This is a genomic window from Streptomyces sp. NPDC041970, assembly GCF_055588985.1.
Genome location: NZ_JBVJCD010000028.1, coordinates 1 through 51,336, shown reverse-complemented (window position 1 = coordinate 51,336; position 51,336 = coordinate 1). Strand labels below are relative to the sequence as shown.

General features: G+C 72.8%; 47 protein-coding genes and 7 tRNA genes. 39 read left to right on the top strand and 15 right to left on the bottom strand.

The window, feature by feature from the left end; genetic code table 11:
- Positions 1–133: 133 nt before the first annotated feature.
- Entirely contained in the window at positions 134–805 is a 672-nt protein-coding gene (locus ACZ6EJ_RS15960) for a lysophospholipid acyltransferase family protein (protein WP_469267666.1), read from the bottom strand.
- Between the two features lie 263 nt (positions 806–1,068).
- Between ACZ6EJ_RS15960 and ACZ6EJ_RS15955 the strand changes: the two genes are divergently transcribed.
- The 3 genes from ACZ6EJ_RS15955 to ACZ6EJ_RS15945 all read left to right on the top strand — a co-directional run bounded on the left by ACZ6EJ_RS15955 (position 1,069) and on the right by ACZ6EJ_RS15945 (position 3,450).
- The gene (locus ACZ6EJ_RS15955; protein ID WP_469267665.1) at positions 1,069–2,229 is read left to right on the top strand and encodes a glycerophosphodiester phosphodiesterase; all 1,161 of its coding nucleotides are present in this window, start codon (positions 1,069–1,071) and stop codon (positions 2,227–2,229) included.
- 126 nt (positions 2,230–2,355) lie between these two features.
- Positions 2,356–2,910, top strand: coding sequence for a sigma-70 family RNA polymerase sigma factor (locus tag ACZ6EJ_RS15950; protein ID WP_469267663.1), 555 nt, complete (start codon positions 2,356–2,358; stop codon positions 2,908–2,910).
- Positions 2,911–2,946: 36 nt separating this feature from the next.
- Complete coding sequence (locus tag ACZ6EJ_RS15945) at positions 2,947–3,450, top strand: GNAT family N-acetyltransferase (RefSeq protein WP_469267662.1); 504 nt, start codon at positions 2,947–2,949, stop codon at positions 3,448–3,450.
- A gap of 46 nt (positions 3,451–3,496) precedes the next feature.
- On the opposite strand, the gene ACZ6EJ_RS15940 is transcribed toward ACZ6EJ_RS15945, so the two are convergent.
- Together ACZ6EJ_RS15940 and ACZ6EJ_RS15935 are read right to left on the bottom strand one after the other, a co-directional pair.
- Positions 3,497–3,931 (bottom strand): hypothetical protein, encoded by a 435-nt coding sequence (locus ACZ6EJ_RS15940; protein WP_469267660.1) that lies wholly within the window; start codon positions 3,929–3,931, stop codon positions 3,497–3,499.
- 1 nt (position 3,932) lies between these two features.
- Positions 3,933–4,292, bottom strand: coding sequence for a hypothetical protein (locus ACZ6EJ_RS15935; protein WP_469267658.1), 360 nt, complete (start codon positions 4,290–4,292; stop codon positions 3,933–3,935).
- Positions 4,293–4,912: 620 nt separating this feature from the next.
- On the opposite strand from ACZ6EJ_RS15935, the gene ACZ6EJ_RS15930 reads away from it, so the two are divergent.
- From ACZ6EJ_RS15930 to ACZ6EJ_RS15875, 12 genes are all read left to right on the top strand, one after another.
- On the top strand, positions 4,913–5,989 hold the full coding sequence (locus ACZ6EJ_RS15930; RefSeq protein ID WP_469267656.1) for a methionine ABC transporter ATP-binding protein: 1,077 nt from the start codon (positions 4,913–4,915) through the stop codon (positions 5,987–5,989).
- Complete coding sequence (locus ACZ6EJ_RS15925) at positions 5,986–6,657, top strand: methionine ABC transporter permease (protein WP_469267654.1); 672 nt, start codon at positions 5,986–5,988, stop codon at positions 6,655–6,657. The genes ACZ6EJ_RS15930 and ACZ6EJ_RS15925 overlap by 4 nt, the downstream gene beginning before the upstream one ends.
- A 110-nt stretch (positions 6,658–6,767) precedes the next feature.
- The gene (locus ACZ6EJ_RS15920) at positions 6,768–7,634 is read left to right on the top strand and encodes a MetQ/NlpA family ABC transporter substrate-binding protein (RefSeq protein WP_469267653.1); all 867 of its coding nucleotides are present in this window, start codon (positions 6,768–6,770) and stop codon (positions 7,632–7,634) included.
- Between the two features lie 101 nt (positions 7,635–7,735).
- The gene (locus tag ACZ6EJ_RS15915; protein ID WP_469267652.1) at positions 7,736–8,422 is read left to right on the top strand and encodes a GNAT family N-acetyltransferase; all 687 of its coding nucleotides are present in this window, start codon (positions 7,736–7,738) and stop codon (positions 8,420–8,422) included.
- A 139-nt stretch (positions 8,423–8,561) separates the two neighbouring features.
- Positions 8,562–9,800 carry a precorrin-6y C5,15-methyltransferase (decarboxylating) subunit CbiE gene (cbiE, locus tag ACZ6EJ_RS15910; RefSeq protein ID WP_469267709.1) on the top strand — a complete coding sequence of 413 codons (1,239 nt, stop codon included), beginning with the start codon at positions 8,562–8,564 and terminating at the stop codon, positions 9,798–9,800.
- A 332-nt stretch (positions 9,801–10,132) separates the two neighbouring features.
- Positions 10,133–13,831: a nicotinate-nucleotide--dimethylbenzimidazole phosphoribosyltransferase gene (gene cobT, locus ACZ6EJ_RS15905; RefSeq protein WP_469267650.1), complete on the top strand. Its 3,699-nt coding sequence runs from the start codon at positions 10,133–10,135 to the stop codon at positions 13,829–13,831.
- A gap of 192 nt (positions 13,832–14,023) precedes the next feature.
- Complete coding sequence (gene cobA, locus ACZ6EJ_RS15900; protein ID WP_469267648.1) at positions 14,024–15,283, top strand: uroporphyrinogen-III C-methyltransferase; 1,260 nt, start codon at positions 14,024–14,026, stop codon at positions 15,281–15,283.
- 61 nt (positions 15,284–15,344) lie between these two features.
- The gene (locus ACZ6EJ_RS15895; RefSeq protein ID WP_469267647.1) at positions 15,345–16,244 is read left to right on the top strand and encodes a TrmH family RNA methyltransferase; all 900 of its coding nucleotides are present in this window, start codon (positions 15,345–15,347) and stop codon (positions 16,242–16,244) included.
- Between the two features lie 454 nt (positions 16,245–16,698).
- Positions 16,699–17,544, top strand: a complete 846-nt coding sequence (locus ACZ6EJ_RS15890; RefSeq protein ID WP_469267646.1) for a hypothetical protein — start codon at positions 16,699–16,701, stop codon at positions 17,542–17,544.
- A gap of 6 nt (positions 17,545–17,550) precedes the next feature.
- Entirely contained in the window at positions 17,551–18,879 is a 1,329-nt protein-coding gene (locus ACZ6EJ_RS15885; protein ID WP_469267644.1) for a ParB N-terminal domain-containing protein, read from the top strand.
- Entirely contained in the window at positions 18,876–20,762 is a 1,887-nt protein-coding gene (locus ACZ6EJ_RS15880; protein ID WP_469267643.1) for a DEAD/DEAH box helicase, read from the top strand. The genes ACZ6EJ_RS15885 and ACZ6EJ_RS15880 overlap by 4 nt, the downstream gene beginning before the upstream one ends.
- A gap of 53 nt (positions 20,763–20,815) precedes the next feature.
- Complete coding sequence (locus ACZ6EJ_RS15875) at positions 20,816–21,700, top strand: hypothetical protein (RefSeq protein WP_469267642.1); 885 nt, start codon at positions 20,816–20,818, stop codon at positions 21,698–21,700.
- A gap of 342 nt (positions 21,701–22,042) precedes the next feature.
- Here the strand turns inward: ACZ6EJ_RS15875 and ACZ6EJ_RS15870 are convergent, their stop codons facing one another.
- The gene (locus ACZ6EJ_RS15870) at positions 22,043–23,356 is read right to left on the bottom strand and encodes a serine/threonine-protein kinase (protein ID WP_469267640.1); all 1,314 of its coding nucleotides are present in this window, start codon (positions 23,354–23,356) and stop codon (positions 22,043–22,045) included.
- 629 nt (positions 23,357–23,985) lie between these two features.
- On the opposite strand from ACZ6EJ_RS15870, the gene ACZ6EJ_RS15865 reads away from it, so the two are divergent.
- The 3 genes from ACZ6EJ_RS15865 to ACZ6EJ_RS15855 all read left to right on the top strand — a co-directional run bounded on the left by ACZ6EJ_RS15865 (position 23,986) and on the right by ACZ6EJ_RS15855 (position 25,844).
- Positions 23,986–24,177, top strand: coding sequence for a hypothetical protein (locus ACZ6EJ_RS15865; RefSeq protein ID WP_469267638.1), 192 nt, complete (start codon positions 23,986–23,988; stop codon positions 24,175–24,177).
- A 312-nt stretch (positions 24,178–24,489) separates the two neighbouring features.
- Positions 24,490–25,488, top strand: a complete 999-nt coding sequence (locus tag ACZ6EJ_RS15860; protein WP_469267636.1) for a phosphotransferase family protein — start codon at positions 24,490–24,492, stop codon at positions 25,486–25,488.
- Between the two features lie 65 nt (positions 25,489–25,553).
- Complete coding sequence (locus tag ACZ6EJ_RS15855; protein ID WP_469267634.1) at positions 25,554–25,844, top strand: TFIIB-type zinc ribbon-containing protein; 291 nt, start codon at positions 25,554–25,556, stop codon at positions 25,842–25,844.
- Positions 25,845–25,949: 105 nt separating this feature from the next.
- Here the strand turns inward: ACZ6EJ_RS15855 and ACZ6EJ_RS15850 are convergent.
- The 5 genes from ACZ6EJ_RS15850 to ACZ6EJ_RS15830 form a co-directional block, all read right to left on the bottom strand.
- Positions 25,950–26,024, bottom strand: a tRNA-Val gene (locus ACZ6EJ_RS15850).
- A gap of 23 nt (positions 26,025–26,047) precedes the next feature.
- Positions 26,048–26,119 (bottom strand) — tRNA-Val (locus ACZ6EJ_RS15845).
- Between the two features lie 21 nt (positions 26,120–26,140).
- A tRNA-Val gene (locus tag ACZ6EJ_RS15840) sits at positions 26,141–26,212 on the bottom strand.
- 1 nt (position 26,213) lies between these two features.
- Positions 26,214–26,287: transfer RNA gene (locus ACZ6EJ_RS15835), tRNA-Cys, on the bottom strand.
- Positions 26,288–26,324: 37 nt separating this feature from the next.
- Positions 26,325–26,397, bottom strand: a tRNA-Gly gene (locus ACZ6EJ_RS15830).
- Positions 26,398–26,542: 145 nt separating this feature from the next.
- Between ACZ6EJ_RS15830 and ACZ6EJ_RS15825 the strand changes: the two genes are divergently transcribed.
- The 3 genes from ACZ6EJ_RS15825 to ACZ6EJ_RS15815 all read left to right on the top strand — a co-directional run bounded on the left by ACZ6EJ_RS15825 (position 26,543) and on the right by ACZ6EJ_RS15815 (position 29,331).
- Positions 26,543–27,601: a chorismate-binding protein gene (locus ACZ6EJ_RS15825; RefSeq protein WP_469267632.1), complete on the top strand. Its 1,059-nt coding sequence runs from the start codon at positions 26,543–26,545 to the stop codon at positions 27,599–27,601.
- The gene (locus tag ACZ6EJ_RS15820; protein WP_469267631.1) at positions 27,598–28,419 is read left to right on the top strand and encodes an aminotransferase class IV; all 822 of its coding nucleotides are present in this window, start codon (positions 27,598–27,600) and stop codon (positions 28,417–28,419) included. The genes ACZ6EJ_RS15825 and ACZ6EJ_RS15820 overlap by 4 nt, the downstream gene beginning before the upstream one ends.
- A 75-nt stretch (positions 28,420–28,494) precedes the next feature.
- Positions 28,495–29,331, top strand: coding sequence for a GNAT family N-acetyltransferase (locus ACZ6EJ_RS15815; RefSeq protein ID WP_469267630.1), 837 nt, complete (start codon positions 28,495–28,497; stop codon positions 29,329–29,331).
- 18 nt (positions 29,332–29,349) lie between these two features.
- Here ACZ6EJ_RS15815 and ACZ6EJ_RS15810 read toward each other — a convergent pair whose 3' ends face one another.
- Positions 29,350–29,865 (bottom strand): DsbA family protein, encoded by a 516-nt coding sequence (locus tag ACZ6EJ_RS15810; RefSeq protein ID WP_469267629.1) that lies wholly within the window; start codon positions 29,863–29,865, stop codon positions 29,350–29,352.
- Positions 29,866–30,022: 157 nt separating this feature from the next.
- Between ACZ6EJ_RS15810 and ACZ6EJ_RS15805 the strand changes: the two genes are divergently transcribed.
- Together ACZ6EJ_RS15805 and ACZ6EJ_RS15800 are read left to right on the top strand one after the other, a co-directional pair.
- The gene (locus ACZ6EJ_RS15805) at positions 30,023–30,481 is read left to right on the top strand and encodes a hypothetical protein (RefSeq protein ID WP_469267628.1); all 459 of its coding nucleotides are present in this window, start codon (positions 30,023–30,025) and stop codon (positions 30,479–30,481) included.
- A gap of 169 nt (positions 30,482–30,650) precedes the next feature.
- A complete protein-coding gene (locus ACZ6EJ_RS15800) occupies positions 30,651–30,806 on the top strand; it encodes a hypothetical protein (RefSeq protein ID WP_469267627.1) in 156 nt (51 codons plus the stop codon).
- 26 nt (positions 30,807–30,832) lie between these two features.
- Here ACZ6EJ_RS15800 and ACZ6EJ_RS15795 read toward each other — a convergent pair whose 3' ends face one another.
- Positions 30,833–31,408 (bottom strand): CGNR zinc finger domain-containing protein, encoded by a 576-nt coding sequence (locus ACZ6EJ_RS15795; RefSeq protein ID WP_469267626.1) that lies wholly within the window; start codon positions 31,406–31,408, stop codon positions 30,833–30,835.
- A 256-nt stretch (positions 31,409–31,664) separates the two neighbouring features.
- Positions 31,665–32,078 carry an SsgA family sporulation/cell division regulator gene (locus ACZ6EJ_RS15790; RefSeq protein WP_003959770.1) on the bottom strand — a complete coding sequence of 138 codons (414 nt, stop codon included), beginning with the start codon at positions 32,076–32,078 and terminating at the stop codon, positions 31,665–31,667.
- Positions 32,079–32,267: 189 nt separating this feature from the next.
- On the opposite strand from ACZ6EJ_RS15790, the gene ACZ6EJ_RS15785 reads away from it, so the two are divergent.
- Both ACZ6EJ_RS15785 and ACZ6EJ_RS15780 read left to right on the top strand, forming a co-directional pair.
- Complete coding sequence (locus ACZ6EJ_RS15785) at positions 32,268–32,723, top strand: TIGR02611 family protein (protein ID WP_469267625.1); 456 nt, start codon at positions 32,268–32,270, stop codon at positions 32,721–32,723.
- Between the two features lie 54 nt (positions 32,724–32,777).
- Positions 32,778–32,849 (top strand) — tRNA-Val (locus ACZ6EJ_RS15780).
- A 118-nt stretch (positions 32,850–32,967) separates the two neighbouring features.
- On the opposite strand, the gene ACZ6EJ_RS15775 is transcribed toward ACZ6EJ_RS15780, so the two are convergent.
- Positions 32,968–35,526 carry an SCO7613 C-terminal domain-containing membrane protein gene (locus tag ACZ6EJ_RS15775; RefSeq protein ID WP_469267624.1) on the bottom strand — a complete coding sequence of 853 codons (2,559 nt, stop codon included), beginning with the start codon at positions 35,524–35,526 and terminating at the stop codon, positions 32,968–32,970.
- A 159-nt stretch (positions 35,527–35,685) separates the two neighbouring features.
- Here ACZ6EJ_RS15775 and ACZ6EJ_RS15770 point away from each other — a divergent pair.
- Positions 35,686–35,757, top strand: a tRNA-Val gene (locus tag ACZ6EJ_RS15770).
- Between the two features lie 77 nt (positions 35,758–35,834).
- Here ACZ6EJ_RS15770 and ACZ6EJ_RS15765 read toward each other — a convergent pair.
- Positions 35,835–36,560 carry a 3'-5' exonuclease family protein gene (locus tag ACZ6EJ_RS15765; protein WP_469267623.1) on the bottom strand — a complete coding sequence of 242 codons (726 nt, stop codon included), beginning with the start codon at positions 36,558–36,560 and terminating at the stop codon, positions 35,835–35,837.
- A gap of 639 nt (positions 36,561–37,199) precedes the next feature.
- Here ACZ6EJ_RS15765 and thrS point away from each other — a divergent pair.
- Positions 37,200–39,176, top strand: coding sequence for a threonine--tRNA ligase (thrS, locus tag ACZ6EJ_RS15760; RefSeq protein WP_469267622.1), 1,977 nt, complete (start codon positions 37,200–37,202; stop codon positions 39,174–39,176).
- Positions 39,177–39,290: 114 nt separating this feature from the next.
- On the top strand, positions 39,291–39,866 hold the full coding sequence (locus ACZ6EJ_RS15755; RefSeq protein WP_469267621.1) for an HIT family protein: 576 nt from the start codon (positions 39,291–39,293) through the stop codon (positions 39,864–39,866).
- Between the two features lie 75 nt (positions 39,867–39,941).
- On the opposite strand, the gene ACZ6EJ_RS15750 is transcribed toward ACZ6EJ_RS15755, so the two are convergent.
- Positions 39,942–41,612: a hypothetical protein gene (locus ACZ6EJ_RS15750; RefSeq protein WP_469267620.1), complete on the bottom strand. Its 1,671-nt coding sequence runs from the start codon at positions 41,610–41,612 to the stop codon at positions 39,942–39,944.
- 447 nt (positions 41,613–42,059) lie between these two features.
- On the opposite strand from ACZ6EJ_RS15750, the gene pgsA reads away from it, so the two are divergent.
- From pgsA to yajC, 11 genes are all read left to right on the top strand, one after another.
- Positions 42,060–42,746: a phosphatidylinositol phosphate synthase gene (gene pgsA / locus ACZ6EJ_RS15745; protein ID WP_469267619.1), complete on the top strand. Its 687-nt coding sequence runs from the start codon at positions 42,060–42,062 to the stop codon at positions 42,744–42,746.
- Entirely contained in the window at positions 42,743–43,660 is a 918-nt protein-coding gene (locus tag ACZ6EJ_RS15740; RefSeq protein ID WP_469267618.1) for a phosphatidylinositol mannoside acyltransferase, read from the top strand. The genes pgsA and ACZ6EJ_RS15740 overlap by 4 nt, the downstream gene beginning before the upstream one ends.
- Positions 43,657–44,817, top strand: coding sequence for a glycosyltransferase family 4 protein (locus ACZ6EJ_RS15735; protein ID WP_469267617.1), 1,161 nt, complete (start codon positions 43,657–43,659; stop codon positions 44,815–44,817). Before ACZ6EJ_RS15740 ends, ACZ6EJ_RS15735 begins: the two co-directional genes overlap by 4 nt.
- A gap of 158 nt (positions 44,818–44,975) precedes the next feature.
- Entirely contained in the window at positions 44,976–45,521 is a 546-nt protein-coding gene (locus tag ACZ6EJ_RS15730) for a hypothetical protein (RefSeq protein ID WP_469267616.1), read from the top strand.
- A 152-nt stretch (positions 45,522–45,673) separates the two neighbouring features.
- Entirely contained in the window at positions 45,674–46,594 is a 921-nt protein-coding gene (pdxS, locus tag ACZ6EJ_RS15725; protein WP_469267615.1) for a pyridoxal 5'-phosphate synthase lyase subunit PdxS, read from the top strand.
- Positions 46,595–46,601: 7 nt separating this feature from the next.
- On the top strand, positions 46,602–47,234 hold the full coding sequence (gene pdxT / locus ACZ6EJ_RS15720) for a pyridoxal 5'-phosphate synthase glutaminase subunit PdxT (RefSeq protein WP_469267614.1): 633 nt from the start codon (positions 46,602–46,604) through the stop codon (positions 47,232–47,234).
- A gap of 60 nt (positions 47,235–47,294) precedes the next feature.
- The gene (locus ACZ6EJ_RS15715; protein ID WP_030085918.1) at positions 47,295–48,047 is read left to right on the top strand and encodes a YebC/PmpR family DNA-binding transcriptional regulator; all 753 of its coding nucleotides are present in this window, start codon (positions 47,295–47,297) and stop codon (positions 48,045–48,047) included.
- A 145-nt stretch (positions 48,048–48,192) separates the two neighbouring features.
- Complete coding sequence (gene ruvC, locus ACZ6EJ_RS15710; protein ID WP_469267707.1) at positions 48,193–48,762, top strand: crossover junction endodeoxyribonuclease RuvC; 570 nt, start codon at positions 48,193–48,195, stop codon at positions 48,760–48,762.
- Positions 48,759–49,382: a Holliday junction branch migration protein RuvA gene (ruvA, locus tag ACZ6EJ_RS15705; protein WP_469267613.1), complete on the top strand. Its 624-nt coding sequence runs from the start codon at positions 48,759–48,761 to the stop codon at positions 49,380–49,382. Before ruvC ends, ruvA begins: the two co-directional genes overlap by 4 nt.
- 29 nt (positions 49,383–49,411) lie before the next feature.
- Positions 49,412–50,497: a Holliday junction branch migration DNA helicase RuvB gene (ruvB, locus tag ACZ6EJ_RS15700; RefSeq protein WP_469267612.1), complete on the top strand. Its 1,086-nt coding sequence runs from the start codon at positions 49,412–49,414 to the stop codon at positions 50,495–50,497.
- Between the two features lie 168 nt (positions 50,498–50,665).
- Complete coding sequence (gene yajC / locus ACZ6EJ_RS15695) at positions 50,666–51,172, top strand: preprotein translocase subunit YajC (protein WP_469267611.1); 507 nt, start codon at positions 50,666–50,668, stop codon at positions 51,170–51,172.
- Positions 51,173–51,336 lie beyond the last annotated feature (164 nt).

Sequence of the window (51,336 nt, the reverse complement as noted above, 5' to 3'; positions counted from 1 at the left end):
GGGTTTTCGGACGAGGGCTTGTCTTGGAGGGCGGTGTTCCCTCCCTCTTTTTCCGTCCCCACCCCCCCCCCCCCTCTCCCTCCCCCGGCACCCCAGGTGCGGGCCGCACGGCGTCGTGAGGGGGGCGTGCCGGTCAGGCCGCCTTCGCCTTCGTCGCGTACATGTCCACGTACTCCTGGCCGGACAGCCGCATCACCTCGGCCATCACCGAGTCGGTCACCGCCCGTAGCACATAGCGGTCGCGGTCCATGCCCTCGTAGCGCGAGAACTCCATCGGCTCGCCGAAGCGCACCGTGACCTTGCCCGGCCGGGGCAGCCCCGCGCCGCCCGGCTGCAGCTTGTCGGTCCCGATCATCGCGAACGGGACCACCGGCGCGCCCGTCATCAGCGTCAGCCGCGCGATGCCCGTACGGCCCCGGTAGAGCCGGCCGTCGGGGGAGCGGGTGCCCTCCGGGTAGATCGCGAAGGCCTGCCCCTCCTCCAGCACCCGGCGCCCCGTCATCAGCGCCGCGACACCGCCCCGGCCGCCGTCCCGGTCCACCGGGATCATGCCGCAGCCGGTGAAGAACCAGGCCATCAGGCGGCCCTTGAGGCCCTTGCCCGTGACGTACTCGTCCTTGCCGATGTAGAACACCGGCCGGTCGCAGCAGATCGGCATGATCATCGAGTCGATGAACGTGAGGTGGTTGCCCGCGAGGATCACCGGTCCCGTTCCGGGGATGTTCTCGGCGCCCTCCACCTGGGGGCGGAACATCAGGCGCAGAAGCGGTCCGAGCACTGCCTTGATGACCGTGAGACGGGACAACGGTTCCTCCGGTGTCGTGGCCGGGCCGGCCGCGGTGGACAGGGTGGTACGGGCGGTGGCCGTGCCGACGGGTGATGGTCGGTGCAGGTGAGGACGATACTCGCGGGTACGGCCTGATCGCACATCGGGTTCATACGGCGGATACCCCGTGTTGACCGGAGTTCGCGCCCTGTTCGCCGCCGATCCTCCTCCGCGTACGCCTGTCCTGCCTACGATCGGGCCCCGCTCGACAGATGCGGACGAACGTGGAACAAGGAGCATCGATGACGGAACGTGCACGGACGACCCCCGGCCGACGGGCCCTGCTGGGCGCCGCCGTCCTCGGCACCGCGGCCCTGGGCCTGCCCGGCACGGCCGCCGCCGCCGAGCGGGGCCGCGGCCACGGCCACGGCGGTCGCGGATCGCTGCGCGACCTGCCCGTGCCCACGGTGATCGGCCACCGGGGCGCCAGCGGCCACCGCCCCGAGCACACCATCGGCGCCTACCAGCTCGCCCTGGACATGGGGGCGCACATCGTCGAGCAGGACCTCGTGCCGACCAAGGACGGCCACCTCGTCTGCCGGCACGAGAACGACATCACCGGCACCACGGACGTCGCCGACCACCCCGAGTTCGCCGACCGCAGGACCACGAAGAAGATCGACGGCCAGTCCCAGACCGGCTGGTTCACCGAGGACTTCACCCTCGCCGAGCTGAAGACCCTGCGCGCCACCGAGCGCATCCCCGGCAACCGCCCGCACAACACCCTCTACAACGGCCGCTGGACCGTCCCCACCTTCGACGAGGTCCTGCGCTGGGCGGAGAAGGAGGGCCGCGAGCGGGGCAGGCCCGTCTGGCTGTACGTCGAGACCAAGCACCCCACCTACTTCCGCAAGCTCGGCCTCGGGCTGGAGGAGCCGCTCGCCCGGCTGCTGCGCCGCCACGGCCGGCACCGCGCCGACTCCCCGCTCGTCCTCCAGTCCTTCGAGCCCGGCTCCGTCCAGCGGCTGGCCCGGCTGGTCGACACCCCGCGCGTCGTGCTGCTGTCCGGCCCGAAGTCGCGCCCCTGGGACTTCGTCGAGTCGGGCGACCCGCGCACCGTCGCCGACCTCGTGAAGCCCGCGGGGCTGAAGTGGATCGCCTCCTACGCCCAGGGCATCGGCCCCACCCTCGACCTGGTCATCCCCAAGGACGCCGCCGGGCGGCTGACCGCCCCGACGGCGCTGGTCGAGGACGCCCACGCCCGCGGCCTGCTCGTGCACCCGTACACCCTGCGCAACGAGAACGCCTTCCTGCCCGCCGACTTCCGGCGCGGCACCGACCCCAACGCCTACGGCGACGTCTTCGGCGCCCTCGCCGCCTACTTCGCCACCGGCATCGACGGCGTCTTCGCCGACCACCCGGACACCGCGCTCCTCGCGGCCGCCGACCACGCCGGCCGCTGACCCGCGGCGTCCCGGCCCCGCTCCGGCGGGTCCGGGACGCCGTCAGCCGCCCGCCCGGCCCGACCCGGACGGGTGATCCAGCGCGGCCGGGGCAACCACCCGCGCCGCCGGCACGTCCGCCGGGGCATGACGCCTCCCGACCACGACCGCGAGCCGGCCCTCGCCACCGCCCTCGCCGTACGCGCCCTGCACCCCCTGGTCCGGGCGGAGGCGCGGGCCGAGGCCCCCGCCGCCGGGCTCGACCCCGCCGACCTCGAACAGACCGTCTGGCTCCGCCTCCTGGAACGCCCCGCGTCGGCCGGGCCACCCGCCGACGCCGCCCGCTGGGTGCGCGCCACCGTCCGCGCGGAGGCCCGCCGGGGCCGCCGCACGGCCCGGCGCGAACGCCCCTACGCCGGAACGGAACCCGCCGCCGGCCCGCTGGGCGGACCCGAACGCGCCGCGCTCGAAGCCGCCGAACACCGTGCGCTGCGCGCGGCGGTGGCGCGGCTGCCCGGCCGCTGCCGCCGGCTGCTGGAGGCACTGCTCGCCCCCACCGATCCCACCTACCGCGAAATCGCAGGGAAGTTGGGTATGTCACAGGGGAGTTTGGGCCCCATCCGTTCCCGTTGCCTTGGATGTCTGCGCAGAATGCTGACGGCGGAGGTTGTCGCCCCTGAACTGTGGGGAAAGGGGCGGTAGGCAACCGGTGGACAGGTGAGCGGGAGGCGTGCACACATGGGCATGAGCGTGACCATCTCGGCGGCGACGGCACAGGACGTCGAGCAGATCTTCAGACTCCAGTACCTCTGCTTCCAGCGCGAGGCCGAGCTCTACGACGACTACCGGATCGACCCGCTCGTGCAGAGCCTCGACTCGCTGCGCGCCGAAGTCGCCGACGACCTGGTGTTCGTGGCCCGGCTCGGCGACGAAGTCGTCGGCTCCGTACGCGGCTTCACCGACCCCGAGGGCACGGGCCTGATCGGCAAGCTCTGCGTGCACCCCCGCCTCCAGGGCCACGGCCTCGGGGCGCGCCTGCTGCTCGCCGCCGAGTCGGCGCTCGCCTCCGAGCGCTCGGCGACCCGCTACCGGCTGCACGCCGGCCCCCGCGGCGAGAGCGGACTGCGGCTCTGGCGCCGGGCCGGATACGCCCAGGTCGGGGATGTCACCGGGGCGGACGGCGTCCGGCACCTCCTGCTGGAGAAGGACGCCGCCGACCGGGACTACGTGGCCAGCGCCTGACCGGCACGCCGCGCGGGGCGGTGCGGGCCCGGTCGGACCGGCCCGCTCACACCGTCCTCGCGCGGCGCAGCCAGACCATCCCGGTGACCGGCAGGATCACCGGGATGAACAGGTAGCCCATCCCGAAGTCCGACCACACCGTGGCGTCCCGGAACGCGGTCGGCTCGACCAGCGTCCACGTGCCGACGACGAGCACGCCGAGGAGCTCGGCCGCGCAGCACACGAGCGCCGCGCGGCGGGCCGTCTCCCCGCCGCGCACCAGCGAGTACGTGATGAAGCCGTACACCGCGGCGGCGACGGCGGACAGGACGTACGCCAGCGGCGCCCGCCCGAAGTCGACGAGCATCTGCACGATCGCGCGCGAGGCCGCCGCGACCGTGAACACCCCGTAGAACCAGACCAGGACCCGGCCCGGACCGGTGCCCAGCTCGAAGGGCGTCTTCGCCGCCGTGTCCGCCCCGGTGCGGTCGGTGTCGCCCACGTCAGTCTCCCCAGATGTCGTAGAGCCGGACCTCCAGCACCGCCAGCACGACCGCGCCGGCCGCGACGGTCACCGAGCCCCAGCGGGTGCGCTCGGCCAGCGAGAGGAACCCGGCCGCCGGAACGGCCGCGAAGGCCCCGGCCAGATAAGCGATGAAGACCGCCATCCCCTGCTCCGGCCGCTCCCCGCGGGCGAGCTGCACCACGCCCACGACCAACTGGGCCAGCGCCAGGAAGGACACGATCGCCATCCCGATGAAGTGCCAGTCCTTCGTCGGCTGGTCCCGATAGGCGGCGTGTCCGCACCAGGCGGCGAGGGCGAGCGCGGTCACGGCGACCGCGACCGTCAGGGCGTCGAGCATGTAGTGAGGGTATTACGGGCGGATCGCCCATCCCTCCGCGGCCCCGGACCGGGCGGCCGGGGCGCGGGGGAGGCGGGCCCTTCGGGCTTCCGCCGGGGCGGGAGGGTGGCCTTGGCCACACCGGCGGGCGCGCCCCGGCCCGCGCCGGGCGGGAGCGACGCCGCACGCACTCCGGAGGATTTCCCGCCGCCGCAGGTCACAGCGGTGGAACGAGGAGGCGGGACAGGGGCGGGGAGCGGGACCGCCGCCCCTCCACGGCTGTCCGCTATACGGACAACCGGGGCCGGGGGAGTGATTCGTCTGTTTTACTTGGCCCATGACCACGACGAGCAGCCGCACCCTTGCGACCGAGGCGATCAGCACGCCCGGTGCTCGTTGTATGTGTCGAATGCGCGCCTTCTGAGGGCCCCCGCCTGAGCCTCGCGCCCCGAAGCGAGACCGAGCCTGAGCCGTTTGCACCCAGTGGAACGAGCCTGCCCGCGCATGTGCTGGCCCCCGGCCGACCGCCGCGTCCAGCCATGCCGAGACCCCCCGGCCCACCAGCCCGAACAGTCTCTTCAGACGAACGCCCCGTGCCCGGCGGCCACCTCGCCGCGCACTCGACAGTGACGGAAACCCCTGTGATCACCACTACGGGCCTCACGAAGGTCTACCGGTCGCGCGACCGCGAGGTCACCGCGCTCGACGGCGTCGACCTGCACGTCCGCGAAGGCGAGGTGTACGGCGTCATCGGACAGAGCGGCGCCGGGAAGTCCTCCCTGATCCGCTGCGTCAACCTCCTGGAACGCCCCACCTCCGGCACCGTGACGGTCGCGGGCCAGGACCTCACCGCCCTGGCCGGCCGGGGCCGGCGGGCGAGCGCCGAGCTGCGCCGGGCGCGCACCCGCATCGGCATGGTCTTCCAGCACTTCAACCTGCTGGGCTCCCGCACCGTGCTGGACAACGTGGAACTGCCCCTGGAGATCCTCGGCGCCTCCGGCCGCGAGCGCACCCGCAAGGCCCGCGAACTCCTCGACCTGGTCGGCCTCGCCGACAAGGAGAGGGCCTACCCCGGCCAGCTCTCCGGCGGGCAGAAGCAGCGGGTCGGCATCGCCCGCGCCCTCGCCGGCGACCCCAAGGTGCTGCTCTCCGACGAGGCGACCTCCGCGCTCGACCCCGAGACCACCCGCTCCATCCTCCACCTGCTGCGCGACCTCAACCAGCAGCTCGGGCTGACCGTCCTGCTCATCACCCACGAGATGGAGGTCGTCAAGAGCGTCTGCGACTCCGCGGCGCTCATGCGGCGCGGCCGGATCGTCGAGTCCGGGACCGTCGGCGGCCTCCTCGCCACCCCCGGCTCCGAGCTGGCGCAGGAGCTGTTCCCGGTCGGCGGCGCGGCCTCCGGCCCCGACCGCACGGTCATCGACGTCACCTTCCACGGCGAGTCGGCCACCCAGCCGGTCATCTCCCAGCTCTCCCGCACCTACAACATCGACATATCGATCCTCGGTGCGGCGATGGACACCGTCGGCGGCAAGCAGATCGGCCGGATGCGCATCGAGCTGCCCGGCCGCTTCGAGGAGAACGTCGTGCCGATCGGCTTCCTGCGCGAGCAGGGGCTGCAGGCCGAGGTCGTCCGGCCCGAGGCCGCGACCGCGCAAGCCACCGCCGTACCGGAGCCGACGCCCGCCCCGCTCACCGAGGAGACCGCCAAGTGACCTGGTCCGAGATGCAACCACTGCTCGCCCAGGGCACCGTCGACACCCTCTACATGGTGTTCTGGTCGGCGCTCGTGACCGTCCTCGTCGGCCTGCCCCTCGGCGTCCTGCTGGTCCTCACCGACAAGGGCGGACTGCTGCGGAACACCGTGGTGAACAAGGTCATCGGCGTGGTCGTGAACATCGGGCGGTCGCTGCCCTTCATCATCCTGCTGATCGCGCTGATCCCCTTCACCACCTGGGTCGCCGGCACCTTCATCGGCCCCACCGCGATGATCGTGCCGCTCGCCGTCGGCGCCATCCCGTTCTTCGCCCGGCTCGTCGAGACGGCGATCCGGGAGGTCGACCACGGACTGGTCGAAGCGGTCCAGTCGATGGGCGGCTCCATCCCCACCATCGTCCGCAAGGTGCTCCTGCCGCAGGCCCTGCCCTCGCTGGTCTCGGGCGTCACCACCACCCTCATCGTGCTCATCGGCTACTCCGCGATGGCCGGTGCGGTCGGCGGCGAAGGACTCGGCTCCAAGGCCGTCACCTACGGATTCCAGCGGTTCGACAACCAGTTCATGCTGATCACCGTCGCGCTGCTGGTCGTCATCGTCACCGCGATCCAGCTCATCGGGGACCTCACCGTCAGGCTGCTGGCCCGCCGCGGCCGCACCTCCTCCTGACGGCCCTCCGAAACCCCAGAACTTCCCCTCCCCAACGGACTCTTCGTCCGCACCGAGCCCGAACACCACGTCCGGGCGCATCACATCACCACGGGAAAGAGGCACTCATCGTGCGCAAGAACATCAAGATCACCGCTGTCGCCGCCGCGTCCGCCGCCCTCGCCCTCGGCCTCACCGCCTGCGGCACCGACTCCGACCCGGCGTCCAAGGGGAAGACCGGCGCCGAAGCCGACGTCACCAAGGCCCTGGTCGTCGCCGCGTCCCCGACGCCGCACGCCGACATCCTCGACTTCGTCAAGAAGAACCTGGCCGCCAAGGCGGGCCTCAAGCTGGAGGTCAAGGAGTTCTCGGACTACGTCCTGCCGAACACCGCCACCCAGAACGGCCAGGTGGACGCCAACTTCTTCCAGCACAAGCCCTACCTGGACGACTTCAACGCCAAGCAGAAGACCACCATCGTCCCGGTCGTCAACGTGCACCTGGAGCCGCTGGGCCTCTACTCCAAGACGGTCAAGGGCCTCAAGGACATCAAGGCCGGCCAGACCATCGCCGTCCCCAACGACACCACCAACGAGGGCCGCGCGCTCCAGCTCCTCGCCGAGAACGGCCTCATCACCCTCAAGGACGGCGTCGGCACCAGCGCCAAGCTGAGCGACATCACGGACAAGAAGGGCCTGAAGTTCACGGAGCTGGAGGCCCCCTCCGTGCCCCGCGCCCTGAGCGACGTGGACGCCGCCGTCATCAACGGCAACTACGCCATCCAGGCCAAGCTCTCCCCGACCGAGGACGCCCTCGCCCTGGAGAAGGCCGAGGGCAACCCGTACGCCAACTTCCTCGCCGTCAAGGAAGGCAACGAGAAGGACCCGCGCGTCGAGAAGCTCGCCAAGCTCCTCAACTCCGGCGAGGTCAAGAAGTACATCGACGACACCTACCGCGGCGCGATCGTCCCGGCCTTCGGCGCCCCCGCCGCGTCCTGACGCCCCGCGGCACACGGAGACGGAGCCCCGCCCCGCCACCCGGCGGGCGCGGGGCTCCGTCGTGCGGACCCACCCCCGCGCGAGGCGGACCCGATGCTGTCATGCTGTGTCTTTACCCGGTCTTCTGCATGGAGCTGCGCATGACTACCACCTTTCCGTCCGTCTCCATCAGCACGGACAGGTTGGTGATGCGCCCCTTCGAGATGGACGACATCCCCGCGTACATCGAGATGATGAACGACGAGATGGTCACCGCCTGGACCGACGAACCGCACCCGTACACGCGGGTGGACGCCGAGCGCTGGGTCCGCAGGATCGCGCCCGCCGAACGCACCACCGGCCACGGCATCGTCTTCGCCGTCACCGAATTCCTCACCCAGCGGCTCGTCGGCACCGTCCGCCTCCTCAACACCGACTGGCGCACCCTGGCCACCGAGGTCCGCTACATCACCGCCCCGTGGGCGCGCGGCGAGGGGTACGCCACCGAAGCCGTCCTGGCGATAGCCGAGTGGCTCTTCCGCGACCAGCGCTTCGAACGCCTCGAAGTGCGCACCCCCGCCGACAACACCGCCTCCCAGCAGGTCGCCCAGAAGCTCGGCTGCATCAGCGAGGGCGTCCTGCGCAACGCCCGCATCGCGCGCACCCGCACCGAGAACGGCACGGACGGCGGCTGGACCGACATCCGCACCGACCTCATCGTCTGGGGGCTCCTCCCCGAGGACCTCGAAGGGGTCGCCGAGCAGCTCGCCGACGCCGGCGGCTACGGCGCGTACGACGACTGGCAGTAGCCCCCGCACCCCCGCGCCGCGTACCGCCCGCCGCTTGCGACGGCCCCCGGCCCGAGCGGTGACGCGACCAGGTACTCTCACCCCTGCCCCGCACTCCCCGGGCACCCCCGCGCCTTTGACGACCAGGAGACAGACGACGATGGCCGACCGGGTCACGGTGATCGGCTGGGACGGCTCGCCACTGACCAGGACGGCCACGGCCGCGCTCTCGGCCGCCACGCTCGTCGCGGGCGCCGCCCACCACCTCGCCCTGCCCGAAGTGCCCCGCGACGCCGAGCGCATCCGCCTCGGCAGCGTCGACCTGGCCGCCCGCCGGATCGCCGCCCACCGCGGCAGCGCCGTGGTCCTCGCCGACGGCGACCCCGGCCTCTTCGGCGTCGTCCGCGCCCTGCGCGCCCGCGAACACGGCCTCGAGGTCGAGGTCGTGCCCGCCGTCTCCTCCGTGGCCGCCGCCTTCGCCCGCGCCGGGATGCCCTGGGACGACGCCCAGATCGTCGTCGCCCACCCCCGGACCCTGCGCCGCGCGGTCAACGTCTGCCGGGCCCACCACAAGGTCGCCGTCCTCACCTCGCCGGGCGCGGGCCCCGCCGAACTCGCCCTCCTGCTCGACGGCGTCCACCGCACGTTCGTCATCTGCGAGGAGCTGGGCACCGCCCGCGAGCGCGTCACCGTCCTCACCTCCGACAAGGCCGCCGACCACGCCTGGCGCGACCCCAACGTCGTCATCGTCATCGGCAGCGGCCCCGAGACCACCACGGCCGGTGCGTGGATCGCCGGCCGCCCGCCCGCCTACCCCCAGGGCGTCCGCGGCTGGGCCCTGCCCGCCGCCGCCTATCGGGACGTCGGGGCGGAGCAGCTCGACGAGCTCCGCGAGGGCGGCTCCCCGAGCCTGCGGGCCGCCCAGCTCGCCCGCCTCGGCCCCCGCACCGGCGACCTCGTCTGGGACATCGGCTGCGGCAGCGGCGCCCTGGCCGTCGAGGCGGCCCGCTTCGGAGCGGCCGTGCTCGCCGTGGACGCCGACCCGGCGGCCTGCGCCCGCACCGCCGCGGCGGCCCGCGCCTTCGCCGTACCCGTCCAGGTCGTGCGCGGCAGCGCCCCCCACGTCCTGGAGCGGCTGCCCGAACCGGACGTCGTACGCATCGGGGGCGGCGGCGTCCCCGTCGCCACCGCGGTCGCCGACCGCCGCCCCGAACGCATCGTCACCCACGCCTCCACCCGCGACGAGGCCGAGGCCCTCAACGGCGCGCTCGCCGGCAACGGCTACACGGTCCAGTGCTCGCTGCTCCAGTCCGTCGACCTGGACACCACCGCCTGGACCGAACGCGAACGGACCGTCGTCTTCCTGCTCTCCGCGCACCGTTCGGACCTCGCCCCCTGACCCGTTCGGCCCGGTACGGCAGGTAGGCTGGCGGATTGTTGTACCGCCCCCGGCCGTTCGTCGCTTCGTTCGTCAATGTCCGGAAAAGGGGACTGTTTTGGTCCCCGGCGTGGTACGGCGCAATCCGGGGGACGCGCGACGTGGCGCAGTCCACAGTGAGCCGTGGCAGAACTGCCTGCCGCGGCGGCGAACGGCCGCGAGAATAGAAGCTCCGCGGGCGTCTCGTGCCGCGCGGCGAGCCCGCTCGTTCTTGATGGCGAGCACCGGCGTGCCGTGGTTCGGCGTCCCGGGCGAAGGGCCGAAGGAGCACTGACGATGGGCGAGGGGTACGCATGACTGACACCGGCCAGGTCCCGGGCGAGGGACTGCCGGAGAACGCAGGCATGGTGGAGCAGCCGGGCGTCCCCGCCCCGGACGCGTACACCTTCCTCGACCCCTCCGAGCACGTGCCCGAGGACGACGACCTCCTGCTGATGCCGACCGCCCAGGGCGCCTGGAGCGAAGCCCAGGCCGCCCAGGCCCCGGTGGCGCAGCAGCCTCCGGCCCCCGCGCCGCAGGCCCAGCCCGCGTACCCGGCGCAGGCCCCCGCGCCCGCCGAGACCCACGGCACCCACGAGTCCGGCGGCCGCGACACCGGCTCCGTCGACCTCAACGGCGTCCGCCTGCCGGCCGGCGCGCACGCGGCCCCCGCGTCCGCCCGCCGCCCGCTGCACCGGGGGCCGGTCCCGGCCGAGGGCCCCGCGTACGGCGGTACGCAGGGCGGCGTGGTCCGCTCCCTGGCCGACCGCGGCCCCGCCGGCGCCACCCGTACCGCCCCGGCCCGCCATGTGGCCCCGCCGGCGGCCGGCCCGGAGCACGCCGAGGCGTCCGGCCTGCCCGGCCCGCAGCTCGGCGACATCCCGCCGCAGGGCGGAGCCCCGTGGGGCGCGCAGCCGCCGCAGCCCGCCGCCGAGCCGCCGCAGCCCGAACCGGAGGCGGCGGTCGAGCAGGTCGCCTTCGAGCAGGTCGCGCCCGAGCCGGTCGTCTCCGAGCAGGCCGCGCCCGAGCAGGTGGCGCCCGAGCAGGTCGCCTTCGAGCAGGCGGTGCCTGTGACGGAGCAGTCGGTCGAGCCGGTGGCTGTCCCCCAGTCCCAGCTTCAGCCCCAGCCGGAAGCGCTCCCTGAGCCGGAGGCCGAGCCGGTGGCGCCGGCCGCCTCCCAGGAGCCGGAGCCGTCCGAGGAGCCCCAGCAGACCACGCCCTCCGAGCTCGAGCCGACCCCTTGGACGGCGTCCGCAGAAACGGTCGCTCCCGAGCAGCCCGCCGTGGAGCTCCCGGCTGCCGGACCGGTCGCGCCCGAGCAGCCCGAGGCGGCGCAGCCCGAGGCCCCGGCGGAAGCGGTCGTTCCCACGCCGGTCGAGGCCCCCGCGGCGCCGACGCCGGACGGCTCCGTGGCGGTCCCGGCCGAACTCCCGGCGCCCGAGGCCCCGACCGCCGGGAACGAAGCGGCTCCGGCCGCCGCCCTCCCGGAGGAGACGCCCGTCTCCGAGCCCCTGCCCGCCGCCGAGGCCGAGGCCCCGGCACCGGTCGAGGCCCCGGCACCGGTCGAGGCCCCGGCACCGGTCGAGGCTCCCGAGGAGCCGGTGGCCGAGGAGCCGGTGGCCGACGAGCCCGTGGCCGTGGTCGAGGAGCCGGTCGCCGTCGGCGCGCCCGCCGACCAGGCCCCGCCGGTCGAGGCCGTCGTGGTCCCTGAGCCGCTGGCGCCCGAAGCCGTCGCGGTGGCGGAGCCCGTACAGCCGGAGCCCGCACAGCCCGCGCCCGAGCCCGCATCGGCGGTGGCCGAGGCCGGCGTACCGGAGCCCGAACCGGTGGCGGCCGAGGCCGTCGTACCGGAGTCCGCGGCCGCCCAGCCCGCCCCCGAGCCGGAAGCGGCGGAGCCGGTGGAGCAGCCGACGGCGGCGGAGGCCGTGGAGCCCGTGGCGGAACCGGCCCCCGCGCAGGAACCCGCGGCGGAAACGGAAGCCGAGGCCGAAGCCGCTCCGGAGCCCGCCCCCGTGGCCGCCACGGCAGAAGCCCCCGCCCCCGAGCCCGTCGGCGTTTCCGAGCCTGCCGTCGAGCCGGCCGCCGTGGCCATCGCCGAGCCCGAGACCACCGGGGACCCGGAGCCCGCCGACCTCGGGCAGCGGACGGCCGAGCAGTCGACGCCGACCGAGCACCCGGAGCCCGCTGTCGAGCAGGCGCAAGCGGCCGAAGAAGGCGGAGAAGCCGCAGAAGCCGCCGAAGAAGTGGTCGCAGCCGCCGAAGAACCGGCCCAGGCGCTCACCCCGCCCGCACCCGGCTACGACGACGCCGAGCGTGAAGCCGTCCTCCGCGTCATGCGCGAGCGCCGCGACATCCGCAACGGCTTCCGCGGCGACCCGATCCCGCACGAGGTCCTGCTCCGGGTGCTGGAGGCCGCGCACACCGCCCCGAGCGTCGGCCACTCGCAGCCGTGGGACTTCGTCGTCATCCGCTCGGCGGAGACCCGCCGCTCCATGCACGAACTGGCCCAGCGCCAGCGCGACGCCTACGCCAAGTCGCTGCCCAAGGGCCGGGCGAAGCAGTTCAAGGAACTGAAGATCGAGGCGATCGTCGAGACCCCGGTCAACATCGTCGTCACCGCCGACCCCACCCGCGGCGGCCGCCACACCCTCGGTCGCCACACCCAGCCGCAGATGGCGCCGTACTCCTCCGCGCTCGCGGTCGAGAACCTGTGGCTCGCCGCCCGCGCCGAGGGGCTCGGCGTCGGCTGGGTCAGCTTCTTCGACGAGCGCGAGATGGTCCGTGCGCTCGGCCTGCCCGAGCACCTCGAGGTCGTGGCCTACCTGTGCGTCGGTTACGTCGACGAGTTCCCCGAGGAGCCCGAGCTGATGCAGGCGGGCTGGTCCAAGCGCCGCCCGCTCTCCTGGGTCGTCCACGAGGAGACGTACGGCCGCCGCGCACTGCCCGGCGAGGAGCCGCACGACCTGCTCCAGGAGACCATCGCGGCCATCCGCCCGCTGGACGCGAAGGCGCTCGGCGAGGCGTGGGAGCGCCAGAAGCGGATGACGAAGCCCGCAGGCGCGCTGGGCATGTTGGAGATCATCTGCGCGCAGCTCTCCGGGCTCTCCCGGATGTGCCCGCCGCCGATCCCGGAGCCCGCCGCCGTCGCGATCTTCGCCGGCGACCACGGGGTGCACGCCCAGGGCGTCACCGCCTGGCCGCAGGAGGTCACCGCGCAGATGGTGGCGAACTTCCTCGGCGGCGGAGCGGTCTGCAACGCGTTCGCCGCCCAGGTCGGCGCCGAGGTGTGCGTGGTCGACGTCGGCGTCGCCGCCGAACTCCCCGCGACCCCCGGACTGCTGCCCCGCAAGGTGCGGCCCGGCACGGCGGACTTCACGACCGGCCCGGCACTGAGCCGCGAGGACGTCCTCGCCGCGATCGAGGTCGGCATCGAGACCGCCCGCGACCTGGTGGCGGCGGGCAACAAGGCTCTGCTCACCGGTGAGATGGGCATCGCGAACACCACCGCGTCCGCCGCCCTGATCTGCGTCTACACCGGAGCCGAGGCGTCCGAGGTGACCGGTCGGGGGACCGGGATCAACGACGAGATGCACGCCCGCAAGGTCGACGTCGTCCGCCGCGCCCTCGACCTGCACCGGCCGGACCCGGCCGACCCCATCGGCGTGCTCGCGGCCGTCGGCGGCCTGGAGCACGCGGCGATGGCCGGATTCCTCCTCGGCGGCGCCTCCCTGCGCACGCCGGTGATCCTGGACGGCGTGAGCGCCGGGGCGGCCGCCCTGGTCGCCCGCGCCATCGCGCCCGAGGCGCTGGCGGCGTGCATCGCCGGGCACCGCAGCGCGGAGCCCGGCCACGTCGCCGCCCTGAACAAGCTGGGCCTGCGCCCGCTGGTCGACCTCGACCTCCGCCTGGGCGAGGGCACCGGCGCGCTGCTGGCCCTCCCGATCGTGCAGAGCGCGGCGCGGGCCATGCACGAGGTGGCGACGTTCGACTCGGCAGGCGTGACGGAGAAGTGATCTCCCGCGCCCCCTCCCTCCGTGCGGAAGGAGGGGGCGCGCAGCGCCCCGGCCTGTCCCCGCTCCGGCTCACCACCGGCGCTCCCAGGGCACCCCGTATCGTGGTGCCCGCCCGTCCCCCCGCACGTCACAGCCGCTCCATCGCCGCAGCGGCCCACTACGCAGCACCCCGCCCGAGGAGCCCGCACCGCCATGGCCGAGCACGCCGATCACCCCGCGTACCCCGTCGGACTGCGCCTGCACGGCCGCCGCGTCGTCGTCGTCGGCGGCGGGCAGGTCGCGCAGCGCCGCCTCCCCGCGCTCATCGCCACCGGTGCGGTCATCACCCTGGTCTCCCCGTCCGCGACCCCCTCCGTCGAGGCGATGGCCGACGCCGGGGAGATCCGCTGGGAGCGCCGCCGCTACCGGGACGGCGACCTCGCCGACACCTGGTACGCCCTGGTCGCCTCCTCCGACACAGCCGCCAACGACGCCGCCTCCGCCGAGGCCGAGCGCACCCGCACCTGGTGCGTACGCGCCGACGACGCCGAGGCCGCCACCGCCTGGACCCCGGCCACCGGCCGCAGCGAGAACGTGACGGTCGCCGTCCTCACCACCACCTCCCAGGGGCGCGACCCCCGCCACTCCGCGGCCGTCCGGGACGCCATCGTCGAGGGCCTGCGCGACGGCACCCTGGCCGCCCCCCACCACCGCACCCGGACCCCCGGCGTCGCCCTGGTCGGCGGCGGCCCCGGCGACCCGGACCTCATCACGGTCCGCGGCCGCCGCCTCCTCGCCGAGGCAGACGTCGTCATCGCCGACCGCCTCGGCCCCCGCGACCTGCTCGACGAACTCCCCCCGCACGTCGAGGTCATCGACGCGGCGAAGATCCCCTACGGGCGGTTCATGGCGCAGGAGGCCATCAACCAGGCCCTGATCGACCACGCCAAGGCGGGCAAGGCCGTCGTCCGGCTCAAGGGCGGCGACCCGTTCGTCTTCGGCCGGGGCATGGAGGAGGCCCAGGCGCTCGCCGCCGAGGGCATCGCCTGCACGGTCGTCCCCGGCATCTCCAGCACCATCTCCGTCCCCGGCGCCGCCGGCATCCCCGTCACCCACCGCGGCGTGGCCCACGAGTTCACCGTCGTCAGCGGCCACGTCGCCCCCGAGGACCCGCGCTCCCTGGTCGACTGGGCGGCCGTCGCCCGACTGCGCGGCACTCTGGTGCTGCTGATGGCGGTCGACAAGATCGGCGCCATCGCCGCCGCCCTCGTCGCCCACGGCAAGGACCCGGCCACCCCGGTCGCCGTCGTCCAGGAGGGCACCACCGCCGCCCAGCGCCGGGTCGACGCGACCCTCGCGACCGTCGGCGAGCGGGTGGTGGCCGAGGACGTGCGCCCGCCCGCCGTCATCGTCGTGGGAGACGTCGTCGCCATAGGCCCCCACACGACGAGGCCCGCACCGACCGCGGGATGACCCGCGGCGGCACACCGCCCTCCCAGGCGTCGACACCCCGGACCGGACAAGGCAGTCACCCATGGCAGAGATCATCACCGTCGACGACCCCGACGACCCGCGCCTGAGCGACTACGTCGCACTGACCGACGTCGAACTGCGGCGACGGCGCGAACCCGCCGAAGGACTCTTCATCGCCGAGGGCGAGAAGGTGATCCGCCGCGCCCGGCAGGCCGGTTACGCTATGCGGTCCATGCTGCTCTCCGCCAAGTGGGTCGACGCCATGCGCGACGTCATCGACGAGGACCCGGCCCCGGTGTACGTCGTCGCGCCCGACCTGGCCGAACGCGTCACCGGCTACCACGTCCATCGCGGAGCGCTCGCCTCCATGCGCCGCGAGCCGCTGCCGGCCCCCGGCGAACTCCTCGCCACCGCACGCCGGGTGGTCGTCATGGAGTCCGTCAACGACCACACCAACATCGGCGCGGTGTCGCCTTTGGGTCTACGAGAGCCTGCTGGTGTTCGCCGTGTCGCGATCTTCGAGGATATCGTCGATCACGCCAACCTGGGCGCGGCTTTCCGTAACGCGGCGGCCCTGGGGGTGGACGCCGTCCTCCTCACTCCGCGCTGTGCGGACCCCCTTTACCGGCGGGCCGTGAAGGTGTCGATGGGGGCCGTCTTCTCCGTTCCGTACGCCAGGTTGGAGTCCTGGCCGGGCGACGCCGACATCCTGCGTGAGCACGGGTTCGTTCTCGCGGCGCTCTGTCTCTCGGAGAGGTCCGTCACGCTCGACGAACTCGCCGGCCGCCGGCACGCGAAGCTGGCCCTGATGCTGGGTACAGAGGGCGAGGGGCTGTCAGCCGGAGCCCTACGGGTTGCCGACGAGCATGTGCGCATCCCGATGGATGCCGGCGTCGACTCCCTAAACGTGGCCGCCGCCTCCGCCGTCGCGTTCTATGCGACCCGGCCCAGGCTCGTCTGACCGGAGAGCGAGGCGACCGTTAGAGTGCTCTTGTGGTGAACGGGTGGGTTGGGCGGCGCGCTTCCAAGGGGTCAATACAGCAAGACAGCGAGGGGCGCCCCGGCGGGCGGGGAGCACGGGACGTGCGTGTGCGGTTGTGACATCGCCGCTTCAGCGAGGCGTCAGTCCCTGGTCGTGATGGTGATTTGCACTGACACTGCTTCCCGTGGGCGCACCGACTGCCTGAATTCTGGACATATCGCCTGATGGTGCAAGGTTTGCGCAAACAGGGCAAGTTTTCCTGATCGCCGAGGCGAACGTGAAGTCCCGTACCAGCGGCTGAAGTTGTTACGCTGCTTGTCCCGCATTCCGACGGGGGATGAACACGGCCAGCCGACTCTGATCTGTAATTGCTCCCAGGGCGTGGGACGACGGAGTCGAATCGGTCGCGAGCGAGTATGAGGGGGAGTGACCCATGGGCGCCGAAGATGCCGCGCCGTGTCGTCACGCGGGAGTGCCGCCCGAAGATGTCATCGACCGCATTGCAGCGCTGATCAAAGGGCTGGGAGAGGAGGAAGGGCTTCTGATGCGCCGGGGCCTCTCTGCGGACGAGTTTCGCGAAGGCCTCCCGATGGCCATCCAGAGGGTGCGCGGAAGTATGAGTGCCGGCAACGCCAAGCGCCGTGAGTTCATGCTGGGTGTGCTCGACCATTTGAAGGCGACTGGACTGGTTGCTGCGGTGGGAGAACCGAAATACGGGGACGACACCGTCTACCGGCTCACCGTACCCGGCATGTCCAAAGATGTTGCCATCATCCAAAAGGGATGCCCGGACGGCGCCCACAGTAGTAAGAATTGGATCGCCCCCGACTGGGCCGGCGAGACCTATCTGTGGTGGCTGTGCGACGGAATGGCCGCTCAACCGGGGGAGCACGTCCACAAGGGCGTCAATCGGCTCTTCAAGCGGTTCCGGGACGGGAACCCGGACCAGTTGGCCGGAGTGATCTTCCACAATGATCTCTGCGGCGGGCCTCGGCGTCGATGTCCCAAGATGGATCGCGCCGTCAAGATCAACGGGCGGGAGGTGCCGCCGCCGTGCATCTACCTGATGCCGCAGAAAGACGCCTCGAAGCAGGAGTGGAACTGGAACGGGGAGCAGCGAAGGGATTTTCCCGCCGTGCTGCTCCAGTCCTTCGGGATCCCGGCGGACCAGGCAGCTCTATACACGGGCAGTATCGGTTACCGCCTTTCCGGCAGCAAGTACAAGGCCAATGTCGTCTCCCGGTACGGCTTGGGCCGTACCACCTCGCACAGGAGCTGAACCCCGATGCGCGTTCCCTCTCTCGACCCGGATCGGTCTGCCTTCATCGAGGCCCGTTTGGGCTCCGCTCCGCTGAAGACCATGCCGGTGCCCGCTTGGCCGCGCCCTGAGAAGGAGTTGCCGGTCGTCCAGCTCGAAGTCACCTGGTTGCGCTTCTCGGTCATCAACCACCGCACGAGAGCCGAGCAGCTGCAGAAGATGCGCGAGGCCGACCGCAGCGACCTGTTCAGCCGAGACCCGCTGGGCGAGGAGGCGCAAGAGGCGCAGTGCAAGATCCTGCAGGGGCAGGAGGGGTTCCAGGACCTCAAGAGCGACCTGAGGAACCGCGGCCAGCAGGAGCCCGCGATCGTCACGGCAGACGGCATCCTGATCAACGGCAACCGCCGCTCAGCGGCCATGCGTTCTTTGTACGTCGCGGATGACGTGCGGGATGCCCGCTATGTGAAGTGCCTGGTCCTTCCCAAGGACGCTACCTCTGAGGAACTGGTCGACCTTGAGACGGAGTTGCAGGTTGCCAAGGACTTCAAGCAGGTCTACACCTGGATCAACGAAGCTCTACTGATCGAGGAGCTTTACGGTCGGGAGAACAAGCAGATCAGCAAGGTTGCTGAACGCGTCCATCGCGAGCAGGCCGAGGTGCGCTCGTTCCTGGAGAAGATCCAGTACGTCCACCAGATCGTGGCCTTGTCGAGCGGGGCTCGCGCGTACGTGGATTTCGTCGACAACGAGTCGGCGTTCGCCGAGCTCGCCAAACACATCAAGAACAAGGCGGAGGCAGAGGCGAAGGCTGTCAAGGACGTCTACTTCCTGGGCACCCTCGTCGGCGTCGAGTACCGCAACCTGCGGCACTTGCGCAGGGCGGACGCTGCCCGGATCGTCCTCAGCGAGATCAAGGACGACGCTTCGCTGCACCCCGTGCTCGAGAAGGCGGTTTCGGCAGCGAACGCCGAAGTCGAGGAGGATCCATTCGGAGAGCTCTTCGGAGGCGAGTCGGAGGAGCAGGAGCCGCTACAGGATCTGCTGCAGCTAGTGGCTTCCACTAAGCCGGAAGAAGTGATCGAGCTCGACGACGGGCGCGAGGCGGTCATGAGGGACGTCTTCAGCAGCCTACGAGGATCGATCACCGCCGCTGCGAAGGAAGCAGCCGAAGACACTCACGACAGCGAGGAGCTTGAAGCACCCCTCAAGCGTGCCGATCGGGCGGCCGCCGAGCTCCGGCGCATGATCGAGGCGTTGCCGAAGGCCCGTCGCTACTCCAAGTGGGAGGAAGAGGCGTTCGGGGCGAGACTCGAGGAGATCGAAGGCCTACTGCAGAAGGCCAAAGGCCTGTCGTGATTCACGTTGAACTGTACCGGGCGCCGAGACCTCGCATCGTCCTGGAGAAGAAGGACGGTGCGAACCTCGGGGCCTGGGCGGAGATGGAAGGACTGCTCTCCCGCGGCATCACCGGCGGGGGGAGCGACCGCATCGAGGTGCGTGTTGAGGTGTTCCTAGCGGAAACCATCGCCGTCGGACGGGCCTGCAAGCTCTACAAGCAGCGCCTGGAACTAGGGCCTGCATTGCAGGCACAGCTTGAAACACTCATGGAGGACCAGAGGCAGCGTCAGGCAGCCCTGGATGCTCCAACCTTTTCCGAGTCGTTGCCGGACCTCGAGCAGCAACTGCGCGGCGCGGGGTTCACTCGAGTCCTGAAACCGTTCCAGTTGGACAACCTCGCCCGGATCGTGCGCCTGCCTCATGCCGCAGATTTCTCCGTGCCCGGAGCGGGGAAGACGACCGTGGCGCTGGCCAACCATGCGGTGCAGAGGGCGCAGGGGCGGGTGGCGCAAATGCTCGTCATCGCCCCGCTCGCAGCTTTTGCAGCTTGGAAGGAGGAATCGCGAGCCTGCTTCGAGTCGCCGCCGAGGCTTGCTGTCCACCGGGGTGCAGATTCGCTGATCCCGCATAACACCGAAATTCTCCTGACGAATTACAATCGGGTTGCCAACGATTACGAGCGCATCCGTGATTTCGTGGCACGTCGCCCCACTCACGTCGTTCTGGACGAGGCCCACCGGATCAAACGGGGGACCGGCGGCGTGTACGGCCGTGCAGTCCTCGACCTCGCCTACGCTGCCCGCCGGCGCGACGTTCTCACTGGGACGCCCGCGCCTCAGGGCGCGTACGACCTCGTCGCGCCGATCCGCTTTCTTTACCCAGGGCAGGACCGGAAGATCCTGCCGGCTAGCGCGTATAACGAGCGTAAGGGTCGAGACGAGGATGTAGTGCAGGAAACGGGTGAGGCCATCACCAAGTACTTCGTGCGGACGCCGAAGGCCCGACTTCAGTTGCCTGCCACGAAAATCCTTGCTGAGCCGCAGGAGATGAGGCCCATTCAGAAGGCGATCTACGAGGCGCTCCTCGGTCATTACCGCGGTGCATTCGATCTAGACGTCAAGGACCGTCGCCACTTCGACCGGCTCGGTCGAATTGTGATGTACATGCTGGAGGCCGCGACCAATCCGGGGCTGCTAGTGGCCGGCTCCGATGCAGACGATGAACAGGGCTTTTCTCACCCGCCGCTGAGGTTGAAGGGCAACGAATCCCTCAAGCGCCTACTTGAGCAGTATCAGGCGCACGAAGTGCCTTGGAAATACGATCGAGTCAAGGAGATCGTCGCTGAAGAGGCGGGTGCTGGGCGAAAGGTGCTCATCTGGTCCACCTTCGTTCGCAATCTAAAGCTCCTGGGAACTTATCTCGAGGATTACGAGCCCGCCATAGTCCACGGAGGCGTGCACGCAGCCGACGGAGCGCCCGCAGGAGCGGTGACTCGGGAGGACGAGTTCGACCGCTTCCGCAACGACCCGAACTGTAACGTCCTCCTCGCCAACCCGGCCGCCTGCGGCGAAGGCGTCAGCCTCCACCGCTGGTGCCACCATGCTGTCTACCTGGACCGCACCTTCAACGCCGGCCACTATCTGCAGAGCCAGGACCGTATCCATAGGATCGGTCTCGCCCAAGGCACCCTCACGCGCTTCACGCTCCTCCTGAGCGAGGGCACCATCGACCAGACAGTCGACGGAAGGCTGCGGGAGAAGATCAAGACGATGGCTCGTCTGATGAACGACCCCGGCCTGGTCAAGGTCTCCCTGCCCGAGCCGGACGAACACCTGGGCGGCGCGGCCGTGGCGAACGACGATATGCAGGCCGTCGTCGGGCATCTCGCCCGTACGCGATGAGAGACGACGCGGTGGACTTGTTGCCCCGCCACGGCGTTGCTTATGCGACGTGCTTGCTCGCCTACACCGCCGAGCTGTCACGCCGGGAAGATGTCGACTCCTGGGTGCAGGCGGCCCTATGCCATGGCACTTACCTGGCCGCGGCAACCGACCTCCACGCACGTGCACGTACGCTCGTCGAAGCAGGGCTTGCCACGGTGGACAGGGAGAACGGCGTAGGCCTTGCAGGTCCCCTATCGGCCACAGTGACGGCGAGCAGCCTCCGTCGTGCCATGCGGCACGTGGCGGTTGTCCTCCTGTCCGCACGCCCCCCAGACTGGTTGGGCGTTGCCGTCGATGCGCGCCGCGTTGAGCGTACCTATATCCCTCACCAGGATCTCCAGGCTCTGGATTGGCTGGAGGACGACCTTGACGATGTCCTCATGGAGGCTCGTGCTCTGCTCGGGAACAATGAACGCTTCGGTCTCGCCAAGGCCATCGGAGACGTCGCGGAGGAGATCGTCGTCTCCGCACTGCAAGTCGGAGGCAAGGAACCCGTACACGTCGCTCTGATCAGCGACGCCTACGGATACGACGTGGAAGTGCCAGGCGAGCACCTTCTTGAGGTCAAGGCGGCCGCACCGCGTACCGCCGACGGCTTCTACCTCTCTCGGCATGAGTTTGACGTCAGCGTCCGTAAAAACAAATCGTGGCGAGTCATTCAAGTGATTTTCAAGACGACGGCGTTCATCACCGACCGAATAACGGTCGCAGACGTAAAGAAAATTCGAGAATTGCCGGCCGTCGCCTTGGAGAGGCTCGTGCCCGTTGATACCCAGACGTTTCGGTGGGAGGAAGCGGCGTTCATCACGCCGCCTGCCGATGCTTGGCAGCCCAGTGCTCTGCGCCCCGACCCGGATTTTTCCTGTCCGGGATTTTCCCAGCGGGTAACACTCTGAATCCTTCCTGCGGACAGCGAGCCGGAGTAAGGCGTGTTCGACTGTGTTGGTTCTGAGCCGCTCCGATGAGCGGTTCGAGGCCGTCCGGGTCAACCGCACGACGGCGTCCACACAGGCTGCGTCACCGTTCCGGAGAGTGCGGTGCAAGCGGCTGGGCGGAATGCAGCCGTCCGCTCTCATCAGGCAGGCGGGCTCATGGACCGCACCGCAGCCCTCGGGAGAGGATGCCCACCCTGCGTCGCACGGCTGACAGAGTCTTCCCCGTCAGAAGGTGGCGGCCTTCCTCAAGCGTCGACTCGCTGAACGTGGGCGCGGCGGCCGCCGTCGCCTTCTACGCGGTGGCTACCGGCCGTCCGGAGAGCTGACGCCGGGCGCGCTCTGCGCCTGCGGCGCGCGCGGCGGCGGCTCGGAACCGCCGAGACCGCGCGCCGGGCCCTGGCAGCCCTGCGCCGCCGCGATGCCGAGCGCCACCAGCAGGGTCACCACCACGAACACCACCAACCGCTGACGCAGCAACCGGGGGTTGGCCGGCCGCCGCCCCGCCGAGGTGTTCCGGGCTCCGGGGCGGGTCCCCGGCCTGCCGTTCGTCCCGGCCCCCGGACCCGGCCGCTTCCCGGAACGCGTCGTGCCGCGCGGAGCCTGCGGACGAGAACCGCCGGTGCGCGGGCCCTGCGCGCGCGAGGGCGCCGGACGCCGGCCCTGCTGCGGCCGGGAGGCCGAAGGCCCCTCCGTACGGCGGGTGCGCTGATCGGCGTACGGGTCGGCCATGCGGCCGGTCGGGCGGTCCACGTTGCGGGCCGAGCGCTGCCGGGGCGACCGGCCCTCGTGCAGGCCCTGCGCCTCGCGCGCCGCGATCTCCTTGAGCCGCATGGACAGTTGGAGCGTGCTGGGCCGCTCCTCGGGATCCTTCGCCAGACACGCGCGCACCAGCGGGGCCAGCGCGTCGTGCACCTCGTGGAGCTGCGGCTCCTCGTGCACCACGCGGTACAGCATCACCTCGGAACTGCCCTGCCCGAACGGGGAGTCGGCCGTCGCCGCGTACGCCAGGGTCGCCCCGAGCGAGAAGACGTCCGTCGCGGGCGTCACCGCCGCGCCCCGCACCTGTTCGGGCGCCAGGAAGCCGGGCGAACCCACCGCCGTGCCGACGTGGGTGAGCGTGCTCGCCCCGGTCGCCCAGGCGATGCCGAAGTCGATGATGCGCGGGCCCTTGGGGGAGAGCAGGATGTTCGACGGCTTCAGGTCGCGGTGGACCACCCCCGCCTCGTGCACCGCCACCAGGCCTTCGGAGAGCGCCGCCCCGATCGAGGCCACCTCGGCGGCCGACAGCGGGCCCTCCTCGGCGACCTTGTCGTGCAGCGAGGGGCCGGGAACGTACTGCGTCGCGAACCAGGGGCGCTCCGCCTCCAGATCGGCGGCGACCAGCCGGGCCGTGCAGCCGCCGCGAATCCGCCGGGCCGCCGACACCTCCCGCGCGAAACGCGAACGGAACTCCTGGTCCTCCGCCAGATCGGGACGGATCACCTTGAGCGCCACCCGCTGGCCGCGCCGGTCCGACCCCAGATAGACGACGCCCATGCCGCCCGCGCCGAGCCGCCGGTGCAGCCGGAACGAGCCGACGAGACGCGGGTCCTCGCGTCGGAGCCGCATCATCGCCATCGTCTGCCCATCCCCGCTGCCTGGTCCGCCTGACGAGGCACAGCTTACGTACCCCGCGCCCGGCGCGCTCAGAGGCCGCGCCTTCGCCGGGGATTCGATTCGCCGGCCCCGGCGGCCGAGGTGAAGGGCGGTCAGGGCGCGGCGTATCCGGCCCCGGTGAGCGGGCGCCGTCCTCAAGACGCCGTCCCGGCACAGCGATTGGGCCGGCCGGGGTGCGCCGGGAGATGCACGCCGAGGCGGCCGCCACGACCGCCCCCGCATACCGGGAGGTGGTGTCCGCAGCACCCCTCGGGACGGTGACGACCGTCAGCCGGACGTGAGTGACGTCACCCGGCGAGCGGTCGTCGGGACGGATCGGGGCGCGCCTCCGGGTACGCCCCTCCGGCCGCCGGGGAGGGCGCGCGGTGGGGGCGGCCCCTCCGGGACGACCCTGGTTCCGAGCGCTCCTTCTCCACCCAGGGGAGTACGCCGGCCCCGGCCGGCTCATCCTCCGGGAGGCCCGCCATTCGGTACGCGGGCATGACGACCCCCTCCGGCCGACTGCCTAATGTGGAGGTCAAGCGGCGGGCGCGCACTCGTCCCCCGAGGTCACACGCCCGCCGCCCCCCATCAGGCCAGGAGAGGACCCCATGTCGGACACGGCGCCGAGAACGTTGGCCGGTATGCGAGGACGTACGGCGCACGCCCCGTCCGGCGCCCGGCACCCGTTGGTGGCCACGGCGATGGTTCTTCCCCTGGCGGCCCTGCTCGTGGTCGTCTTCGGCGGCTGGGAAGCGGTGGCCACCCATGCGTCGTCCGTGGCGGTGGTGCTGGGGCGCTGAACGGCGCCTCGGGGTCCGGAAGAGCGGTCCGGACCCGCACCACCGGCCAACAGCCCCGTGGGGACGGGGGTGCGGCGGACGGCAGCGTTTGTCCGGTCAGCTGGGGAGCTGACCGGGCATCGCGCTGTCCGGGGCCGTACGCGTAGTACGGGGCGGTGCGCCGACGCGTACGGGTGGGGCGCGCCCACCGGGGAGGCGGCCTGCCCGCGCCCAGGTCCGGCGGAGGGCGTGCCCGCCGCTCGCACCGGCCGCCGCGTTACGCTCACGGCGGGACCGGTGCCACGGCCGGGCCGACCGCCGCCGGGGGAGCCGTTGACCACCACCGAGACCTCAGCCGTCCGCGACCTGAGCGCCCTCGCGCACCGCCTCGCCCACCCCGCCCGCGCCCGCTGCGACTGCCCACCGCCCCAGGTCCTCGCGGACCGGCCGGACGGCACCGTGCTCCGCAGCGGGACGACGGTGCTCAAGGCCCACGCCGCCGACACCGACCGGGCCGCCCTGGCCGCCCGGACCTCCCTGGCCGCCGACCCCCGGCTCTCCGGCGTCCTCCTGCCGCCGCTCCCCGCCCCGCGACCGCCCTCCTCTTCGCTCTTCGTCGCACCGGAGGCGGTGGGGGACGGGGAGCGGCCCGTCACGCTCTGGCCGCTCGGGGCGCCCGTCGACCCGGACGACCCCGACGCGGCCCCCTGGGCGGAGGCCGCCGTGCTCCTCGCCCGCCTGCACCGGACACCGCCCCCCGTCCCGCTGCCGCCGATGCGCGGCCCCCTCAAGGCGGCGCGGGCCGTCGCCCGGATGCGCGCGGCGCTTCCCGCCGGCGGTACGGCGCTCCGCCCCGTCCTGGCCGCCTGGCACGCCCTGCCCGCCTGGGCCAGAGGGGAGGGGCCGCCGCCGGCGGCGCGGGCCGGCCGCCTGTGCCACGGGGACCTGCACCTGGGCCAGCTCGTCCGCCACCCCGCGCCGGACGGCCCCTGGTTGCTCATCGACGTCGACGACCTGGGGTGCGGCGACCCGGCGTGGGACCTCGCCCGGCCCGCCGCCTGGTACGCGGCCGGGCTGCTGCCGCCCGAGGACTGGCTCGCCTTCCTGGACGCCTACCGCCGCGCCCGCGGCCCCGCGGTGCCCGCCGAAGGGGACCCCTGGCCCGGACTGGACGTGCCCGCCCGCGCGTTGACGGTGCAGACCGCCGCCCTCGCCCTCGTCAGGTGCGCGCGCGAGGAACGGGAACCGGACGTCTCCGAACGGCTGATGCTGGAATCCTGTGCCCGAATCGCGACGCTCCCGCCCCCGTTGGCGGGGAGCGGCGCGTCGTAGGCTGAACGGACCGCCGCCGGGCGGAGCTTCCGGCGGCGGCACGACGAGGGCGAGGAGCCGAGCCGATGATGCAGTGCCCCAAGTGTCACGCGCAGATGCACACGTACAACCGCAATGGCGTCCAGATCGAGCAGTGCAGCGGCTGCCGGGGGATATTCCTCGACTACGGCGAGCTGGAGTCGCTGACCCGTCTGGAGTCGCAGTGGTCCCAGCCGGCCCCGCCCCCGCCGGCGGCCCCGCAGGCCTACCCGGCCGCCCCCGCCGCCCACGCCCCCGCCTGGGGCGCCCCGCAGCCGGGCGGGCACTACGGCCACCACCGCCAGAAGGGCTTCGGTCGGATGCTCTTCTCGTCCTGACCCCCGCCGCGCGGGCCCCGGCAGCCGAGGCGCCGGAGCCCGCGCGGGGGAGCGGGCCGTACGACGAGAGAACCCCCGGTCGTCGAGACGACCGGGGGTTCTGACTGGTGCGCGATACTGGGATTGAACCAGTGACCTCTTCCGTGTCAGGGAAGCGCTCTCCCGCTGAGCTAATCGCGCAGGGTGACCGTGCGTGTACTGCGTGCGCGATACTGGGATTGAACCAGTGACCTCTTCCGTGTCAGGGAAGCGCTCTCCCGCTGAGCTAATCGCGCGGGGTGATCCTTGCGGACCCGTGGACGATACTGGGATTGAACCAGTGACCTCTTCCGTGTCAGGGAAGCGCTCTCCCGCTGAGCTAATCGTCCTTGGAGGTGGAGACGGGATTTGAACCCGTGTAGACGGCTTTGCAGGCCGTTGCCTCGCCTCTCGGCCACTCCACCAGGGGCGGGGGCTCGGGAAGACCCCCCACCTTGTACGAGCGGACGACCAGGTTCGAACTGGCGACCTCAACCTTGGCAAGGTTGCGCTCTACCAACTGAGCTACGTCCGCTTGTCCCTTCCGGTCCGCTTGCGCGTCCCGGCGACGTGTTGAACTCTAGCGGATTCCTGGGCCAGCACAAAAACGCGTTTGCGCAGCGTGCTGCGGTCCCCTCGGCCCGGCGCGGGTCGCCGCGCGCCGTCCTACACTCGCCGACGTGTCCCATCTCGCCCCCCTCGCCCGTTTCGGCGACCTCGTCGCCTCCGGTCTGCAGGACGTCACCCACGACCCGGCGGCCCTCGACTCGTCCGGTTTCTGGGCCGTATGCGCCGATTTCGAAGGCCGCTTCGTCGGCGCCCGCTTCTCCACCGTCCGCAGGCGACCGGTCCCCCCTCCCGTGCCCGGAGCCTGGCGCGGGCCCGCCGCCGGGGACTGGACCTCCTCGCTGGACCGTGACGCCTACACGGCGGGCGTACGGCGCATCCGTGAACACATCGCGGCGGGCGAGGTCTACCAGGCCAACCTCTGCCGCGTGCTCTCCGCGCCGCTGCCGGGCGGCGGGGCCGGGGCCGACGTCGACGCCCTGACCGCCCTGCTGGCGCGCGGCAACCCCGCGCCGTACGCGGGAACGATCCGGCTCCCCGCCCACGGCGTCGAGGTCGCCACCGCCTCCCCCGAGCTGTTCCTGCGGCGCGAGGGGCGGGTCGTCGAGTCCGGGCCGATCAAGGGCACCGGGCGGACCGAGGCGGACCTGCTGGATAAGGACCACGCGGAGAACGTCATGATCGTGGACCTGGTCCGCAACGACCTGGGCCGCGTCTGCGCCACCGGCAGCGTGAGCGTGCCCGACCTGTGCGCGGTGGAGAAGCACCCCGGCCTCGTCCACCTCGTCTCCTCCGTGCGGGGCACGCTGGCCGAGGGCGCCGGCTGGCCGGAGCTGCTGGCGGCGGCGTTCCCGCCCGGCTCGGTCACCGGGGCCCCGAAGTCCAGCGCCCTGCGGATCATCGAGGAGCTGGAGCGGGGCCCGCGCGGGCCCTACTGCGGCGCGGTCGGCTGGGTCGACGCCGACCGGGGCGCCGCGTCGCTCGCCGTCGGCATACGGACGTTCTGGATCGACCGGACGGGGGCCGTGCCGCTGCTGCGGTTCGGCACCGGCGCGGGGATCACCTGGGGCTCCGACCCGGAACGGGAGTGGGACGAGACCGAACTGAAGGCGTCCCGGCTGCTCGCTGTAGCCTCCGGTGCGTTCGAGTCGACGGGAAGGACCGCGCTATGAGGATCTGGGTCAACGGCGGGCTGCGGGACGCCGACGACGCCCGGCTGTCGGTGCTCGACCACGGGCTGACCGTGGGCGACGGCGTCTTCGAGACGGTCCGCACCAGCCAGGGCCGGCCGTTCGCCCTGACCCGCCACCTGGACCGCCTCACCCGGTCCGCACGCGGCCTCGGGCTGCCCGACCCCGACCTCGACGAGGTCCGCCGGGCCGTCGCCGCCGTCGTCGCGGCCAACCCCGTACCGCTGGGGCGGCTGCGGATCACCTGCACCGGCGGGCTCTCCCCGCTCGGCTCGGACCGGGGGACCGCCGGCCCCAGCCTCGTCGTCGCCCTCGACGGGGTCCAGCGCCGCCCGGACGCCACCGCGGTGATCACCGTCCCCTGGACCCGCAACGAACGCGGCGCGCTGGTCGGCCTGAAGACCACCTCGTACGCCGAGAACGTCGTCGCCCTCGCCCGTGCCCGCGAGCGGGGCGCGTCCGAGGCGCTGTTCCCGAACACCGCCGGCCGCCTCTGCGAGGGCACCGGCTCCAACGTGTTCGTCGTCCTGGACGGCCGCGTCCACACCCCGCCGGTCGCCTCCGGATGCCTCGCCGGGATCACCCGCGCCCTGGCGCTCGAGTGGACCGGGGCGGAGGAGAGCGACCTGCCGATGGAGGTGCTCGCCGAGGCCGACGAGGTCTTTCTGACCTCGACGCTCCGCGACGTCCAGGCGGTGCGGCGGATCGACGACCGGGAGCTGGCCGCGGAGCCCGGCCCGGTGACGGCCAAGGCCATGCGGATCTTCGACGAGCGGGCCGGGAGCGACCTGGACCCGTGACGGGCCCCGCTCGCGCACCGCGCCTCCGGCCGCAACGCGCGTGACCGGGCCCGGCGTTGGGGGTATATCTGGGTGATGACCACGACACTCCGGCCGTCCGGGCCGCTTCAGCAAGGCGCCGGGGGCGCGCGGGCGCGCCGCTACGAGGTGTGCGACAACGGGCGGCCCGTCGGCGCGGTCGAGATCGGCACCGACGACGCGTTCGGCCCCGGCGCGGGGGTGCTGCGCTCCCTGGCCATCGACGAGCGGCACCGAGGGCGCGGCCGGGGCGCCATCGGCGCGCTCGCCGCCGAGGAGGTGCTGCGGGGGTGGGGGTGCACCCAGGTGCGGGCGGAGATCCCCGCCGGCGACGGCCCGGCCCGGCGGCTGGCGGCCGCGCTCGGCTACACCGAGCGCAGCCGCAACATGGTCAAGCGGATCGGCCCGGACACCGCCCCGCTGCCCGCGGGCCTGGCCGCGCGCGCGATGAGCGAGGAGGAGTTCACCCGGTGGCGGCGCGGCGCGGAGCGGTCGTACGCGCAGAGCTGGATCGACCGCGGGGTGCCGCCCGAGCAGGCCCGGCTCAAGTCCGAGGCCGACCACGCCGCCCTCCTCCCGGACGGCCTGGCGACCGAGGGGACGTGCTTCCGGATCCTGGAGCACGAGGGCCTGGCCGTCGGCCGGGTGTGGACCGCGCTGCGGGAGCTGCCGCCGGGCGGAGGGGCCGGTTACGTCTACGACGTCGAGGTGCGCGCCGAGCACCGGGGCCGGGGCCACGGCCGGACGCTGATGCTCCTGGCCGAGGAGGTCGCCCGCGCCTGGGGCGTGGACCGGCTCGGCCTGCACGTCTTCGCCGCCAACACGCCCGCCCTGCGGCTGTACGAGTCCCTGGGCTACGTCACGACGGGGCACCACCTGGCGAAGGCGCTGTAGCGGGCCCCGCCGGGGCCGTCAGTCCCGCGCGGCCAGGGCCCGGTCGAGGAGTTGCTCGATCCGCTCGCGCAGCCCGTCCTGGCTCGTGCCGCCGTCCAGCCGCTCGTCACCGACCACGTACGTCGGGGTGCCGCTCACTCCGAGCGCCTTGCCCTCCGCCTGGTCGGCGTCGACGATCAGCAGATGCCGTCCGTCGATCAGGGCGGTGTCGAACTCCTCGGCGTCCAGGCCCAGTTCCCGCGCCACGTCGAGCAGCAGAGGCTCCCCGACCCGGCCGAGGTCGGCGGTCCTGGCCAGCAGCGCCTCGGCGTACGGCCAGTCCACGCCCTGGGCCGCGGCCTCCTCGGCGGCCTGGGCGGCGGCGTAGGCGTGCTGGTGCTTGTCCAGCGGGAAGTGCCGCAGCCGGATCTCGACGCGGTCGCCGTACCGGGCGCGCAGGGCGCGGACGTCGTCGAGGGCCCGATGGCAGTCGGGGCATTGCAGATCGCACCACAGGTCGAGGACGACCGGCGCCGCGGGGGTGGAATCGCTCATGGGGCCAGTCTTCCAGGCCGCGCGGGAGCGGCCCAATCGGGACCTGGGGAGGAGACGCGCCCTGAGATCTCCCTGACGTGGGCTCCCGCCATGGCTCCGGGGGCGGTCGCCGGTGCAGGATGGAAGGGACCTGTCCCCCCCGCTCCTGGAGGCTCCGATGCTCGCCGAGACCATCTGCTCCGCGGTGTCGGCCGCCGGGCTGGGCATCGCCGCGGTGACCGCGTACCGCAGGCGGTTCCTGACCGCCGCGCGGATCGCCGCCTACTCCCTCGTCCCGGTCGGGCTCGTGCTGACCGGGGTCGTCGAGTGGGCCGCGGGGATCGCCTTCAGGCCGAGCGTCTGGATCGGCTTCGGCGTGCTCGGCCTCGCCTGGCTGCTTTTCGTGACCACGCGCGCCGTCGAGCGCCGCTCCACCGCCACCCGCGCCGAGCGCCGGGCCGCGCGGGCCGCCGGGCGGCGGGAGGCGGTCGCCCCGGCCGCCTCGGCGCCCTCGCTCGGCGCCGCGAGCCCGTCCGGTCGCGCCGCGGCCGAGCCGGGGGCGGGGGCGGGGAGGAAGCCGGCGGCCGGCGACGACTTCAGCGACATCGAGGCCATCCTCAAGAAGCACGGCATCTGACCGCCCCGTCGGACCGGGTCCGCACGGCCGTCGACCCCCGCGCCATGCGAACATCCGGACCCGCTTCGCACGCGGGGGCGACGGTCCATGGCCACGGGACGGTGAAGTCCGGGGCGATCCTTGACGAAGATCGCCAAGCCGGTCGCGAGTGGGCCATGATCGCCCCGAGATGGTGGACACTTCACGGGGCGACGCCCCCGCACCCCCGGCCGAAGAGCCTCGCGGCTGCCTCTTCGCGCTGTCCCAGCCGCCCTTGATGATCTTCCTGACGGTGATCGGGAGCCTGCTGCTCATGGCCGCCCTGCACGATCTCTTCCTGCTGTGAGCGCGTACGGCCGTCCCGGCGGGCTCTCAGCCCCCGGCCTCCTTGCGCCGCGCCCGGTACGCCGCGACGTGGAGTCGGTTGCCGCAGGTGCGGCTGGAGCAGTAGCGGCGGGAGCGGTTGCGCGAGAGGTCGACGAAGGCGTGTCCGCAGTCCGGCGCCTCGCAGCGGCGCAGCCGCTCCTGCTCGCCCGCGACGATGATGAAGGCGAGCGCCATCCCGCAGTCGGCCGCGAGGTGGTCGGCGAGCGAGGCGTCCGGGGCGAAGTAGTGCACGTGCCAGTCGTAGCCGTCGTGATCGGTGAGCTGGGGCGTGGTCCCGGCCGCCGCGACGAGCCGGTTGACCAGGTCGGCCGCGGTGCGGGCGTCGGGGGCGGCGAAGACTTCGGCGAAGCGGCTCCGTACGGCCCGCACGGCGTGCAGGTCCTTCGCGCGGAGCTCGCCCACGCCGCTGATGTGGCGCCGCTGGGCGAAGGCGTGGAGGGCCGCGACGTCGGGGAGCCCCTCCGCGGGTCCGTCCGCACCGCTCTCCGGCGGCTCCGGTGCGGTGTTCACCAGATCGACCACCGTGTCGAGGGCGATCCGGGTGTCGTGAGGGATCAGCACGCTTCGCTCCCAGGCCTTCGGCGGGCGGGCGCCCGCAGATGGCGGCTGACTCTACTGGCCCGCGCGGGCGGCGCGCGGGAGCGGTGCCGGGGACGGGGGAGGAGCGGCCGCCTCCGGGCCCCGCGGCGCGGCCGCACGCACCGGCGCCGTCACCGCGGTGGATTCCGCGGTGACGGCGCCGGTGTCCGCCGTATGTGGTTGTCCGCGCGACGCCGTCTCCCCGAGTCGGACGGCGTCGAGCAGCTCTCGGCCTGGCTCAGCTCTCGGCCAGGATGTGGGAGAGCTCCGTGTCGAGATCGAAGTGCCGATGCTCGGTGCCGGGCGGAACCGCGGCGTCGGTCCTTTTCAGGAACGACTCCAGGGCTCGTGCCGGGGCTTCGAGCAGCGCTTCTCCCTCCGGGGAGCTCAGTGCGATGCAGACGACGCCTTGACCGTGGCTACGGGATGGCCAGACGCGGACGTCTCCGGTGCCGGTGGGCCGGTGCAGCCCCTCGGCGAGGAGGTCGCGGGCGAATACCCATTCGACCGTCTCCTCCGCTCCGGTGTGGAAGGTGGCGTGCACGGCATAGGGATCGGCCGTGTCATACCGCAGGCCCGCGGGTACAGGCAGTGAGGACTCGCTCGACACAACGAGGCGCAGGTGCAGCTCGCAGCTGACCGTGGTGTTCATAAGCGCCAGGGCCTTTCGCTCAGTGTGCGCTCGGGGATTCGCACGTCGGCGCAATCGACATGCCACCTACGGTGGCGTTGTAAACCCCTCTGTCCCTTTTGTGCTGCTTCGGGTCCCTCGCCCAGCGGCGTGTAACTTTGAGTTATGCGCCCATTCCAGTGACGAGGACGAGTCGGGTAGGTTGGCTCCATGAACGCGGAGAGTGACGAGCGGGGCGCGGTCGCCGAGCAGGCGGGGCCGGCGGCCGCCGCGGGGGAATCGGACCGGCAGGAGCGCGCGTTGGGCTCGCGGGCGCCGGGTTTCATCAAGGCGTCCAAGCCGCTCCATCTGAGCTGGCAGGTCGGCGTCTTCATCGTCGGCCTCGGCGTGGTGGTGGCGGGCGTGCTCATGCTGGTGCTGCCCGGCCCCGGCTGGCTGGTGATCTTCGGCGGCATGGCGATCTGGGCGACCGAGTTCGTCTGGGCCCAGTTGGTGCTGCGCTGGACCAAGCGCAAGGTCACCGAGGCGGCCCAGCGGGCCCTCGACCCGAAGGTCCGGCGGCGCAACGTCATCCTCACCACCGTCGGGCTCGTGATCGTGGCGGTGCTCGTCGCGGTCTACGTCTGGAAGTTCGGGCTCACCATGCCGTGGAAGATCGGCGCGTGACCCGCGGGCGGTCCGGGAGCACCGCTGACATGGGGTAATGTTTGCGGTGCGTCCGGGCGATTAGCTCAGTGGGAGAGCGCTTCGTTCACACCGAAGAGGTCACTGGTTCGAACCCAGTATCGCCCACCCGGACAGAGGGCCCGAGCGACGGAATCCGTCGCTCGGGCCCTCTTGCGTTCGCGTCTCTTACCGCCGCCCGCCGGTCCGGGGCGCCGCCCGTCACGGGCCCCGGACCGGAGGGCGGTCACCGCATCCGGCCCAGCGTCTCCCTCAGCCGGCGGGCGTCGCGCAGCCGCTGCTCGTACGTCGCCCCCACCGCCAGCAGCACCAGCCCGGCCAGCGCCGGGGGAGCCCAGCGGGGGAGCGCCCCGGCGACCTGCACCACGTACGGGGCCAACTCGTGCAGGCCGTCCAGTGCCAGCACCGCACCGCCGAGCAGGAGCAGCGCCTGGAGCCGGAACCGCGCCCCCAGCAACGTGACGGCCAGCGCCACGACGCCCAGCAGCAGCGGCCGCCGCCAGTCCGGGTCGGTCCAGGCCGCCAGCAGGCTCGGCAGCAGCGTCGCCGCGAGACCCGGCCCGTACGCCGTCCAGGAGGACGCCCGCGGGTCCTCGCGCCGCCGCAGCACTCCCACCACCAGCGCCGGCACGGTCACCGGCAGGGTGTACGCCTCCGGGAAGGACACCTCCGAAGCGGCCAGCCGCACCCAGGCGGCCGCCACGAACAGGACCACCGCCGCCCAGCCGGCCACCGGCCGCCGCTCCGGCCGCAGCGCCGAACCCGCCGCCAGCACCCCGCACAACGCCAGCACCAGCGCCAGGAACGGCGCGTCGCCCACCGCGAGCCCCACCGCGACCAGCGCCCCCGCAACCCCCGTCGACTCGACCGGCACCGCGGCCGGACGCCGCCCCAGCCGCGCCCCGAGCAGGACCGTCAGCGCGGGCGCCAGAAGCATCGGCACCGCGGCCTCGTGCGGCGCGAGCCCCAGCGACGGGCCCGCGCACCCCGTCAGCACGGTGCCCCCGACCACGGCGGCGACCGCGCACACCGCCTGCGGCGTCCGGGACCGCGCCCGGACCGCCGCCCCGGCGAACAGCGCGGTCAGCGCGCCGAACACCGCGTAGGCAGCCGCCTCGGACGCCAGCGACAGCAACCCCGCGCTCGCCGCCCCGGCCACCGCCCCCGCCAGCGCGGTCACCGGCACGGCCGACGACGCGCTCGGGCCGCCGCGCCCCGCGCCCCGTACCGCCACCGCCAGCAGCCCGGCCACCAGCAGCGTCTCCCCGGCGACCGCGACCGGGTACGGCACGTCCAGCACGGCCGCCGCGAGCAGCGGCGCGCCCCAGCCGAGCGCGAGGGCCGCCGCCCCCACCGCACCGCGCACCGCCGCGGAGGAGGGCCTGCGCGGGGCGGCGCCCCGACCGGCCCCCGGCCATCCCGCGCCCGCCGCCCACGCGCCGGACGCCGGGGGCGCCGGCACGGCCGGGTCGGCCGCCGACAGCGGGCCGGCGACCCGTACCAGCGCGGGCCACCAGCGGTACGCCGCCCCCAGCAGCCCGGCGACCACGGCGAGCACCACCGGGGCGGCGGCCATCCGCGACCACGGCACCGACGCCCCCAGCGCGGGCCGCACGCCCTCCGGCGCACCCGCCCACACCTCGGACAGCGACGACACCGGCCCCAGCAGCACCGCCCCGACCGCCGGCGCCGCCCACACCAGGGCCCCGGCCACCACCGCACCGGACGCGGCGAGCACCCCGCGCACCGCGTTCCGCGGCAGCCCCAGCCGTACCACCGCCACCAGGGCGAGACCGCAGAGCAGGTAGACGAGGACGCCCCAGCCGTTCCGGGCCGCCGCGCCCGGCACCCCGCCCACCGCGGCCACCGCCGCGAGCCCGGCCACCGCGCCGCCGATCGGGGCGAAGCCGCCTGGCGCGCGCCACGCGCCCGCCAGCGCTGCCGCGGCCGCCGCCAGCAGCAGCGCGCCCGGAGCCAGCGCCCCGAGCGGCCCGGAGGCGGTCGTCGACAGCACCAGTCCCACCAGCAGCGCCGCGAACCCGGTCGCCGCGCCGCCGAGGCACGCCGTCACCCGTACCCCGAGGCTCCCGGCCCGCAGGGCGATCGCCCCGTCCAGCACCGCCGTCGCCAGCAGCGCCCAGCCGACCACGAGCGCCGGCGCCTGGGCGGCCCACGCCCACAGCAGCAGCGGCCACTGCGCGAGCGCCACGGCGGCCGGCAGCGGGAGGCGCAGCGGGCGGAGCGCCCGTCCGTACGCGGTCCACAGGGCCGCGAGGAGCGCCGAGGCGACGGCCGTGAAGCGGAGGCCGTCGGCGCCGGGCGCCGCCACGGCGTGGAACGCGTAGACGTCCAGCAGCGTCAGCACCAGGGCGAGCGCCGCCAGCGCCTCGGCGGTGGCGTTGAGCTTGCGTCGCAGCAGGAGCGCCGGGGCGGCCAGCGCGCCCGCGGTCACCGCGCCCAGCACGGCGCAGCGCCCGCCGACGCCCATCGCACCCCAGCTCACCAGCGTGAACGCGATCGCGGCGACGGCCAGCAGCAGACCGCCCAGGGCCAGCAGGACGTTCTGCGGGCTGCGCGGGGCGGACGGCGGGGCGAGGCCCCACGGCTGTGCGGGAGGCGGACCCCAGCCGGCGGGGTGCCTGCCCGGCGCCACCGGGGCGGTCGACCGCAGCGCGGCGACCAGCCAGGCGCGGCGGGTCAGCAACTGGGCCCTGCGGGCGTCCAGGGCGGTCAGTTCACGGTCGAGGAGGGCGAGTTCCTCGACGGGCGGGGGCACGTGTTCCATGTACGGGAGTGTGGTTGCGGCCACACGCTCGCACATGCGCTCGGATACTCACTTCGCGGCCGCGCCGCCCTGAGTAGGGCCGGACCGCACCGGGCGCGGGGGCCTGCCGGAGGCGGTTTGAACGAAGCCCGCCGGGCCCTGTATGGTTCAACCCGTTCCGGGCGATTAGCTCAGTGGGAGAGCGCTTCGTTCACACCGAAGAGGTCACTGGTTCGAAACCAGTATCGCCCACCGGAGCGAGCCGGTCCGCAAGCAGCACGCGGACCGGCTTTCGCGTTCTCCGCCCCTGGTGCGCCCGCGCCGTGCGCTCACGCGGAGGCGGGCAGCTCCGGGCGCAGCGGCCACGCCGGGTCCACGGCCCGCGGCCTCCCGTTCCGGGCGAACGACGCCTCCAGGCCGCGCGCCCGGGCCGCGTGCCAGGTCGCCTGGAGGGTGTGCAACTCGGCCGGGGAGAGCCGCGCCAACCGGTCCGAGAAGCGCCGGCACACCGCGCGCACCAGCTCCAGCGCGGCGGTCGCGCCGGCCGCCGCGTCAGGGGAGTCCGCGAAGGCCACCTCGTAGTGCGCGCACAGGCCCGTGAGCGTGCGGCGGCCCTCGCGGCGGTGGTCCAGGTGTTCGTCCAGCACCCGCGGGTCCACCACCCGCAGCGGCGTGCCGTCCAGATAGCCGGCCAGCGGCGACGCCCGGTGCCGCCGCAGCTCCCGGTCCAGCAGCGTCAGGCCGAACGGCGCGTCCATCACGACCAGCGGACGCCCCGTCGCGCCGGTCTCCGCCAGCGCGCGGGCGATCTCGTCCATCACCGGCGCGGGCCAACGGCCGTTGCGCCGGAGGTGCTCCTCGGTCAGACCGTGGGGCGCGCTCGTCCCCGGCGGGACCGGAATCCCCGGATGGACCAGCCAGCGGGTGACGCGGACGCGTCCACCGGCGGTGTCCTGCGCGACGAGAGCGGCCGAGACGATCCGGTCCCGCTCGGCGTCCACGCCTGTCGTCCCCGTGTCAAAAGCGGCCAGTGGCCCCTCGAACCAATGCGTCATCCCCGAACTCCTCGCACCAGCACGGCAGATGGAGTGTTTCCCCTGCCCGGTATCGGTGATACCCGGCCCGTTTGCCGGATACGCCGTTTGCGGGCGGTCTGGTGCGGTGACCACCCGACTGGGGCGTACGGGAGTCGCCGGCCCGCCGCCCGGCCCGGTACCGGCCGTCCGGCGCGAGGGGCCTCCTGCCGCCCGGTCGGTGCGCCCGGAAGGCGTACGGCGCCGCGGCGCTCGCGCAACCCGGACCGGAGCGGGGCTCCGCAGGGTCGGGAGGGGCGCCCGCCGCGGGCGTCCCCGACGGCTGCCCGGCCCGCCCCGCGACACCGGCGCCCTCCCCGCCCGGCGACCCGCCCCGCCTCCGCGGGGACCCGCCGCAGGGGTGCCGATCACCGGCGCCGCGGTCCGGCCGCACCGCGCCTGACCCGCACGGTGCGGCCCGTGCCCGTACGGGCGGAGGAGGCCGGGCGCCACCGGCCGGCGCGGGCGCTCCGGGAGGACACGGGCTCCATCGGGGAGGCGTGCGCGGGCGAGGAGCCGGGGTCCTGCCCGGAAGGCGTTCGCATCGGGGGCGCACGGCTCGGTACGATTCGTACGGCTCAGCCATACGAAGGCGAGCGCCCCCTCAGTCAGGAGAGACCGGTGTCAGACGTCCGTGTGATCATCCAACGCGATTCCGAGCGGGAAGAGCACGTGGTGACGACGGGCACGACCGCCGGCGAGCTCTTCCCCGGTCAGCGCACCGTCGTCGCCGCGCGCATCGGCGGCGAGCTGAAGGACCTCTCCTACGAGCTGCGGGACGGCGAGAGCGTCGAGCCGGTGGAGATCTCCTCCGAGGACGGCCTGAACATCCTGCGCCACTCCACCGCGCACGTCATGGCGCAGGCCGTGCAGGAGCTGTTCCCCGAGGCCAAGCTGGGCATCGGCCCGCCGGTCAAGGACGGCTTCTACTACGACTTCGACGTCGAGAAGCCGTTCACGCCCGAGGATCTCAAGGCCATCGAGAAGAAGATGCAGGAGATCCAGAAGCGGGGCCAGAGGTTCTCCCGCCGGGTCGTCTCCGACGAGGCCGCCCGCGAGGAGCTGGCGGACGAGCCGTACAAGCTGGAACTCATCGGCATCAAGGGCTCCGCCTCCTCGGACGACGGCGCGGACGTCGAGGTGGGCGGCGGCGAGCTGACCATCTACGACAACCTCGACGCCAAGACCGGCGAGCTGTGCTGGAAGGACCTCTGCCGCGGCCCGCACCTGCCCACCACCCGGTTCATCCCGGCGTTCAAGCTGATGCGCAACGCCGCCGCCTACTGGCGCGGCAGCGAGAAGAACCCGATGCTGCAGCGCATCTACGGCACCGCCTGGCCGACCAAGGAGGAGCTGAAGGCGCACCTGGAGTTCCTGGAGGAGGCCGCCAAGCGCGACCACCGCAAGCTCGGCAGCGAGCTGGACCTCTTCTCCTTCCCCGACGAGATCGGCCCCGGCCTCGCCGTCTTCCACCCCAAGGGCGGCGTCATCCGCCGGGCCATGGAGGACTACTCGCGCCGCCGCCACGAGGAGGAGGGCTACGAGTTCGTCTACAGCCCGCACGCCACCAAGGGCAAGCTCTTCGAGAAGTCCGGCCACCTGGACTGGTACGCCGACGGCATGTACCCCCCCATGCAGCTCGACGACGGGGTGGACTACTACCTCAAGCCGATGAACTGCCCCATGCACAACCTGATCTTCGACGCGCGCGGCCGCTCGTACCGCGAACTGCCGCTGCGCCTCTTCGAGTTCGGCACGGTGTACCGGTACGAGAAGTCGGGCGTGGTGCACGGCCTGACCCGCTCGCGCGGCTTCACGCAGGACGACGCGCACATCTACTGCACCAAGGAGCAGATGGCCGAGGAGCTGGACCGCACGCTCACCTTCGTGCTGAACCTGCTCCGCGACTACGGGCTCACCGACTTCTACCTGGAGCTGTCCACCAAGGACCCGGAGAAGTACGTCGGCTCGGACGAGACCTGGGAAGAGGCCACCGAGACGCTGCGCCAGGTCGCCGAGAAGCAGGGCCTCCCGCTGGTCCCGGACCCCGGCGGCGCCGCGTTCTACGGCCCGAAGATCTCCGTGCAGTGCAAGGACGCCATCGGCCGCACCTGGCAGATGTCGACCGTGCAGCTCGACTTCAACCTGCCCGAGCGCTTCGACCTGGAGTACACCGGCCCGGACGGCTCCAAGCAGCGCCCGGTCATGATCCACCGCGCCCTGTTCGGCTCGATCGAGCGCTTCTTCGCCGTGCTCCTGGAGCACTACGCGGGCGCGTTCCCGGTCTGGCTGGCTCCGGTGCAGGCGGTCGGCATCCCGATCGGCGACGCCCACATCCCCTATCTCCAGGAGTTCGCCGCGAGGGCGCGCAAGCAGGGGCTGCGGGTGGACGTGGACGCCTCCTCCGACCGGATGCAGAAGAAGATCCGCAACCAGCAGAAGGCCAAGGTGCCCTTCATGATCATCGCCGGTGACGAGGACATGGCCAACGGGGCCGTCTCCTTCCGCTACCGCGACGGCGCCCAGGAGAACGGCATCCCGGTCGACGAGGCCATCGCCAAGATCGCGAAGGCCGTCGAGGACCGCGTCCAGGTCTGATCCGGCAGCAGAGGAGGCCCCCGCGGCGACGCGGGGGCCTTCCGCGTCCCGCGAGCCCCGCCCCCCCCGGGGGGGCGCGCGCCCCGACCGCACGCCCCACCGGGGTGAAGCAATATGCTGATCGGCATGACGAGTGAGCCGGAGCAGCAGATCGGGGTGGGGTCTCCCGACGCATTCCAGCGTCTGTGGACGCCCCACCGGATGGCGTACATCCAGGGCGAGAACAAGCCGAACGGTCCGGGGGCCGAGGACGGCTGCCCGTTCTGTTCGATCCCGGCCAAGTCCGACGAGGACGGACTCGTCGTGGCACGCGGCGAGCGCGTCTACGCGGTGCTGAACCTGTACCCGTACACCGGCGGCCACCTCATGGTCGTGCCCTACCGGCACGTGGCCGACTACACCGAGCTGGACGGGCCGGAGACGGCGGAGCTGGCGGACTTCACCAAGCGGGCGATGGCCGCGCTGCGGGCCGCCTCCGGGGCGCACGGGTTCAACATCGGGATGAACCAGGGCTCCGTCGCGGGCGCGGGGATCGCCGCCCACCTGCACCAGCACCTGGTGCCGCGCTGGGGCGGGGACACCAACTTCATGCCGGTCGTCGGCCACACCAAGGTGCTGCCGCAACTGCTGGGCGACACCCGGACGATGCTGGCCGCGGCCTGGCCGACGCACGAGCCGCCGGCCCGCTGAGCCGCCGACCGCTCCCCGTACGCGGAAGGGGCCCCCGGCGGTCCGCGCGGGGCCCCTCCTCGTCGGTCCGCGCGCCTACGCCTCGTACACGTCCGCCTTGCGCGGGGACGGGTCCTGGACCAGGCCGCTGAGCACCATCGAGCGGTTGTCGAAGCGCTCGGTGTCCACGCCGTGCTCCGCGAGCACGCGCAGCGCCGCCGTGTGGACGGCCCGCAGCACCGGGGTGGCGGCGCGCATCGCGTCGTCCGCCATGAAGCGGTGGTTCCACGGCTTGGCCGCCCAGGCGTGGCGCAGCCCGAACGGCTCCGGGAGCACCAGCTTGCCGCCCAGGTAGTCCAGCAGCGGCGGATACCAGGTGAGCGGGGCCCGCAGCGCGAGCCGCACCACCTCCTTGGCGTCCACCAGCGGCAACTGGACGTCGCGGGTCTCCCAGAACCGGACGGTCTTGTTCACCGTCTTCTTCTTGGCCTCGGGCTTGGAGAGGAACAGGCCGTGCACCGGCCCCAGCGCGTGGCCGGTGACCTCGATGCGCAGGGTCTCGTGGAGCACCGTGACGGTGATCATCATGGTGATCACCAACTGCCCGTCCCACAGGGAGAACTGGACGCCGAGGTAGTGGCGGTCACCGCTGCCGAACTGCTGGTGGTTGCAGATCCGCTGTATCTCGTGCGGCTTCACCTGGAAGGTGGCGACGTCCTCCCCCTCCGGGCGGGAGACGGAGTCGGCGTTCTCCCCGATGGGGGAGACGATCCAGTGCTTCACGGACGGCTTGGGGAAGCCGCCGGTGTTGAGCGGGCCGCGCTCCAGCATCTTCAACTGGTCGTGGATGATCCGGATCAGGTCCCAGCTCCGGAACTGGTGGATCTCCTTCGCCGGGTCCTTGGGGACCAGCTCCTCGGCCAACTGCCAACTGCCCCAGCGCGTCCCCATGCCGAGGATGCCCTTGGGGCCGGCGTAGAAGACCGCGTTGGACTCCTGCTCGGCCGAGAGCTTCTGCAGACCCTGGCGCAGCGCCTCGCGCGCGGTCTCGTTGGGGTTCTTCGGCACGGCCTCGGGGATCTTCGCGATCACCCCGGCGCCCGACAGCAGCCCCTCCCAGCGGGCCCGCAGGTCCTTGGCCGAGCCCTCCGCGATCCGCTTGGCGACCAGCCAGCCGATCAGCGGGGCGATGAGCGCGCCGCGCACGTACAGGCCGACGAACCCGACCAGCGGGAGCGTGACCATCAGCACCAGCGCGCCGATCCCGAAGGCCGCCAGCAGGACGGTGCCCACGGTCCGGAAGGCCACGTCCTTGGACTTGTTGAGCGCGTCGCGGATGCGGAAGGCGATCACCCAGGCCAGCAGCCCCGGCAGGAAGAGGATGCCGAAGACCGCGGTCACCAGTGTGAGCTTGGTGTCACGGGCCTTGCGCAGGTTGTTCGCGGACAGGCAGTGCTCGACCACCGTCTGCGGGTCCATGCCGAAGGACTGGATGAGCGCCTTGCGGGCGCCGCCGAGCATCCGCTCCTGGACCGCCCGGGCGAACGCCTCGCCGAGGTTGGGCCGGAAGTAGTCGGACTTGAACAGCTTGGACGAGCCCTGTTTCACCTGGGACCTGTGCCACTCGCTGTTGGCGTCCAGGATCTTCTCCACCGGGCTGTCCCGATACGCCGCCGAGGCCAGGGCGTTGGTCGCCACGGTCTGGCCCCCGCCGCCCTGGACCGGGATCTGGGCCCCGGGTGAGAAGTCGAATCCGTCGTTGGCCACTGCCTGTCACCCCCACTCGCCGCATGGTCTGCTCCTGCGGTGTGCCCAACTACCGTACGCGGCATACCTTCTGAGCTGCGACCACAGCGTATCGTCCGGGCCGCGCCACCGCCCGTCACCGGCGCGGACGGGCGCGGGTGTGCGACAGTGCGCCGGTCACGCGCCGGGTGATCCCTCCCGCCCGCCCCGCACCCGCCCCTGCCGGGCCCGCGTGCGTGGGGCGCGCACGGGGTCGATTCCTCCCGGCGCGGACACCGCGCCTCGCGTGCGTGCGTGCGGGCGCGCGTCCGCCCTCGCGCGAGCCGCCCGGCCGGCGGCGCGGGGCGGGCAGCGGCGACCGCGCGGCGGCGTCGCGCGCCCGTCCGGTGGAGCGCGCCGCCGGGTGACTACGATGGGCCAGCCGGTGGCCGAAGGGGCCGCTCGGCCAACCGAACCCTCGGGAAGGCCATGCTGAACAAGTACGCGCGTGCATTCTTCACGCGTGTCCTCACACCGTTCGCCGCTCTGCTGCTCCGCCTCGGGGTCAGTCCCGACGCGGTCACTCTCGTCGGCACGGCCGGAGTGATGGCAGGTGCGCTGGTCTTTTTCCCCATGGGGGAGTTCTTCTGGGGCACGATCGTCATCACGCTCTTCGTCTTCTCCGACCTCGTCGACGGCAACATGGCGCGGCAGGCCGGGGTCTCCAGCCGGTGGGGCGCGTTCCTCGACTCGACCCTGGACCGGGTCGCCGACGGAGCGATCTTCGGCGGCTTCGCCCTCTGGTACGCGGGCGGCGGTGACGACGACGTCCTGTGCGCCGTCTCGATCTTCTGCCTGGCCAGCGGCCAGGTGGTCTCGTACACCAAGGCGCGCGGCGAGTCGATCGGCCTGCCGGTCGCCGTCAACGGCCTGGTCGAGCGGGCCGAGCGCCTGGTGATCTCGCTGGTCGCCGCCGGACTCGCCGGACTGCACGCGTTCGGCGTCCCCGGCGTCGACGTCCTGCTGCCGATCGCCCTGTGGATCGTCGCGGCGGGCAGCCTCGTGACGCTGATCCAGCGCGTGGTGACCGTACGCCGTGAGTCCGCCGAGGCGGACGCCGCCGAGGCCGCCGCCCCCGCCGGTCCGGCCGGGCGGGGGAGCGAGGCCGACCGGTGAGCGGCGCGGGACTGAGGGGCCGACTCGCCGACGGGCTCTACGGACTGGGCTGGAGCGCCGTCAAGACGCTGCCCGAGCCGGCCGCGGCGGCCCTCTTCCGCACCATCGCCGACCAGGCGTGGAAGCGGCGCGGCAGGAGCGTACGGCGGCTGGAGTCGAACCTGGCGCGGGTCGTCCCCGACGCCGGCCCGGAGCGGCTGGCCGAGCTGTCCCGCGCCGGGATGCGCTCGTACATGCGCTACTGGATGGAGTCGTTCCGGCTGCCGACCTGGAGTCCGCAGCGGATCGAGGACGGCGTCGACGTCGCCGACATCCATCTGGTGACCGAGAGCCTGGACACCGGTCGCGGCGTCATCCTGGCCCTGCCGCACCTGGCCAACTGGGACCTCGCCGGGGCCTGGGTCACCACCGGCCTGAAGGTCCCCTTCACCACCGTCGCCGAACGGCTGAAGCCGGAGACGCTCTACGACCGGTTCGTCGCCTACCGCGAGGGCCTGGGCATGGAGGTCCTGCCGCACAGCGGCGGTTCGGCCTTCGGCACGCTGGCCCGGCGGCTGCGATCGGGCGGCCTGGTCTGCCTGGTCGCCGACCGGGACCTGTCCGCGTCCGGGGTCGAGGTGTCGTTCTTCGGGGCCCCGGCCCGGATGCCCGCGGGCCCGGCCCTGCTCGCGCAGCAGACCGGCGCGCTGCTGCTGCCGGCGACGCTCTGGTACGACGGCACGCCGGTGATGAAGGCGCGCGTCCACCCCGCGATCGAGGTGCCGTCGGAGGGCACCCGCGTCGAGAAGGCGACCGCCATGACCCAGGCGCTGGCCGACGTCTTCGCCGCCGGCATCGCCGAGCACCCGGAGGACTGGCACATGCTCCAGCGGCTCTGGCTGGACGACCTGGACCCCCGCAGGGAGACCGCGTGAAGATCGGCATCGTCTGCCCGTACTCCTGGGACGTGCCGGGCGGCGTGCAGTTCCACATCCGGGACCTGGCCGAGCACCTGATCCGGCTCGGCCACGAGGTCTCCGTCCTGGCCCCCGCCGACGAGGAGACGCCGCTGCCGCCGTACGTGGTCTCGGCCGGCCGCGCCGTCCCCGTCCCGTACAACGGCTCGGTCGCCCGGCTGAACTTCGGCTTCCTGTCGGCGGCCCGCGTACGGCGCTGGCTGCACGACGGCACGTTCGACGTCATCCACATCCACGAGCCGACCTCCCCCTCGCTGGGCCTGCTGGCCTGCTGGGCGGCGCAGGGCCCGATCGTGGCCACCTTCCACACCTCGAACCCGCGTTCGCGGGCGATGATCGCCGCGTATCCGATCCTCCAGCCCGCACTGGAGAAGATCAGCGCGCGGATCGCCGTCAGCGAGTACGCCCGGCGCACGCTGGTGGAACACCTCGGCGGCGACGCCGTGGTCATCCCGAACGGCGTGGACGTCGGCTTCTTCGCGCGGGCCGAGCCGAAGCCGGAGTGGCAGGGGCAGACGCTGGGCTTCATCGGCCGCATCGACGAACCCCGCAAGGGGCTGCCCGTCCTGATGAAGGCGCTGCCCGCCGTCCTCGCCGCCCACCCGGAGGCCCGGCTGCTGGTCGCGGGGCGCGGCGACGAGGAGGAGGCGGTGGCCACGCTGCCGAAGGAGCTGCGCGAGCGCGTCGAGTTCCTCGGCATGGTCAGCGACGAGGACAAGGCCCGCCTGCTGCGCAGCGTGGACGTGTACGTGGCTCCCAACACCGGCGGCGAGAGCTTCGGCATCATCCTCGTCGAGGCGCTGTCGGCCGGAGCGCCGGTGCTCGCCAGCGACCTGGACGCCTTCGCCCAGGTGCTGGACCAGGGCGCGGCGGGCGACCTGTTCGCCAACGAGGACGCCGACGCGCTGGCCGCCGCCGCCGTCCGGCTGCTGGGCGACCCGGAGCGCCGGGCGGGGCTGCGCGAACGGGGCGAGGCCCACGTACGGCGCTTCGACTGGTCCACCGTGGGGGCCGACATCCTCGCGGTGTACGAGACGGTGACGGACGGCGCCGCGTCGGTCGCCGCGGACGAGCGCTCGGGGCTGCGGGCGCGGTTCGGGCTGGCGCGGGACTGACGGCGGCGGGTCGACGGCGCGGTGCGGCTGGGGCGGCGCTGACGGCGCCGCTCGGCCTGGGGCGGGGCTGACGGCGGCGGGTCGACGGCGCGGTGCGGGCTGGCGCGGGACCGGCGGCGGGCACGGGCCGGGTCCGGGCGACGGTAGCGTGGGGGCCCGTGATCGAAACCCTCATCTGGATCGCCGTCGCCCTCTTCGCGATCGGCTTGTACCTCAGTTGGACCGCGGGCCGGCTCGACCGCCTGCACTCCCGCATCGACGCCGCCCGCGCCGCCCTCGACGCCCAACTGCTGCGGCGCGCCTCGGTCACCCAGGAGCTGGCCACCTCCGGCGTCCTGGACCCGGCCGCCTCGATCGTCCTGTACGAGGCCGCGCACGCCGCCCGGCAGGCCGAGGAGGAGCACCGCGAGGTCGCCGAGAGCGAGCTGAGCGCCGCCCTGCGCGCCGTCTTCGGCGAACCGGCCCAGGTCGACGCGGTGAAGGAGTTCCCCGGCGGCGAGGAGACGGCCGGGGAACTGGCCGCCGCCGTCCGCCGCGTCCCCATGGCCCGGCGCTTCCACAACGACTCCGTGCGCGCCGCGCGCGCCCTGCGGCGCCACCGCGCGGTACGCCTGTTCCGGCTGGCCGGGCACGCGCCGTTCCCGCTCGCCTTCGAGATGGACGACGCGCCTCCGGTGGCCCTCGCCGACCGCCCCGGCGCCTGAGCGCGGCGACCGGGGTCTCGACGGCGGTGCCGGGAGGCGGGCCGGGGGCGGCAAAACGATCCACGCCGTGTCCATTGGCCCTTGCTGTGGACTGCTTCCGCAGCGTTTGCTCACCGGTGCAGCATCCAGCGTCTTTCACCGAGTGAGGTCCCGTGTCCACGCTTCCCAGCACCCCGCAGTCCGCCGAGTCCCACGCCACCGGCACCGCCCGCGTCAAGCGCGGCATGGCCGAGCAGCTCAAGGGCGGCGTGATCATGGACGTCGTCGACGCCGAGCAGGCGAAGATCGCCGAGGACGCGGGCGCCGTGGCCGTCATGGCCCTGGAGCGGGTCCCGGCCGACATCCGCAAGGACGGCGGCGTGGCCCGGATGTCCGACCCCGACATGATCGAGGGGATCATCGGCGCGGTCTCCATCCCCGTCATGGCCAAGTCCCGCATCGGCCACTTCGTCGAGGCCCAGGTCCTCCAGTCGCTCGGCGTCGACTACATCGACGAGTCCGAGGTCCTCACCCCGGCCGACGAGGTCAACCACAGCGACAAGTTCGCGTTCACCACCCCCTTCGTCTGCGGCGCCACCAACCTCGGCGAGGCCCTGCGCCGCATCGCCGAGGGCGCGGCCATGATCCGCTCGAAGGGCGAGGCCGGCACCGGCAACGTCGTCGAGGCCGTCCGCCACCTGCGCCAGATCAAGAACGAGATCGCCCGCCTGCGCGGCTTCGACAACAACGAGCTGTACGCCGCCGCCAAGGAGCTGCGCGCCCCCTACGAGCTGGTCAGGGAGGTCGCGGAGCTGGGCAAGCTGCCCGTCGTCCTCTTCTCCGCGGGCGGCGTCGCCACCCCGGCCGACGCCGCGCTGATGCGCCAGCTCGGCGCCGAGGGCGTCTTCGTCGGCTCCGGCATCTTCAAGTCGGGCGACCCGGCCAAGCGCGCGGCCGCGATCGTGAAGGCCACCACCTTCTACGACGACCCGAAGGTCATCGCGGACGCCTCCCGCGCCCTGGGCGAGGCCATGGTCGGCATCGACTGCGACACGCTGCCCGAGTCCCAGCGCTACGCCAACCGCGGCTGGTAGCCCACCGATGAGCGACACCCCTGTCATCGGCGTCCTGGCCCTCCAGGGCGACGTACGGGAGCACCTGATCGCCCTGGCCTCGGCCGACGCCCTGGCCAGGCCGGTCCGGCGGCCCGAGGAACTGGCCGAGGTGGACGGCCTGGTCATCCCCGGCGGCGAGTCCACCACCATGTCCAAACTGGCCGTCCTCTTCGGCATGATGGAGCCGCTGCGCGAGCGGGTCCGCGCCGGGATGCCGGTCTACGGCACCTGCGCCGGGATGATCCTGCTGGCCGACGAGATCCTCGACCCCTCCCCGAGCCCTCGACCCCGTTCGAGCGGGGGACACCCCGTGTCGGGTCAGGAGACCGTCGGCGGCATCGACATGATCGTGCGCCGCAACGCCTTCGGCCGGCAGAACGAGTCGTTCGAGGCCCCCGTCGAGGTCGACGGGATCGACGGCGGCCCGGTGGAGGGCGTCTTCATCCGCGCGCCCTGGGTCGAGTCGGTCGGGGCCGGCGCCGACGTGGTCGCCGAGCACGGCGGGCACATCGTGGCGGTGCGGCAGAAGAACGCCCTCGCCACCTCGTTCCACCCCGAACTGACCGGCGACCATCGCGTGCACGCCCTGTTCGTGGACATGGTGCGCGCGGCCACGTGACCGACCCCGGTAGGATCTCTCGGGTTCCACCCGATTTTGGTGACGCGAAGGAGAAGGCAGATGTCCGGCCACTCTAAATGGGCTACGACGAAGCACAAGAAGGCCGTGATTGACGCCAAGCGCGGCAAGCTCTTCGCGAAGCTGATCAAGAACATCGAGGTCGCGGCGCGCTCCGGCGGCGTGGACCCCGACGGCAACCCGACGCTCGTCGACGCCATCCAGAAGGCGAAGAAGAGCTCCGTCCCGAACAAGAACATCGAGTCCGCCGTCAAGCGCGGCGGCGGTCTCGAAGCGGGCGGCGCCGACTACGAGACGATCATGTACGAGGGGTACGGCCCCAACGGCGTCGCGGTGCTCATCGAGTGCCTCACCGACAACCGCAACCGCGCCGCCTCGGACGTACGCGTCGCGATGACCCGCAACGGCGGCTCCATGGCCGATCCGGGCTCCGTCTCGTACCTGTTCAACCGCAAGGGCGTCGTGATCGTGCCCAAGGGCGAGCTGACCGAGGACGACGTCCTGGGCGCCGTGCTCGACGCGGGCGCCGAGGAGGTCAACGACCTCGGAGAGACCTTCGAGGTGGTCAGCGAGGCCACCGACATGGTCGCGGTGCGCACCGCGCTCCAGGAGGCGGGCATCGACTACGACTCCGCGGAGGCCAACTTCCTCCCGACCATGCAGGTCGAGCTGGACGAAGAGGGCGCCCGCAAGATCTTCAAGCTCATCGACGCGCTGGAGGACAGCGACGACGTGCAGAACGTCTTCGCCAACTTCGACGTCTCCGACGAGGTCATGGAGAAGGTCGACGCCTGACGGCGCGACCGGCACGGGGGCGCGACGGGCCGACGGGGACACCCCGTCGCCCCGTCGCCGTTGTCGGTGCGGCCCGATGTCAGCGCGAGCCGATAGCCTGCGGGAACACATGAACGAGCGGGTGCGGCGAGGACCAGGGGGCTCCATGCGGGTGCTGGGCATTGATCCGGGACTGACCCGGTGCGGCGTCGGCGTGGTCGAGGGCGTCGCGGGACGGCCGCTGACCATGCTCGGCGTCGGCGTCGTGCGCACCTCCCCGGACGCCGCGCTCGGAGACCGGCTCGTCGCCGTCGAGCGGGGCATCGAGCAGTGGCTCGACGAGCACGCGCCGGGCTTCGTCGCGGTGGAGCGCGTCTTCGCCCAGCACAACGTCCGCACCGTGATGGGCACCGCCCAGGCCAGCGCGGTCGCCATGCTCTGCGCCGCCCGCCGCGGCATCCCCGTGGCCCTGCACACCCCCAGCGAGGTCAAGGCGGCCGTCACCGGCTCCGGCCGCGCGGAGAAGGCGCAGGTCGGCGCGATGGTGACCCGGCTGCTGCGGCTGGACGCGCCCCCCAAGCCCGCCGACGCCGCCGACGCGCTCGCCCTCGCGATCTGCCACATCTGGCGCGCACCCGCGCAGAACCGGCTCCAGCAGGCCGTCGCCGCCCACCGCGCGTCCGGCACGGTCCGCACGCCCGGCACCCCCCGTACGCTGAAAGGCCGCACCGCATGATCGCCTTCGTCTCCGGCCCGGTGGCCGCCCTCGCCCCGACCACGGCCGTCATCGAGGTCGGCGGCATCGGCATGGCCGTCCAGTGCACCCCCTCCACCCTCGCCGGCCTGCGCGTCGGCCGGGAGGCCCGGCTCGCCACCTCGCTGGTCGTCCGGGAGGACTCCCTCACCCTGTACGGCTTCGCGGACGACGACGAGCGGCAGGTCTTCGAACTGCTCCAGACCGCCAGCGGCGTGGGCCCCCGCCTCGCCCAGGCGATGCTCGCCACCCACAGCCCCGACGCGCTGCGCCTGGCCGTCTCCACCGGCGACGAGAAGGCCCTCACCGCCGTCTCCGGCATCGGCAAGAAGGGCGCCCAGAAGCTGCTGCTGGAGCTGAAGGACCGGCTCGGCGCACCCGTCGGCACACACATCGGCCGGCAGGGCGCCCCCGCCCCCGCCGCCGGCTGGCGCGACCAGCTCCAGGCCGCCCTGATCGGCCTCGGCTACGCGAGCCGCGAGGCCGACCAGGCGGTCGACGCCGTCGCCCCGCAGGCCGAGGCGGCCGTCGCGGAAGGCGCCGCGCCCCCCGTGGCCCAGCTCCTGCGGGCCGCCCTGCAGACTCTCAACCGCGCACGCTGACCGGCGCCGAACCACCGAAGAGGCCTCACATGAACTGGGACGAGACCGATCCCGACGCCGGCGGACCGACCGGGCCGGCCTTCGACGACCGCCTGGTCGACGCCGGCGCGGACGGCGAGGACACCGCGGTCGAGGCGGCCCTGCGCCCCAAGGACCTGGACGAGTTCGTCGGCCAGGAGAAGGTCCGCGAACAGCTCGACCTGGTCCTCAAGGCCGCCCGCGCCCGCGGCGCCACCGCCGACCACGTCCTGCTCTCCGGCGCCCCCGGCCTCGGCAAGACCACCCTCTCGATGATCATCGCCGCCGAGATGAACGCCCCGATCCGGATCACCTCCGGGCCCGCCATCCAGCACGCGGGCGACCTCGCGGCGATCCTCTCCTCCCTCCAGGAGGGCGAGGTCCTCTTCCTCGACGAGATCCACCGCATGTCCCGGCCCGCCGAGGAGATGCTCTACATGGCGATGGAGGACTTCCGCGTCGACGTCATCGTCGGCAAGGGCCCCGGCGCCACCGCGATCCCGCTCGAACTGCCGCCGTTCACCCTGGTGGGGGCCACCACGCGGGCCGGGCTGCTGCCGCCCCCGCTGCGCGACCGCTTCGGGTTCACCGGGCACATGGAGTTCTACGCCCCCGCCGAGCTGGAGCGCGTCCTCCACCGCTCCGCGCGCCTCCTCGACGTCGGCATCGACGCGGCGGGCGCGGCCGAGATCGCCGGGCGCTCGCGGGGCACCCCCCGGATCGCCAACCGCCTGCTGCGACGCGTCCGCGACTACGCCCAGGTCAAGGCGGAGGGCACGATCGACCGGCAGATCGCCGCGGCCGCCCTCAAGGTGTACGAGGTTGACGCCCGAGGTCTCGATCGGCTGGATCGCGCGGTGCTCGGCGCCCTGCTGAAGCTGTTCGGCGGCGGACCGGTCGGCCTGTCCACCCTGGCGGTCGCCGTGGGGGAGGAGCGGGAGACCGTGGAGGAGGTCGCCGAGCCCTTCCTCGTACGGGAAGGTCTGCTGGCCAGGACGCCGCGCGGCCGTGTCGCCACCCCGGCGGCGTGGGCGCACCTGGGCCTGGTCCCGCCGCAGCACGCCGCCAAGGGGCAGCAGGGCCTGTTCGGGGTCTGAATCGCGGCACGGGTTCGCGTCGGCCGGAACCACGGTGCCATGCTGGGCGTTGTTCCATCGATGCGGACTCGCTTAGACTCCGCCGATGCCGCCCTTACCGGTCGGTGTACCCACCCCCGTATATACAGGCCGCATTCCAGCGCGGTCGTGCGAAGGAATTCCCGTCCCGTGGATATCTTGACTCTCCTCCCGTTCATCGTGCTCATCGGGGCCATGTTCCTGATGACCCGCTCCGCCAAGAAGAAGCAGGCGGCCGCTGCACAGATGCGCGACGACATGCAGCCCGGCACCGGCGTCCGGACGATCGGGGGCATGTACGCGACCGTCAAGGAAGTCCACGACGACACCGTCCTGCTCGAGATCGCCCCCGGCGTGCACGCCGTCTACGCCAAGAACGCGATCCAGGCCGTCCTGGACGACGCGGAGTACAACCGCATCGTGCACGGCGAGGACGAGGAGTCGGGTGCGGACGGGGCCGTCGTCCCCGACGACGCCTCCTCCCTGACCGGTGAGCCCGGCGCGGACGCGGAGATCGCCAAGATCGACCTGGGCAAGGACGACTCGGCCGCCGACGCCGTCGACCTGGGCAAGGACGACTCGGCCGCCGACGCCGAGGACGCCAGGAGCGAGGCCAAGAACGACGGCAAGTCCGACGGCGAGGCCGGCGCCAAGTAGTTCACACGATTCCGGGGACGTGGGGGGGGGGGGGGGGGGGGGGGGGGGGCCCGGGGGGGGGGGGGTGGGCGGGGGGGGGGGGGGGGGCCCGGGGGAGCGTAGTACATCCCGCGTGGCGGTTCCTGGGTTTCCCCCGCGAAGAGGGTGGTCTCTTCTTTCTCCCC

Coding starts and splice junctions, on each gene's coding strand:
- ACZ6EJ_RS15955 (WP_469267665.1), top strand. CDS start 1,069: ATGACGGAACGTGCACGGACGACCCCCGGCCGACGGGCCCTGCTGGGC.
- ACZ6EJ_RS15950 (WP_469267663.1), top strand. CDS start 2,356: ATGACGCCTCCCGACCACGACCGCGAGCCGGCCCTCGCCACCGCCCTC.
- ACZ6EJ_RS15945 (WP_469267662.1), top strand. CDS start 2,947: ATGGGCATGAGCGTGACCATCTCGGCGGCGACGGCACAGGACGTCGAG.
- ACZ6EJ_RS15935 (WP_469267658.1), bottom strand. CDS start 4,292: ATGCTCGACGCCCTGACGGTCGCGGTCGCCGTGACCGCGCTCGCCCTC.
- ACZ6EJ_RS15915 (WP_469267652.1), top strand. CDS start 7,736: ATGCTGTGTCTTTACCCGGTCTTCTGCATGGAGCTGCGCATGACTACC.
- cbiE (WP_469267709.1), top strand. CDS start 8,562: ATGGCCGACCGGGTCACGGTGATCGGCTGGGACGGCTCGCCACTGACC.
- cobT (WP_469267650.1), top strand. CDS start 10,133: ATGACTGACACCGGCCAGGTCCCGGGCGAGGGACTGCCGGAGAACGCA.
- cobA (WP_469267648.1), top strand. CDS start 14,024: ATGGCCGAGCACGCCGATCACCCCGCGTACCCCGTCGGACTGCGCCTG.
- ACZ6EJ_RS15895 (WP_469267647.1), top strand. CDS start 15,345: ATGGCAGAGATCATCACCGTCGACGACCCCGACGACCCGCGCCTGAGC.
- ACZ6EJ_RS15890 (WP_469267646.1), top strand. CDS start 16,699: ATGGGCGCCGAAGATGCCGCGCCGTGTCGTCACGCGGGAGTGCCGCCC.
- ACZ6EJ_RS15885 (WP_469267644.1), top strand. CDS start 17,551: ATGCGCGTTCCCTCTCTCGACCCGGATCGGTCTGCCTTCATCGAGGCC.
- ACZ6EJ_RS15870 (WP_469267640.1), bottom strand. CDS start 23,356: ATGGCGATGATGCGGCTCCGACGCGAGGACCCGCGTCTCGTCGGCTCG.
- ACZ6EJ_RS15865 (WP_469267638.1), top strand. CDS start 23,986: ATGTCGGACACGGCGCCGAGAACGTTGGCCGGTATGCGAGGACGTACG.
- ACZ6EJ_RS15855 (WP_469267634.1), top strand. CDS start 25,554: ATGATGCAGTGCCCCAAGTGTCACGCGCAGATGCACACGTACAACCGC.
- ACZ6EJ_RS15820 (WP_469267631.1), top strand. CDS start 27,598: ATGAGGATCTGGGTCAACGGCGGGCTGCGGGACGCCGACGACGCCCGG.
- ACZ6EJ_RS15815 (WP_469267630.1), top strand. CDS start 28,495: ATGACCACGACACTCCGGCCGTCCGGGCCGCTTCAGCAAGGCGCCGGG.
- ACZ6EJ_RS15810 (WP_469267629.1), bottom strand. CDS start 29,865: ATGAGCGATTCCACCCCCGCGGCGCCGGTCGTCCTCGACCTGTGGTGC.
- ACZ6EJ_RS15805 (WP_469267628.1), top strand. CDS start 30,023: ATGCTCGCCGAGACCATCTGCTCCGCGGTGTCGGCCGCCGGGCTGGGC.
- ACZ6EJ_RS15800 (WP_469267627.1), top strand. CDS start 30,651: ATGGTGGACACTTCACGGGGCGACGCCCCCGCACCCCCGGCCGAAGAG.
- ACZ6EJ_RS15790 (WP_003959770.1), bottom strand. CDS start 32,078: ATGAACACCACGGTCAGCTGCGAGCTGCACCTGCGCCTCGTTGTGTCG.
- ACZ6EJ_RS15785 (WP_469267625.1), top strand. CDS start 32,268: ATGAACGCGGAGAGTGACGAGCGGGGCGCGGTCGCCGAGCAGGCGGGG.
- ACZ6EJ_RS15775 (WP_469267624.1), bottom strand. CDS start 35,526: ATGGAACACGTGCCCCCGCCCGTCGAGGAACTCGCCCTCCTCGACCGT.
- ACZ6EJ_RS15765 (WP_469267623.1), bottom strand. CDS start 36,560: ATGACGCATTGGTTCGAGGGGCCACTGGCCGCTTTTGACACGGGGACG.
- ACZ6EJ_RS15755 (WP_469267621.1), top strand. CDS start 39,291: ATGCTGATCGGCATGACGAGTGAGCCGGAGCAGCAGATCGGGGTGGGG.
- pgsA (WP_469267619.1), top strand. CDS start 42,060: ATGCTGAACAAGTACGCGCGTGCATTCTTCACGCGTGTCCTCACACCG.
- pdxT (WP_469267614.1), top strand. CDS start 46,602: ATGAGCGACACCCCTGTCATCGGCGTCCTGGCCCTCCAGGGCGACGTA.
- ACZ6EJ_RS15715 (WP_030085918.1), top strand. CDS start 47,295: ATGTCCGGCCACTCTAAATGGGCTACGACGAAGCACAAGAAGGCCGTG.
- ruvC (WP_469267707.1), top strand. CDS start 48,193: ATGCGGGTGCTGGGCATTGATCCGGGACTGACCCGGTGCGGCGTCGGC.
- ruvA (WP_469267613.1), top strand. CDS start 48,759: ATGATCGCCTTCGTCTCCGGCCCGGTGGCCGCCCTCGCCCCGACCACG.
- ruvB (WP_469267612.1), top strand. CDS start 49,412: ATGAACTGGGACGAGACCGATCCCGACGCCGGCGGACCGACCGGGCCG.